The 57,671-nt window shown below is 46.5% G+C and carries 60 protein-coding genes (2 of these 60 only partly in view); 9 read left to right on the top strand and 51 right to left on the bottom strand.

Going from position 1 to position 57,671, the window contains the following annotated elements:
• Positions 1-901, bottom strand: the 5' portion of a protein-coding gene (locus ETP43_RS05790) for a branched-chain amino acid aminotransferase (RefSeq protein ID WP_129257360.1). It extends 164 nt beyond the left edge of the window; the window shows 901 of its 1,065 coding nt (coding positions 1-901); its start codon is at positions 899-901; its stop codon lies beyond the left edge, outside the window.
• Positions 902-1,136: 235 nt separating this feature from the next.
• Here ETP43_RS05790 and ETP43_RS05785 point away from each other — a divergent pair, with 235 nt between their 5' ends.
• Complete coding sequence (locus ETP43_RS05785; RefSeq protein WP_129257359.1) at positions 1,137-1,505, top strand: DUF1292 domain-containing protein; 369 nt, start codon at positions 1,137-1,139, stop codon at positions 1,503-1,505.
• Positions 1,506-1,650: 145 nt separating this feature from the next.
• Here the strand turns inward: ETP43_RS05785 and phoU are convergent, their stop codons facing one another.
• The 26 genes from phoU to ETP43_RS05660 form a co-directional block, all read right to left on the bottom strand.
• A complete protein-coding gene (phoU, locus tag ETP43_RS05780; RefSeq protein ID WP_129257358.1) occupies positions 1,651-2,307 on the bottom strand; it encodes a phosphate signaling complex protein PhoU in 657 nt (218 codons plus the stop codon).
• Complete coding sequence (gene pstB, locus ETP43_RS05775; protein ID WP_129257357.1) at positions 2,307-3,062, bottom strand: phosphate ABC transporter ATP-binding protein PstB; 756 nt, start codon at positions 3,060-3,062, stop codon at positions 2,307-2,309. Before pstB ends, phoU begins: the two co-directional genes overlap by 1 nt.
• Before the next feature lie 4 nt (positions 3,063-3,066).
• Complete coding sequence (gene pstA, locus ETP43_RS05770) at positions 3,067-3,915, bottom strand: phosphate ABC transporter permease PstA (RefSeq protein ID WP_129257356.1); 849 nt, start codon at positions 3,913-3,915, stop codon at positions 3,067-3,069.
• Positions 3,915-4,766: a phosphate ABC transporter permease subunit PstC gene (gene pstC / locus ETP43_RS05765; protein ID WP_129259487.1), complete on the bottom strand. Its 852-nt coding sequence runs from the start codon at positions 4,764-4,766 to the stop codon at positions 3,915-3,917. The genes pstA and pstC overlap by 1 nt, the downstream gene beginning before the upstream one ends.
• A gap of 84 nt (positions 4,767-4,850) precedes the next feature.
• Positions 4,851-5,801 (bottom strand): substrate-binding domain-containing protein, encoded by a 951-nt coding sequence (locus ETP43_RS05760; RefSeq protein ID WP_129257355.1) that lies wholly within the window; start codon positions 5,799-5,801, stop codon positions 4,851-4,853.
• 201 nt (positions 5,802-6,002) lie between these two features.
• The gene (locus ETP43_RS05755) at positions 6,003-6,470 is read right to left on the bottom strand and encodes a hypothetical protein (protein ID WP_022400111.1); all 468 of its coding nucleotides are present in this window, start codon (positions 6,468-6,470) and stop codon (positions 6,003-6,005) included.
• Between the two features lie 12 nt (positions 6,471-6,482).
• Positions 6,483-6,998 carry a dCTP deaminase/dUTPase family protein gene (locus ETP43_RS05750; RefSeq protein WP_022400112.1) on the bottom strand — a complete coding sequence of 172 codons (516 nt, stop codon included), beginning with the start codon at positions 6,996-6,998 and terminating at the stop codon, positions 6,483-6,485.
• Positions 6,999-7,008: 10 nt separating this feature from the next.
• On the bottom strand, positions 7,009-7,497 hold the full coding sequence (gene nrdG / locus ETP43_RS05745; RefSeq protein ID WP_022400113.1) for an anaerobic ribonucleoside-triphosphate reductase activating protein: 489 nt from the start codon (positions 7,495-7,497) through the stop codon (positions 7,009-7,011).
• A 19-nt stretch (positions 7,498-7,516) separates the two neighbouring features.
• Positions 7,517-8,131, bottom strand: coding sequence for a uridine kinase (gene udk, locus ETP43_RS05740; protein WP_129257354.1), 615 nt, complete (start codon positions 8,129-8,131; stop codon positions 7,517-7,519).
• 105 nt (positions 8,132-8,236) lie between these two features.
• A complete protein-coding gene (locus ETP43_RS05735) occupies positions 8,237-8,941 on the bottom strand; it encodes an alpha/beta hydrolase (RefSeq protein WP_164979607.1) in 705 nt (234 codons plus the stop codon).
• Positions 8,910-9,221 (bottom strand): hypothetical protein, encoded by a 312-nt coding sequence (locus tag ETP43_RS17040; RefSeq protein ID WP_164979606.1) that lies wholly within the window; start codon positions 9,219-9,221, stop codon positions 8,910-8,912. Before ETP43_RS17040 ends, ETP43_RS05735 begins: the two co-directional genes overlap by 32 nt.
• A 169-nt stretch (positions 9,222-9,390) precedes the next feature.
• Entirely contained in the window at positions 9,391-11,457 is a 2,067-nt protein-coding gene (locus tag ETP43_RS05730) for an ABC transporter permease (RefSeq protein ID WP_129257352.1), read from the bottom strand.
• Positions 11,447-12,265, bottom strand: a complete 819-nt coding sequence (locus ETP43_RS05725) for an ABC transporter ATP-binding protein (protein ID WP_022400117.1) — start codon at positions 12,263-12,265, stop codon at positions 11,447-11,449. Before ETP43_RS05725 ends, ETP43_RS05730 begins: the two co-directional genes overlap by 11 nt.
• 165 nt (positions 12,266-12,430) lie before the next feature.
• Positions 12,431-13,435 (bottom strand): sensor histidine kinase, encoded by a 1,005-nt coding sequence (locus tag ETP43_RS05720; RefSeq protein ID WP_129257351.1) that lies wholly within the window; start codon positions 13,433-13,435, stop codon positions 12,431-12,433.
• Positions 13,432-14,118, bottom strand: coding sequence for a response regulator transcription factor (locus ETP43_RS05715; RefSeq protein ID WP_129257350.1), 687 nt, complete (start codon positions 14,116-14,118; stop codon positions 13,432-13,434). The genes ETP43_RS05720 and ETP43_RS05715 overlap by 4 nt, the downstream gene beginning before the upstream one ends.
• 87 nt (positions 14,119-14,205) lie before the next feature.
• A complete protein-coding gene (locus ETP43_RS05710; protein ID WP_129257349.1) occupies positions 14,206-17,331 on the bottom strand; it encodes an alpha-mannosidase in 3,126 nt (1,041 codons plus the stop codon).
• Positions 17,332-17,805: 474 nt separating this feature from the next.
• On the bottom strand, positions 17,806-19,062 hold the full coding sequence (locus ETP43_RS05705; protein ID WP_022400121.1) for a cation:proton antiporter: 1,257 nt from the start codon (positions 19,060-19,062) through the stop codon (positions 17,806-17,808).
• Between the two features lie 36 nt (positions 19,063-19,098).
• Positions 19,099-19,452, bottom strand: a complete 354-nt coding sequence (locus tag ETP43_RS05700) for a hypothetical protein (RefSeq protein WP_164979605.1) — start codon at positions 19,450-19,452, stop codon at positions 19,099-19,101.
• A 101-nt stretch (positions 19,453-19,553) separates the two neighbouring features.
• Entirely contained in the window at positions 19,554-20,840 is a 1,287-nt protein-coding gene (gene rseP, locus ETP43_RS05695; RefSeq protein WP_164979603.1) for an RIP metalloprotease RseP, read from the bottom strand.
• Entirely contained in the window at positions 20,837-21,988 is a 1,152-nt protein-coding gene (locus ETP43_RS05690; protein ID WP_129257347.1) for a 1-deoxy-D-xylulose-5-phosphate reductoisomerase, read from the bottom strand. The genes rseP and ETP43_RS05690 overlap by 4 nt, the downstream gene beginning before the upstream one ends.
• An 88-nt stretch (positions 21,989-22,076) precedes the next feature.
• A complete protein-coding gene (locus ETP43_RS05685) occupies positions 22,077-22,886 on the bottom strand; it encodes a phosphatidate cytidylyltransferase (protein WP_022400125.1) in 810 nt (269 codons plus the stop codon).
• A gap of 1 nt (position 22,887) precedes the next feature.
• The gene (locus tag ETP43_RS05680; protein WP_243114199.1) at positions 22,888-23,592 is read right to left on the bottom strand and encodes an isoprenyl transferase; all 705 of its coding nucleotides are present in this window, start codon (positions 23,590-23,592) and stop codon (positions 22,888-22,890) included.
• Between the two features lie 77 nt (positions 23,593-23,669).
• Positions 23,670-24,221 carry a ribosome recycling factor gene (frr, locus tag ETP43_RS05675; RefSeq protein ID WP_022400127.1) on the bottom strand — a complete coding sequence of 184 codons (552 nt, stop codon included), beginning with the start codon at positions 24,219-24,221 and terminating at the stop codon, positions 23,670-23,672.
• Positions 24,222-24,257: 36 nt separating this feature from the next.
• A complete protein-coding gene (pyrH, locus tag ETP43_RS05670; protein ID WP_129257346.1) occupies positions 24,258-24,956 on the bottom strand; it encodes a UMP kinase in 699 nt (232 codons plus the stop codon).
• Positions 24,957-24,977: 21 nt separating this feature from the next.
• Complete coding sequence (locus ETP43_RS05665; protein WP_022400129.1) at positions 24,978-25,223, bottom strand: hypothetical protein; 246 nt, start codon at positions 25,221-25,223, stop codon at positions 24,978-24,980.
• A gap of 124 nt (positions 25,224-25,347) precedes the next feature.
• Positions 25,348-26,187: a DegV family protein gene (locus ETP43_RS05660; RefSeq protein ID WP_129257345.1), complete on the bottom strand. Its 840-nt coding sequence runs from the start codon at positions 26,185-26,187 to the stop codon at positions 25,348-25,350.
• 266 nt (positions 26,188-26,453) lie between these two features.
• Here ETP43_RS05660 and ETP43_RS05655 point away from each other — a divergent pair, with 266 nt between their 5' ends.
• Complete coding sequence (locus ETP43_RS05655; protein ID WP_129257344.1) at positions 26,454-27,380, top strand: magnesium transporter CorA family protein; 927 nt, start codon at positions 26,454-26,456, stop codon at positions 27,378-27,380.
• Between the two features lie 48 nt (positions 27,381-27,428).
• Positions 27,429-27,914, top strand: a complete 486-nt coding sequence (locus tag ETP43_RS05650) for a DUF5721 family protein (RefSeq protein WP_022400132.1) — start codon at positions 27,429-27,431, stop codon at positions 27,912-27,914.
• An 86-nt stretch (positions 27,915-28,000) separates the two neighbouring features.
• Here ETP43_RS05650 and ETP43_RS05645 read toward each other — a convergent pair whose 3' ends face one another.
• Positions 28,001-29,416, bottom strand: coding sequence for a S1C family serine protease (locus ETP43_RS05645; RefSeq protein ID WP_129257343.1), 1,416 nt, complete (start codon positions 29,414-29,416; stop codon positions 28,001-28,003).
• 386 nt (positions 29,417-29,802) lie between these two features.
• Here ETP43_RS05645 and ETP43_RS05640 point away from each other — a divergent pair, with 386 nt between their 5' ends.
• Entirely contained in the window at positions 29,803-30,282 is a 480-nt protein-coding gene (locus ETP43_RS05640) for an S-ribosylhomocysteine lyase (protein ID WP_022400134.1), read from the top strand.
• 190 nt (positions 30,283-30,472) lie between these two features.
• Here ETP43_RS05640 and truA read toward each other — a convergent pair whose 3' ends face one another.
• The 3 genes from truA to ETP43_RS05625 form a co-directional block, all read right to left on the bottom strand.
• Positions 30,473-31,216, bottom strand: coding sequence for a tRNA pseudouridine(38-40) synthase TruA (gene truA / locus ETP43_RS05635; protein WP_129257342.1), 744 nt, complete (start codon positions 31,214-31,216; stop codon positions 30,473-30,475).
• 7 nt (positions 31,217-31,223) lie between these two features.
• Positions 31,224-32,771 (bottom strand): sodium/proline symporter PutP, encoded by a 1,548-nt coding sequence (gene putP / locus ETP43_RS05630; protein ID WP_129257341.1) that lies wholly within the window; start codon positions 32,769-32,771, stop codon positions 31,224-31,226.
• 225 nt (positions 32,772-32,996) lie between these two features.
• Positions 32,997-33,371 carry a RidA family protein gene (locus ETP43_RS05625; RefSeq protein WP_022400137.1) on the bottom strand — a complete coding sequence of 125 codons (375 nt, stop codon included), beginning with the start codon at positions 33,369-33,371 and terminating at the stop codon, positions 32,997-32,999.
• Between the two features lie 204 nt (positions 33,372-33,575).
• Here ETP43_RS05625 and ETP43_RS05620 point away from each other — a divergent pair, with 204 nt between their 5' ends.
• The 3 genes from ETP43_RS05620 to ETP43_RS05610 all read left to right on the top strand — a co-directional run bounded on the left by ETP43_RS05620 (position 33,576) and on the right by ETP43_RS05610 (position 39,076).
• Entirely contained in the window at positions 33,576-35,228 is a 1,653-nt protein-coding gene (locus ETP43_RS05620; protein WP_129257340.1) for a glycoside hydrolase family 13 protein, read from the top strand.
• 150 nt (positions 35,229-35,378) lie between these two features.
• Positions 35,379-38,492: a glycoside hydrolase family 2 TIM barrel-domain containing protein gene (locus ETP43_RS05615; protein ID WP_129257339.1), complete on the top strand. Its 3,114-nt coding sequence runs from the start codon at positions 35,379-35,381 to the stop codon at positions 38,490-38,492.
• Between the two features lie 197 nt (positions 38,493-38,689).
• A complete protein-coding gene (locus ETP43_RS05610) occupies positions 38,690-39,076 on the top strand; it encodes an ArsR/SmtB family transcription factor (RefSeq protein WP_022400141.1) in 387 nt (128 codons plus the stop codon).
• Positions 39,077-39,195: 119 nt separating this feature from the next.
• Here ETP43_RS05610 and ETP43_RS05605 read toward each other — a convergent pair whose 3' ends face one another.
• Together ETP43_RS05605 and nrdR are read right to left on the bottom strand one after the other, a co-directional pair.
• Positions 39,196-40,416: an aminotransferase class I/II-fold pyridoxal phosphate-dependent enzyme gene (locus ETP43_RS05605; protein ID WP_129257338.1), complete on the bottom strand. Its 1,221-nt coding sequence runs from the start codon at positions 40,414-40,416 to the stop codon at positions 39,196-39,198.
• 108 nt (positions 40,417-40,524) lie between these two features.
• On the bottom strand, positions 40,525-40,974 hold the full coding sequence (gene nrdR, locus ETP43_RS05600) for a transcriptional regulator NrdR (protein WP_022400143.1): 450 nt from the start codon (positions 40,972-40,974) through the stop codon (positions 40,525-40,527).
• Positions 40,975-41,250: 276 nt separating this feature from the next.
• Here nrdR and ETP43_RS05595 point away from each other — a divergent pair, with 276 nt between their 5' ends.
• Positions 41,251-41,505, top strand: a complete 255-nt coding sequence (locus tag ETP43_RS05595) for a PRC-barrel domain-containing protein (RefSeq protein WP_022400144.1) — start codon at positions 41,251-41,253, stop codon at positions 41,503-41,505.
• Between the two features lie 62 nt (positions 41,506-41,567).
• Here the strand turns inward: ETP43_RS05595 and ETP43_RS05590 are convergent, their stop codons facing one another.
• The 17 genes from ETP43_RS05590 to sigG form a co-directional block, all read right to left on the bottom strand.
• Entirely contained in the window at positions 41,568-42,632 is a 1,065-nt protein-coding gene (locus ETP43_RS05590; protein ID WP_129257337.1) for a sulfate/molybdate ABC transporter ATP-binding protein, read from the bottom strand.
• Between the two features lie 12 nt (positions 42,633-42,644).
• The gene (gene modB, locus ETP43_RS05585; RefSeq protein ID WP_129259481.1) at positions 42,645-43,349 is read right to left on the bottom strand and encodes a molybdate ABC transporter permease subunit; all 705 of its coding nucleotides are present in this window, start codon (positions 43,347-43,349) and stop codon (positions 42,645-42,647) included.
• Positions 43,350-43,423: 74 nt separating this feature from the next.
• Positions 43,424-44,353 (bottom strand): molybdate ABC transporter substrate-binding protein, encoded by a 930-nt coding sequence (modA, locus tag ETP43_RS05580; RefSeq protein ID WP_129257336.1) that lies wholly within the window; start codon positions 44,351-44,353, stop codon positions 43,424-43,426.
• A complete protein-coding gene (locus ETP43_RS05575) occupies positions 44,280-45,335 on the bottom strand; it encodes an XdhC family protein (RefSeq protein WP_129257335.1) in 1,056 nt (351 codons plus the stop codon). Before ETP43_RS05575 ends, modA begins: the two co-directional genes overlap by 74 nt.
• Before the next feature lie 110 nt (positions 45,336-45,445).
• A complete protein-coding gene (locus ETP43_RS05570; protein ID WP_129257334.1) occupies positions 45,446-45,883 on the bottom strand; it encodes an MOSC domain-containing protein in 438 nt (145 codons plus the stop codon).
• 12 nt (positions 45,884-45,895) lie between these two features.
• Positions 45,896-46,867: a GTP 3',8-cyclase MoaA gene (gene moaA, locus ETP43_RS05565; protein ID WP_129259479.1), complete on the bottom strand. Its 972-nt coding sequence runs from the start codon at positions 46,865-46,867 to the stop codon at positions 45,896-45,898.
• Between the two features lie 7 nt (positions 46,868-46,874).
• Entirely contained in the window at positions 46,875-47,900 is a 1,026-nt protein-coding gene (locus tag ETP43_RS05560) for a molybdopterin-binding protein (protein ID WP_129257333.1), read from the bottom strand.
• Between the two features lie 15 nt (positions 47,901-47,915).
• Positions 47,916-48,725: a selenium-dependent molybdenum cofactor biosynthesis protein YqeB gene (yqeB, locus tag ETP43_RS05555; protein ID WP_129257332.1), complete on the bottom strand. Its 810-nt coding sequence runs from the start codon at positions 48,723-48,725 to the stop codon at positions 47,916-47,918.
• Between the two features lie 238 nt (positions 48,726-48,963).
• On the bottom strand, positions 48,964-49,308 hold the full coding sequence (locus ETP43_RS05550; protein WP_129257331.1) for a winged helix-turn-helix domain-containing protein: 345 nt from the start codon (positions 49,306-49,308) through the stop codon (positions 48,964-48,966).
• A 164-nt stretch (positions 49,309-49,472) separates the two neighbouring features.
• Positions 49,473-49,709 carry a DUF3343 domain-containing protein gene (locus tag ETP43_RS05545; RefSeq protein ID WP_129257330.1) on the bottom strand — a complete coding sequence of 79 codons (237 nt, stop codon included), beginning with the start codon at positions 49,707-49,709 and terminating at the stop codon, positions 49,473-49,475.
• Between the two features lie 54 nt (positions 49,710-49,763).
• Positions 49,764-50,903, bottom strand: a complete 1,140-nt coding sequence (locus tag ETP43_RS05540; protein ID WP_129257329.1) for an aminotransferase class V-fold PLP-dependent enzyme — start codon at positions 50,901-50,903, stop codon at positions 49,764-49,766.
• Entirely contained in the window at positions 50,900-51,520 is a 621-nt protein-coding gene (yedF, locus tag ETP43_RS05535; protein WP_129257328.1) for a sulfurtransferase-like selenium metabolism protein YedF, read from the bottom strand. Before yedF ends, ETP43_RS05540 begins: the two co-directional genes overlap by 4 nt.
• 197 nt (positions 51,521-51,717) lie before the next feature.
• Positions 51,718-52,755, bottom strand: coding sequence for a selenide, water dikinase SelD (gene selD, locus ETP43_RS05530; protein WP_129257327.1), 1,038 nt, complete (start codon positions 52,753-52,755; stop codon positions 51,718-51,720).
• 143 nt (positions 52,756-52,898) lie between these two features.
• The gene (gene mog, locus ETP43_RS05525) at positions 52,899-53,402 is read right to left on the bottom strand and encodes a molybdopterin adenylyltransferase (protein ID WP_129257326.1); all 504 of its coding nucleotides are present in this window, start codon (positions 53,400-53,402) and stop codon (positions 52,899-52,901) included.
• A 100-nt stretch (positions 53,403-53,502) separates the two neighbouring features.
• Positions 53,503-53,985, bottom strand: coding sequence for a cyclic pyranopterin monophosphate synthase MoaC (gene moaC / locus ETP43_RS05520; protein WP_129257325.1), 483 nt, complete (start codon positions 53,983-53,985; stop codon positions 53,503-53,505).
• A 257-nt stretch (positions 53,986-54,242) separates the two neighbouring features.
• A complete protein-coding gene (gene yqeC / locus ETP43_RS05515) occupies positions 54,243-55,037 on the bottom strand; it encodes a selenium cofactor biosynthesis protein YqeC (protein WP_129257324.1) in 795 nt (264 codons plus the stop codon).
• Between the two features lie 135 nt (positions 55,038-55,172).
• Positions 55,173-55,949, bottom strand: a complete 777-nt coding sequence (gene sigG / locus ETP43_RS05510; RefSeq protein WP_129257323.1) for an RNA polymerase sporulation sigma factor SigG — start codon at positions 55,947-55,949, stop codon at positions 55,173-55,175.
• A gap of 192 nt (positions 55,950-56,141) precedes the next feature.
• Here sigG and ETP43_RS05505 point away from each other — a divergent pair, with 192 nt between their 5' ends.
• Positions 56,142-56,564 (top strand): SseB family protein, encoded by a 423-nt coding sequence (locus ETP43_RS05505; protein WP_129257322.1) that lies wholly within the window; start codon positions 56,142-56,144, stop codon positions 56,562-56,564.
• Positions 56,565-56,719: 155 nt separating this feature from the next.
• Here the strand turns inward: ETP43_RS05505 and ETP43_RS05500 are convergent, their stop codons facing one another.
• A protein-coding gene (locus tag ETP43_RS05500; RefSeq protein WP_129257321.1) for a glycoside hydrolase family 31 protein crosses the window boundary here: on the bottom strand, positions 56,720-57,671 show its final stretch. It continues 1,499 nt past the right edge of the window; the window shows 952 of its 2,451 coding nt (coding positions 1,500-2,451); its start codon lies beyond the right edge, outside the window — the gene reads right to left on this strand; the stop codon is at positions 56,720-56,722.

Raw genomic sequence — 57,671 nt, 5'->3', positions numbered from 1 at the left:
CTGTACCGGTTCCGTATACTTCTTCCAGTCTTCCGTCTCTTCCGGCCTGCATCAGATCATCTACAGACAGATGAGTTTCATTTACTTTGTATCCCCAGTCTCTCAAGATGTGGATGATGGAATCTCTGGTTACGCCTGGAAGTACAGTTCCTTCGATCGGAGCTGTGTAGATTTCGCCGTCGATCTTGAACATGATGTTCATAGCGCCAACTTCTTCTACATATTTTCTTTCACGACCATCCAGCCACAATACCTGAGAGCAGCCATATTTTTCAGCTTTTACCTGACCGATGATAGATCCTGCATAGTTACCACCGCATTTTGTAAATCCGGTACCACCCTGTACGGCACGAACATATTCGTCTTCAACCATGATCTTAACCGGAGCCAGACCTTCTGCATAGTAAGCACCTACAGGAGAAAGGATAATTACGAACTTGTATGCTTTTGATTTGTGTACGCCCAGAGAAGACTCACATGCAAATGCGAACGGACGGATGTACAGAGAAGTTTCCGGTTCAGACGGAACCCAGTCTTCTTCTGCTTTTACCAGTGCGTTTACTGCTTCAATAAACATATCTTCCGGAATCGTTGCCATACACAGACGTTCATTGGAATTGATCATACGACGTGCGTTCATCTCCGGACGGAATAACTGGATCTGACCATCTGCTCTTCTGTATGCTTTCAGTCCCTCAAATGTTTCCTGTGCATAATGTAAAACTACAGTAGCCGGATTCATCTCAATCGGTCCGTACGGACGAATGGTTGCGTCATGCCAGCCAATTCCTTCATCATAGTCCATAGTGAACATGTAATCAGCGAAATATTTACCGAAACCAAGTTTCTTCTGATCCGGTTTTTCCTGCAGTTCTTCTCTTTTAATAAATTTGATATCCATAATATCTCTCCTCCTGCTTTTTCGAATGTATTCTTACATTCTTACATTCTGCCGGAGCCAGTCTGCTTCGACAACATAGGTTAAGTATAAAACTACATTTTTCTCCCGTCAATAGAAAATCCGTTGCTTTTTATGATTTCTTCTGTTAAAGTATACATAGATATAGCTGTTCTGTCTGCAATCTTTATGCTGATACAGAACAGCTACCATATTAAGAAAGAGTGAGGTTTTTATTATGAGTGATCTGGAAAACAGCGCATGCACCGGTTCCTGCGATTCCTGCGGATCTGACTGCAACCTTGATTTATCCAACCCGAACGCAACCGTAACCCTGACCCTGGACGATGACAGTGAACTGGTCTGTGCCGTACTGACCATCTTCCCTGCCGGCGAGCACAAATATATCGCTCTGCTGCCGTTAGATGAAAACGGAGAAAACCAGGACGGTGAAGTATTCTTATACCGTTTCTTCCAGGAAGAAGGACAGCAGCCGACTCTGGAAAACATCGAAGACGATGACGAATACGAGATCGCTGCTGATGCTTTCGATGAACTGTTAGACAACGCCGAATACGACGAAGTGGTAGACGGAAAAGAACTGTAAAAGTATCTGAATCAAACTTTAAAAACACAAAATCCCGTACAGCAACCGAAAACTGTTGTTCAGTTTCCAACCCCTGTACGGGATTTTTGTATATAGTAGAAAAAGAATCCTGTTTTTCCTTCAAACGAAACTCTCTTTCAAATAATCAATCGTCATTATCTTCTACTTTCTCACCATAAATATAATAATGCACCCACTCGCCAAGATTTACCGCATGGTCCCCGATCCGCTCCATGTATTTTGCGATCATCAAAATATCCAGTTCGCTGCCGGTGTGGTTGGCATTTTTTATGATTTCTTCCATCAATTCCGCCTTCACTTCTTCAAACAGACGGTCTACCTGATCATCCGTGGCGATGACTTCGGATGCCAGTTTATCGTCTTTTTGAACGAACGCATTGACACTGTCATTGACCATCTTTGAAGCGATCTTGCCCATATCAAAAATCTTCGGGTGTACTTCCAGCTGGAAACCGGTCAGATGTTTGGATACATCTGCGATATCTGCGGTCTGATCCCCGATCCGCTCCATATCCGCGATCATACGAAGTGCAGAAGAGATACTTCTCAGATCCCCGGATACCGGCTGCTGGCGCAGCAGCAGATTCATACACATTGCCTCGATATCCCGCTCTTTCTGATCGATCTTCCGTTCAATCGTATGTACGCTGTCCGCGATCTGCTCATCCTTTTCCCGGAGTGCCTTCATCACCAGCGACATCGCCTCCTCGCAGAGGTCACCCATCTCAATCAATTCTCCATTCAGCTTAAGCAGCTGCTCCTGATATGCCTGTCTTGCCATCAGCCAAACCTCCCTGTGATATAATCGTCTGTCCGTTTATCCTTCGGTTTCGAAAATATAGTTTCCGTATCATTCATCTCCACCATCTCTCCCAGAAGGAAAAATGCTGTCTTGTCTGAGATTCTGGCTGCCTGCTGCATATTGTGCGTAACCATAACGATCGTATACTGTTTTTTCAGTTCCAGTGCCAGGTCTTCGATCTTTGTCGTGGAGATCGGATCCAGCGCACTCGTCGGCTCATCCATCAGAAGAACTTCCGGCTGTACTGCCAGTGCTCTCGCGATACAGAGTCTCTGCTGCTGTCCGCCTGACATACCGAGCGCGCTCTTTTTCAGGCGGTCTTTTGTCTCGTCCCAGATCGCTGCTTTTTTCGGAGAATCTTCCACGATTGCATCCAGTTCACTCTTTTTGCGGATTCCGTGGGTTCTCGGTCCGTAGGCAACATTGTCATAGATGCTCATCGGAAACGGATTTGGCTTCTGAAATACCATACCTACCCGCTTTCTGAGCAGATTGACATTTTTCATCTGATTGATCGGTTCCCCATCCAGCAGCAGTGTTCCTGTGATCTTGCAGCCCTCCACCAGATCATTCATCCGGTTTAAGGATTTTAACAGCGTCGATTTTCCACAACCAGAAGGTCCGATAAAGGCAGTAATCTCTTTTTCCGGGATATGCATGGAAATTTTTTTCAATGCCTGAAAATCCCCGTAGAACAAATCCAGATCTTTTATCGTAAATTTATCTTTCTCCATTTTCTTACCTCTTTGTCAGTTTTTTTGCGATCCAGCCGGATCCAGCGTTAATAAGAAGTACCACGATCAGAAGTACCACTGCGGTTGCATACGCCTGTTTCATGTACAGTCCCTCGGACAACAGTGCATACATATGAACTGCCAGTGTTCTTCCCGAACTCATCAGTCCCGGTACTTTTGCGATGGTTCCCGCGGTGTACATCAGTGCCGCCGTCTCTCCTACGACACGACCGATACCAAGGATGACACCCGATACGATACCAGGAACCGCAGACGGAAGAATGATACGGAAAATGGTCCGCAGTCTTCCGGCTCCCAGTCCGAAACTTCCCTCACGGAACGAATCCGGAACTGCCTTCAGCGCTTCTTCTGTCGTTCGAAGAATCAGAGGCAGGATCATAATTGCAAGGGTAAGTGCACCTCCCAGGAAGGTATACCCCCATTTGAATGTGGTTGCAAATAACAGATAACCGAACAGACCATACACGATTGACGGAATACCGGAAAGTGTTTCCGCGGTGATCCGTACCAGTTTTACCAGTTTGCTTCCTCGTTTTGCATATTCCACCAGATAGATGGCTGCACCGATACCTACCGGAACAGCAAATAACAGAACCAGAAGTACCATCAGAACCGTGTTGATGATCGCCGGCATCATGGATACATTTTCTGTGTTATATTCCCAGGCAAACATCTCCGGAGAGAGATTCGGGATTCCGCGGATCAGAATATACCCTACGATACAGACCGTGATTCCCACGGTAAGAAATGTGGCGATCCACATCAGAAGCCGCAGCACCAGAGAAAATGGCTGTGATTTATAGCTTTCCAGCTGTCCTTTTAATTTTTCCATCACTGTCTGTTCCCCCTTTGCAGTGCGCTGCAGCACAGATTAATGATCAGGATCAGGACAAATAACACGACCGCCGTTGCAATCAGTGCTTCTCTGTGAAGATCCGTTGCATATCCCATCTCCATAACGATGTTGGAAGTAAGGGTTCGAACGCCCATACCCAGGCTTTTCGGTATGATCGGCTGATTACCGGCAACCATGATCACCGCCATCGTCTCACCGATCGCACGGCCGATGCCGAGAACCACACCGGCAAGAATACCGGATTTTGCTCCCGGAAGTACCGCAAAAAATACGCTTCGCTCCCGTGTGGCACCAAGTGCCAGAGCACCTTCATAATAAGAATCCGGAACGGCACGGATACTGCTTTCCGCCACACCGATCACCGTCGGCAGGATCATGATTCCCAGCAATACCGATGCGGTCAGGACACTTTTTCCGCTTCCTCCCATAACCTTCTGCATGATCGGAACGATCACTACCAGTCCAAAGAAACCGTATACGATGGACGGGATTCCTGCCATCAGCTCCACTGCCGGCTTCAGAATCTTATATAATCTCTCGTTACAGAATTTTGCCAGGTATACCGATGTAAAAAATGCGATCGGCACACCGATAATAATAGCTCCGGCAGTTACATAGATACTTCCTATGATCATCGGCAGGATACCGAAAATGTTGTTCATAGGTTTCCATTTTTCTCCCAGCAGAAAGTTCAGCGGTCCGATCTTTCCAATCGCCGGAAGTCCGTTTGCAAACATAAAGATGCAGATCAGGACTACCGCCGCGATCGATACACACGCGGTCAGGAGAAAAACACATTTCATAATGAATTCTCTTACTTCCTTCATGTTACTCCTTCTTGCAGAGAAAAACTGTTCCGTCTTTCTTTTTTCATGAAATACGGAACAGTCTTTTCTGGTTTTCATCATTATTTACTGTACGTCAGACCAGTCCTGCGTTTCTCCTGTGAAGATGGACATTACCTGATCGCTGGTCAGTTCGTCTACCGGGTTCTGTTTGTTTACGATGACTGCGATTCCGTCCAGTGCGATAGAAGTTCCGGTTACACCCTGAGAAGTTTCCGTATCTTTCAGTTCTCTGGATGCCATTCCGATATCACAGATTCCGTCGATGGCAGAGGTAACACCTGTGGTGGAATCGTTCTGCTGCACTTCGATCTCTACATCCGGATTCAGTTCTTTGTAGGCTTCTGCCAGTTTTTCCATAACCGGTGTTACGGAAGAGGAACCTGCAACGGTTACTTTACCGGAAAGACCTGCTGCCTCGTAGGCACCTTCGTTGCCCTGGCTGATATAGCCGTTATCTTCTACCACTTTCTGTCCGTCTTCGCTCATGATATATTTTACAAAGTCAGCTGCTACTTCGCTCAATCCGTCTTTTGTTACGATGTTAAATGGACGGGAGATTTTGTAAGAGCCATCTTTTACGGTATCTACTGAAGGTTCTGCGCCGTCGATCTTTAATGCTTTTACGGTGTCATCCAGAGATCCCAGAGATACATAACCAATAGCGTATTCATTTCCTGCTACGGTTGTCATCATAACAGAAGTGCTGTTTGTGATCTCTGCGGTATCTGTTGTGTTATCAATTTTATTTCCATCCGCATCTTTGGTTTCGATACCGAACAGCTCGATGAATGCTCCTCTTGTACCGGATCCCTCTTCTCTGGAGATCGGGCTGATCAGTCCGGAGAAATCTCCGCTTTTGGTTTCTGCTGCAGGAGTATCGGTTGCTGCTGCGTCAGTGCTTCCGGATTCCTGTGTTGTATCTGTACTGGTTGCTGTATCGCTGCTTCCGCATCCGGTAAAGATCATTGCGGAAATTGCAACTGCTGTTCCCATTACTGCCCATGTTTTTTTCATAATAAATGTCCTCCTTGTCAACCCCTTTGGGTTCGTCTTTTTCTTTATTTATCTGACAAGCAGAGTATAAAAAATCCATGTTAAAACCAAAAGTATGCTTTCGTAAAATAAGCGTTAAATAAAATCGCTCTTTGTAAAATAATTTTATATTACCAATTATTGATATGCAATGCAACGCAAAAAAAGGATGTGCAGGTTTCCCTACACATCCTTGTCTTTATCGTCACCGATATCTTCATATTTCAGTTCTTCTGCATATTCCAGCCGACCCAGATATGCCGTGTGGATAAAAAATCCGGGTAACAGCAGACTGGTAATCACACTCATTACCGCGTCCCTGATCGGGCGGCCATCCCACAGCAGTACCAGATAATTCACCATGCCGGACAGAAATCCCATACCGAACAGTAACAGTCCCATATTCATCAGGAAACGGAGCCGCCTTGGGTTCTCCCGGAAGATAATTCCCAGAAATCCCACAATAAACAGGCAGATTCCGTAACCACCGTAAACGATGCACAGGACATTTGCCCGATGTATCTGTGCCGGTACATTTGGCACGTATCTCAGTCCCAGCCACATATATTGTATAAAATATATGCTTATATCCATTGCGCCTTCCATCATGATCAGGAACGACGCCAGAAAAAGCCAGTTTCTCGCTTTCATTTTTTCAATCCCTTATTTTCCGGTGGTACTTCCGAATCCACCATTTCTCACTCCATCCGCGTCATCATCCTCTGTGATTCCATACTGCATGAAGATTCCCTGTACCATGCCTTCCCCCTGACCGAGTTCCAGCGTTTTTCCCTCTTTGCTGTCATTGGTCAGTTTCATGAACATATGTCCTTCATTGTCAGAATAGAAATAATCACTGTCAATAATTCCCACGGTATTATTTAACTGCAGGCGGTATTTAAATCCCAGACCGCTTCTCGGATACAGGCACAGAACCCAGTCCTCTGCCATCTCCACCCGGACACCGGTAGGAATCTTTACTGTCTCTCCCGGAGCCAGTGTAAAGCTGACCGGTGCAAAGAAATCATATCCGGCACTTCCCGTTGTAGCACGCTTCGGCAGTTTGATTCCTTCATAGATTTCACGGATCTTTTCTTCCGGCTGTTCCCCGAAGGTATCCACCCAATCTTTTTCGAACTGTTCCCAGCTTACTTTATGAAATTTTGCGATTCTTTTCATGTTCTTCTCCTTATGCGTGTAATACTACCTGACCTACTTCTCTGGACTTCGGCACATCGATCACCCGCTGATTCGGGCTTCCTTTCCATGGAAGACTCACATCTTTGCGTTCCAGATCAAATTTACCGTCTACCACTACATCCAGATAAGAAATGATCGGCAGATCCAGAATATCTTCCCACAGATATCCGGTATACAGCCAGATATTCTTTTTCGGATATTTCTCTTTGATTTCTCTTGCAAAGGCAGTGATCTCATCCACATTGCTCTCATAAAGCGGATCTCCGCCGCTGAAAGTGATTCCCTCGATATATGATTTGTCCAGCTGTTCGAAGATCTCCTGTTTCGCAGCTTCGTCAAACAGTACGCCGCCTTCCGGATCCCAGGTGATTGGATTCTGACATCCCTTACAGTGATGGCTGCATCCTGCGACCCACAGAACTACCCGCAGTCCGTCACCGTTCAGCATATCGTCTTTTGTTATATTATGATATCTCATAACCCCTTGTTTTCCTTTCTCATTCTTCTTCAAGCAGATCGCGAATCTTGGCTCTGACCACGTCAAAAGCCACATCGTTCATACCGCTGTTTACTACGATATCCGCGCGGTTTCGCATCGGCTCCACATAGAGATAATGCATCGGTTTTACCGTTGTCAGATACTGATCCACAATATTGTCCAGATCTCTTCCGCGCTCTTTCACATCTCTGGTGATCCGGCGCAGGATCCGTTCATCGGCATCCGCATCCACATAGATCTTGATATCCAGCAGCTCCCGCACTCTCGGATCGGTCAGAAGAAGAATCCCCTCTACCAGAATGATCCGTTTCGGTTCCACATGGATCGTCTCATGGGAGCGGTTGTGCTGGCTGTAATCATACACCGGACACTCGATGCTCTCTCCCGCTTTCAGTTTTTTCAGATGTTCTACCAGAAGATCTGTCTCCAGAGAATCCGGATGATCGTAATTTACTTTTTTTCTCTCTTCGAAAGGAATGTCATCCTGGCACCGGTAATAATTATCATGATAAATAACCGTCACATCGTCCGGAAATGCTTTTTTCAGACGATTGGTAAATGTTGATTTTCCTGAACCGGTTCCTCCGGTTATTCCTATGATCGTACATTTCATACGTATTGTTCCACCTTTGTGTTTATTTCTCTGAACAGTGTAGCACACCATGGCTTTCCGTGCAAGGAAAAGAGCCGGGAAGTCCGTGTCGGTATACCCTCCTCTTTAAATATGTTTTTTCAGGAATTCCAGCACGATATGTAATACGGTATCGTTGTTGAATCCGAGGAATCCGTGGTTTGCATCGTTAAGTTTATAGAATTCCACTTCTTTTCCCAGTTCTTTCATATAGTTATATAACTGGCAGCTCTGACTGAACGGTACCAGCATATCTCTGCCTCCGTGGATGATCAGTGTCGACGGTGTCGCTTTGGCCTCTGACAGGTAAGATAACGGGCTGGCTTCCATCGCAAGATCTACATGCTCCAGCACATTTTTATAACCGATCTCATAGCCTTCCGGGCTTTCCGGATCGTAATGGTTCTGAGAGCTCTCAAAATAATTCATCAGTGGAAATACGGTCGGTCCGTAGCTGTCCACGATACAGTTTACCTTTGCGGAATATTCGCCGTACAGATCGGTATCCGGCGCATCATCTCCGGTAAATCCGACCATCAGCGCCGTATGGGCACCGGAAGAATCTCCTGCCACTGCCATATGTTCCGGATCGATATGGTATTCCTCCGCATGTTTTTTCAGGAAACGGATCGCTGTCTTGGCATCCTGCATCTGTGCCGGGAACGGTGCGATATCGGACGGACGGTACTGGATCACAGCTACCACATAGCCTTTCTGTGCCAGACGCAGATGTCTCGGGATATTGTTCCACAGCCACTGCTCATGAAATGCGGATCCCTGCACATATGCCACACATGGCCATTTTGCAGTATCTGCGTTCTCTCTCGGCTTCGGCTCCAGAATGATCAGTTTCAGTTCCCGCTCTTCTGTTTTTCTCTTCTTTTGTTCCGCAGCGTTTTGCATAGACGATATCCGTGTGAATATCGACATCATACCCCCAGTCATCTGCCAGATTTTCCAGTACATGGCATCCCTCCGGCACTTCTTCATCCCGCGGAAACTTTGCCGGATCCGGGGTTGGAAGTGGTGATAGTAAAGTCCTCTCCTGCATAATCTTTTTTACATCGTACATCACATATTCTCCTTTTTTACGCAAATACACCGAAACCTGGAAATACGTTTTTGTCTCCTGATTTTCGGTGTATTTTTTGTCTCATTTTTTTATATTATAACAGATTTTTCTATGTTCGGCAGTCTTTTTTCCCTTATTTTTTGTATTTTTCCACTTCTTTTCCCGACATTTATCGACATCCGTCCTCAATATTCCGGATAAATCCAACATATGTCGCCGCAAAATAGACAGCATAGATGCCGAAAAACAGCAGAAACGAAAGTCCGAAATACTGGAATACCGGGGTACTGACACCCGTATAAAAGTTAAATGCGCTTCCCACATAGCCTGCAACGATTCCGCTGACCGCCGCGGAAAACAGTGCCGGGCACAGATAATAACCAAACAACTGGTAAAATACGGTTTTATGGATCGCGCGTCTGCCAAGTCCGATCTTCGCAAGCACCTGATAGCGGTAACGGTATTTTGCGGAATCACTCAGCTGCTGCACGGAAAGTACCGTCAGGGCAATACATAAGAATACCAGTCCGATGTACATGCAGGGAAAGGTGATACAGGTCATCATATAGCGAATCTCCGGGATCGCATAATCCCGTACCAGATTGACTGCTGAATAACTGACGATCGTGTCTGTTCCGTAGCAGAGCATCCCGTCACCCGGCGATGCCTCATCGTCATCGTCGTCCCCGTCTGTCAGATCATCCAGTTTGCTCTGCAGATCGGCAGGTACTTTTCCACGGACAGCCACCGCCAGTTCGGAATAATATGCATTCATCCCGCTGATTCTCTCATCCGGCACCACCAGAATGTAATCCCCACCGTTATGTCCGTCCTGAGAAAATGGCTCTGTGCGAACCTCCTTACAGGTCAGCTTCTCTCCCTGATCAAAGACACCGATCTCATCGGTAAAGTCGCCGGTTTCGTTATAGATCCGCGCTTTGATCTGAAGAATATATTCGTCTTCTCCAAGCGTCACTTTTGAATACCCAAGCATCTGCCGCAGGTAATTATAGTCGCTGAGCGCCATAAACGTATCATACGGAGCATATTCTTCCCCATTCTTTCCGGCAATTTTCTTTTCATCCGGTGTTCCGTCTGCCTTCTTATATTCATCTCCAAAATACCGCAGATGTGTGTACAGCCAGGTATTGACCGCATCGGTGTGATTCTCCCAGATCCGGTAAGTCCGGGAATCCTTGATCTTCGTCTCGTTCCGGATCACTTCCAATTCCGATGAAAAATCATACGCCGGATCCTGATGATATACCTGGATATCAAACGGAAACTTAATGCCAAGCACCTGTTTTTGCCAGTCGGTAAACATCAGCGCCACCGAACATCCTAAAAAGGCAACCGTAAAAAGCACCGTCAGCGTTCCCATCGTAAAACGCATCGTCTTTAACTTCGATGCAAACTGCCGCATTAGAAACAGATTCTGTCCCCGGTAGATCCGGCGGCCTTTTTTCTTCACATAACAGATGATCCATGCCGAAAGTCCGCTGTAGAACAAATACATCGACAGGAAAAGTCCGATCAAAAAGATATAAGCCCCTCCTACCGACCGGATATTACCACTCAGAATCCAGACACCAAACGCGAGGATACAGCCGACAGACAGTGGGAACAGCCATTTTCTGATGGATTCGTGTTTTTCTTCCATCTCTTCATTTTTCTGATCCTCGCGCATCAGATCATGAATATTCATCTTGCGGAAACGTCTCTTGCACCGCAACAGTGCCAGCAGATAACAGCCCGCATAACAGCTCACCGTCATTATCAGACAGTAACGGTTAAATTCCAGATGTGGTCTTTTTTCCAGCTGTACCACACTGTACAGCACCACCATCAGTATCTGCTGCAACAGCATCCCAAGTCCCAGTCCCAGCACAAATGCTCCGGTTCCAAGAAGAACATTTTCTCTCATATAAAGTCTGGATACCTGCTTTTTCTTCATCCCGATCAGCAGATAAATCCCGAACTCCCGGCTTCGTTTTTCCAGCATGAAGCGTACCATATAATTGATCAGCCACGCCACGATCAGCACGATAAAAAAGGTCGCGATCCCGATCATCGCAGCCATCATCCCGGCAAGTTCATACATTTTCTGGATGTCTCTGGAAAAAATAATGCTGTTAAATGCAAACATCAGCGCCACGATAAAGGTCATCGTCAGCACATAGACCAGATAATCTCTGGCGGAGCGTCTGACATTTCGAAAGGCAAGTTTACCGAACATCTTTCAGTCCACCTCCCGTCAGGGCAAGCACATCCAAAATCTTGTTCAGAAACGTCCGGCGATCTTCGCTGCCTCTTACCAGTTCATGGAAGATCTTTCCGTCTTTCAGAAACAGAATCCGTCCGCAATAGCTCGCAGAAAATGCATCGTGCGTTACCATCAGGATCGTAGAACCCAGCTCGTTGTTCATTTTCTGAAAGGTTTCCAGCAATGTCTGCGCTGCCCGGGAGTCGAGTGCGCCGGTCGGTTCATCCGCAAGGATCAGCTGCGGGTGATGGATCAGGGCTCTGGCACAGGCGCAACGCTGTTTTTGTCCTCCGGATACCTGATAGGGAAACTTATCCCGGATCTCATCGATCTGTAACAGTTTCAGGATCTCATCGCATTTTTTGCGGATCTCTTTCCTGTTCTGGCTGTGCAGAGTCATCGCCAGCACGATATTTTCTTCGATCGTAAGCGTATCCAGAAGATTGTAGTCCTGAAAGACAAACCCCAGATTCTCTTTTCGAAACTCCGCCAGAGCGTCTTCGTTCAGTTCCGTGATATCCACATTTCCATAATAAATATGTCCTGACGTTACATGATCGATCGTGGAGATCATGTTCAAAAGCGTGGTCTTGCCGGATCCGGACGCGCCCATGATGCCGGTAAATTCGCCCTTTTGCACCGTAAAACTCACCCGGTCTACCGCTTTTGTCACATTGTTATCGGTTCCATAATATTTTTCCACATCACAGACCCGGATCGTTCCGTTTGAAAACAGAACCTGTGGTGTCCGTGTGATCTCTTTTTGCTGTTTTCTTCTCATCTTGTCATCCTCCTGGTTGCCCGCCGACACATTGCCATTTTAAAATTACTCTACAATGTACCTGCTGTTCCCTTGTTCTTCGTCTTTTACTGTACACGTTACAACCAGAAAGTGGTATCGTTTTCCCTTTCGTCTCTCTTACAATTTTGAAAGATAAGTGGATCGTTACTTTAAAAGATACGCGCTGACAGGGAATGTCAGAATCATCCGGGTTTCTTCCCCACACTCCGATTCTGCGCGAATCTCGATCCCAAGCTTTTCGCACAGACGGCTGCACAGATACAGCCCCATCCCCGTGGATCTGCCTCCCATTCTTCCGTTGGTTCCGGTAAATCCTTTTTCAAAAATCCTCGGTATTTCTTCCTGCGGGATTCCCACACCGGTATCTTCCACGATCAACTGTACACCGTGATCGTATGTTTTCGTGTAGATATGGATCTGCGTGCCTTCTTTTTTGTATTTCACACTGTTTAACACCAACTGATTCAGGATAAATAAGATCCATTTTTTATCCGTATAGACCGGATCCGGACATTCCACCCGGGCACTGATACCGCTGCTGATCAGATACTGTTTGTTTTTCATCAAGATTTCGGATGTTGCGCTTTGCAGATCTGTCTTTTCGATCATGTAATCTTTATAGACATTTTCCATCCGGGCATAATAAAGTACCATGTCTACATCATTTTCGATCTTCTTGTTTTCCAGCATAATCTGTCTGGTCACCGGATCTTTGTGATTTTCACACATCAGCTGGATCCCGGTGATCGGCGCTTTGATCTCATGAACCCAACTTTCGATATATTCCCGGTATTCTTTCTGCGTATCCTCGATCTTTCGGATCCGCTCGATCACCGACTTGTTCGACTTTAAGATCAGCTCTCGGTACAGACAGTCTTCCAGACGCGAGGACGGCGGAAGCAATTCTCCCAACAGATAGCGTTGATCCGCCTGTTCGAGAATATGTTCCGCCTCCGTAAAATACTGTTTTCTCCTGACATACCCCACACCTGTCCATAAGATCAGGATCAGGCACCAGCAAAACAGGATCAGGGAAACGGCATTTTTATTATATCCGGTGATGTAAAAGAAAAATGTCAGCAGGATCATGCACAGCAAATGTAGCAGATAGGTCATAATTTTGTCTTTGATATAGTCCGAAAGTCTCATATCCGATACCCCATCCCACGCCTGGTTTCTATGAAGTCTTCCACACCGATCTCCAGTAATTTTCCCCGAATTCTGGTCATATTGACGCTGAGCGTATTATCATCGATAAATGCCTCATTATCCCACAGATACTCGATGATCTCCACCCGCGGAACGATCTCTCCCGGCCGCTGATATAAAAAATGCAGGATCTTCAGTTCATTTTTCGTAAGTTCTTCCCGCTTTCCCGCATGCTCGATCGTTCCCGCCGACAGATTCAACACCACGCCTTTATGTTCCAGCTGCAACAGATCCTTTGCGGCATCTACGGCATCCTTTTTTGCTGTTCTCTTCAGCACATTCGCGATTCTCGCCAGAAGGATCGGCGCATTAAACGGCTTGGTGATATAATCATCCGCTCCTTTTAAGATCCCGGTCAGCTCATCCATCGAATCTGTTCGGCTGGTCAGAAAGATCACAGGAATCTCCGAGTACTCCCGGATCTTCGTACAGATGGCAAATCCGGACTCCTCCGGAAGATTCAGATCCAGCAAAACCAGATCCGGCATCGGCTCCATCCGCGTGATCTGCCCTGCCACATCCGAAAAGGATTCTATTGTGGTCACCTCATACATGGCATTTTGCAGCAGCTGTTTTAATTCTTTTCGGATATTCTCTTCGTCTTCCACAATGATAATCTGCATGGTTTTCTCCTTATTTTCCCTTATACGCAAGGATGTGCTGCAGTAGCGATTGAAAACCGCTGCCACAACACATCCCTCAATAATTTTTTATTTCTTTATACGGATCGTCTTGATCTCAAATGCATGGAAGTCTAACGGAAGCACTCCATTTTCCACCGGAATCTCTTCCTTGCAGTTTTCCAGCATGTCGCAAAGATAAACTTTTTCTCCCTGTAACAGATCCGATAAGGTAACCTCTGCGGTAACCGCAGCTTTCTTGGATTCATACAGACGAAGAATGATATCTCCGCTTCCGTCTTCAGCCGGTTTCATGGTATCCAGGATAACATTACCTTTATCAATTGTCAATGCGCTGAATGTCGGTGCTGCACCGCCGGCAACTACCGGTTTCACATTCAGTTCGTATCCCTGTCTTACCACATCACTCTCTGCAAAATTTCCTTCCCATGCAGTAAATGCATAAGTGAAATGATGTACTCTGTTGTCCGCACACATTTCCGGGCAGGTCGCTGCACGAAGCAGTGTCAGTTCCAGTGCATTTCCGTTCATGCTGATTCCATATTTGGAGTCATTCAGCACTGCCGCACCATGTGCGCCGTCAGCAAGTGCACTGTAACGATGGTTGCATACTTCAAACCGGTCTTTGTCATATGCTCTGGAACGGTGAGCCGGACGCTCTACGAATCCGAACTGCATCTCATTGATACCGTTTTCTGCATATACATTTACCGGGAATCCCGCTTTTAACAGACGGTGCATTTCTTTCCAGTCAATCTCTGTCTCGAACTCGATTCTTCTGCTGTCTGCTGCCAGACGAATATACTGGGTAAAGGTGGAGTTGCTGATCTCTCCGGTTACTTTCAGCACGCCTTCCAGACCATCTGCTTCCATGGAAACTGTAACATTTTTTGCTGCCTCAATTTCCTGATCGATATAGTTGGAATCGATATCCCAGGCATCAAACAGACGCGGTACATCTTTGTACAGATGGAAACGGTTCATCGCATCTGCAGCGAATTCTCTTCCGGACTCTTTCAGTACGAAAGAAATAACCTCGCCTTTTTCGTTTACGACTGCTTTTATCTGACTGTTTTCCATGGTAAATCCGCCGTCACATGACGCAACGGTAACCGCTTTTTCTTCTACCTGACCTTCTGCAGGAACCAGGGAAACCGCACCACAGGATGGTACTTCTACCGAAGCCTTTACAACATCTCCGATCTTCTGTACCGGTACTGCGATTCCATCCACGGTTTTTGCTCCGTTCGCAAATGCATCCGGTAGTTCTACCAGCATCTTTCTCGGGAAGCTCAATGAGTTAAATACGGTTACCGCCTGATCCTCTTTCTGATCGGTCAATGCGTTCAGTGCGTCTTTTTGCAGTTCGTCCGCACCATCCAGGATCTCATGGAATGCATTTTCTGCTTCCACATAAACTTTCGCGATACTGGATCCCGGAAGAATATCATGGAACTGATGTAACAGAAGTTCTTTCCATAACGCATCTGCCTTGGAAAGATTGTACGTCATGCCTTTGTTCATTGCCAGAACACTCCACAGTTCCATCTCACGCAGTGCCAGTTCACATTTTCTGTTATTCTGTTTTACCATAGCCTGAGAAGTGTACGTTCCTCTGTGAGCACTGAAATACAGTTCTCCTACATAGGTATTTGCCGGGCCGCCCTGTGCTTCCATATCATGGAAGAATTCCAGCGGACTTGCCATTTTTACTTTCACGCCGCCTTCGATATCTTCCTGGCGTTTTGCAGATTCGATAAAATCTCTTGCCGGACCGCCGCCACCATCTCCGTATCCAAACGGGAGCAGGAATGCATCCAGATCCTGTACCTGTACACGGTTCTTCCAGATGTTATTCACTTCGCTCGGATGTGTCCGGTAGGTATAACTTGTCGGTAAGAAAGAATCAATCTCACTGCCATCCATACCCTGCCAGGTAAAGTAATGATACGGGAACTGTTCTCCCTCGTTATAAGACCAGAAAATCTTCTGCGTTACCAGATAATTCACGCCACAGCCTTTCAGGATCTGCGGCAGTGCTGCGGTATATCCAAACGTATCCGGAAGCCATAACACTTCACTGTCCACGCCCAGTTCTTCTTTATAATAGCGTTTTCCATGAACCAGCTGACGAATCAGTGCTTCACCACTTGCCATATTCGTATCCGGTTCTACCCACATCGCACCATCTGCGATCCACTGACCGCCTTTGATAGCTTCTTTGATCCGCGCATACAGATCCGGATAATATTTCCGGCACATCTCATATGCTGCCGGCTGGCTCTGTACATATTTATATTCCGGATACTGCTCGATCAGACGCAGCTGTGCGGCAAAGGTACGCTCTGTTTTCCGATGCGTCTCCTCCATCGGCCATAACCAAGCCAGATCCAGATGTGCATTACCAACCGCATAAAATACCGGCATCGTAGAACCGTTCTTTGCTTCCATCAGCGATTTCAATGCTTCTCTCGCCTCTTTATAAGATGCAATACGTGCTTCTCTCGGCTGCTCAAAATCCACGATCAGTGTAAACTTCTCCAGCGCTTTTGCAATCTTTGCGGCACGCAGCGTCGTGGAATCCATCGTTTCCAGAAGACGTCCCAGGGTATCTACATCCATAAACAGCTGGTATGCATCTTCATTCCAGATACCATACGTGGATGTTCCTAGAACACATCTTGCTCCTTCTTTCTTCGGATCCGTAAATGCCCCCGGTAACACCGGTCCTGTCGCACAACCACCCGTCGGTGCTTCCGGATAAAAATGACCCGCATACGTTTCCATCAGGATCTCATAAGTGTCTCCCTCTTTTCCGCAGACAGCCAGACAGTTATCCTCGATAAACTGATGTGCCTCATCTACCCAAGCCGCACGATAATTACCAAATGATTTTCCATTGACAAACACGGTCGACTCCCCGCCGGCATCCAGGTCCATAACTATTCTCTTACCCTCTGCCCCTTTCGGAAGAACTACCGTCCCTTTAAACCAACAATACTCCCAGGTCTTACCCCAAGTAAACCCAGGCTCCACTGCTGTAAACTCCTTCTGCAGCGCCTCCTCCGGAGAAATATGATCCATCGTCCGAAAAGCCTCCCAACGAATCTCCCCCAGCGGTTCATAAAAATCATCCTGCAGAGTCCGCACCCAATGTCTGACTCTGTCCTTCCATTCCGAATGCATTAGTTTCATGCTACCTCTCCTTTTCTCGTAATAAACCCATTTCCATACATTTTTCCAGATATCCCCATCATACTATTAAAACGCTAAGATATCAATTTCTTTTTGTAAGAATTGCTAATTTTTTATCTATTTTTCAAAAGTTCTTTATCCCTTTCACAACACCATATCTATTTTCCCTCTTATCCCCTCCACTTTTTCCACAACTAACCATCTATTCCTCCGAGTCCAACCACCTCCCCCCTAAAATTTCCAGTTCTCATCCAACCACCAGAAACCGGGGGACTCACATAGAAAAACAGACACCCTTATGCTGATGCCCTTAGCACAGATGAGATCCAGCATTTACGAAAACTTAGGCTCGAGCGCTCTCGCGAGAGTCTTAGTTGTAGTTAATGCTTAGCTCAGCTGTGCGTTACCAGCGGGTGTCTGTTTTTCTATGTGAGTTCCCCGGTTTCGTCCGTCTTGAAAGAACTCATCAAATGTTTATTTTCCTTCCCTGAACTTACTAATCGCCTCATAATTCTTAGCAATATCCACATTCGGATCCAGCGTAGTCTCCGGTCCGCGTTTGAATACCGGTTTCAGCAGAATCGGCGCAATAATGGTCGTCAGGATAACCACAATAACAACCGGTCCCATAACCGCCGTCGACATCAGTCCCAGGCTCTCACCCTTGCTTGCCACGATCAGCGCAACCTCACCTCGTGAGATCATACCCACACCGATACGAAGTGCCTGATAATTCTTATAATGGCAAAGCTTTGCACCCAGACCACATCCGACAACCTTGGTCAGGATCGCAACAATCGTCAGAACAACAGCAAACGCAACAATCGTGCTGTTCATCTCCGGAAGACTTACCTTCAGACCGATACTTGCAAAGAAGATCGGGGACAGATATGTATAAGAAAGTACATCAAATCGGGATGCGATATACGGCTCTCTCTGCGTCATAGAAATGATCAGACCTGCAAAGTAAGCACCCGTGATATCTGCAACACCGAAAAACTGCTCTGCCGCATATGACATGAACAGGCAGAATACAAACGAAACAATAACGTGTCTCTGTAAACCTACGCCTTCTCCCGCACTCCATTTGCTGAAGAATTTGTAGAAAATAAATCCTGCGATTGCAACAAAGATGAAGAAACCAACGATCTTCAGTAATACGATGGAAATCTTGACCGATTCATCTGCCATACTTGTGATCAATGTCAGTGCGATGATACCAAGAATATCATCGATAACTGCCGCACCCAGGATTGCATTACCGGAACGTGTTTTTAACTTTCCAAGTTCTTTCAGAGTCTCAACCGTGATACTTACGGATGTTGCTGTCAGGATAACACCAATAAATACATTCTGTAAAAACAGACTGCTGGATGCATCCGATTCGAGCATACCCGGACGGTTAAAAAATGCTGCTACGGCATAACCGCCAACCAGCGGAACCAGTACACCGATCAGTGCGATGATCAGTGCGGATTTTCCACTCTTTTTCAGTTCCTGTACATCCGTCTCCATACCGGCACAGAACATCAGGACGATAACACCGACTTCGGCTGTATCACTGATAAAGTCAGTAGGTGTGATGATTCCCAGGATACCAGGGCCGAGGATGACACCTGCAAGCAGTGCACCTACCACCTGCGGCATACTGAATTTTCTGGTCAGAAGACCAAGAACTTTTGTTGATAACAGGATCAGACACAGATCCAGCAAAAATTTATACGTTTCCATTTTATTAAACATCCTTTCTATTATAAATATAAAATTTTATTCATAACAGAAACGATCCTTTTTTCGCCCGTCCATATCCTGCATATAGCGGATCACATAAACCATCCGCTCCAGATACTTCCGGCTGAACCTCTCAATCTGCCCTTTTCCAGAAAGCAGAATCCCGAGAAGCATCAGAAATTCACCCAGCGCCAAGTAATACAACAGCTGTTCGCCGTCCTGCGACTGTCGGTTTTCTTCTTTGCCCGGATTGAAAGGTCCGTTTTCATTTTCTTCTTTCCTACAGTCCACCAGTCTCATATGTTCCGAAAAGGAAGTGAGCACCGTCTCATCTTCCGAAAGCACCAGCAGAGAGTTTCTGGATGGCACCCTGACCTGAAAGGATCCCATAAGAAAGATAACCGCTAAACTATATATAATGATTTTTCTGATTTTGTCATTTTTCTTCATGTCATTTCATCATACTCCATTACGGTTCCACATCACTGTTTTTAAAACAGTCCTCTTACATCTTTAAATGTAACAAATACAAGCAGTCCCATTAGCAAAAGCAGTCCTGCAAAATGCACCATACCTTCTGCTTCCCGGTTCACCGGCTTTCCTCTCACTGCTTCGATCAGCAAAAATACCAGACGTCCGCCATCCAGTGCCGGAAGCGGAAGCAGATTAGCAACGCCAAGGTTCGCAGAGATCAGGATCATCATATTAATCATGGTCAGCCAGGTCATCAGCGCACCCTCACTCTTGCTTTCCTGATAAGCGTCTCCGATCACATTTACCACACCAACCGGACCGGACAGGCTGTCCATTCCCAGTTTTCCGGTAATCAGAAGTTTAAATCCTTCCAGTGTGCTGTTGATCCAGTAGCGCACTTCCAGGACACTGTATTTGATCACGCCGAGAGCACTTGTTTTCTCCCGACCAAGATTATAGGAAAATCCCTGTTCCACATAGTTGACTGCCTGCGGAGTCACCTCCACATCGTAGTCCAGTCCGTCACGCAGATAGGTCAGCGTCACTGTCTGATCCGACAGCGGATGATCCTCAAAATACTGGCTCAGCGCCTCTCCGGAAGCAACCTCATTGCCATCCACGGCACTGATATAATCGCCTGCCTGAAGACCCGCATCTGCCAGCGCACCACCGATCGTTACCGACTGGATCTGCGCCTGATTTTCATCCGGATTATAACTGAATCCAAGCATGTAGCGGTCTTCCGTTGTCGGATGATACGTCAGAGTTTCCTTTTTCCCGTCCCTTTTTACCGTGACGGTGATATCTTTATCTTCCAGACCTTCCAGTGTCAGATAGGAATACAGATCCCTTGCCAGGTAAATTTTCTTTCCGTCAAACGAAGTGATCAGGTCGCCTTCTTTCAGACCTGCCGCCTCTTCCGGTGTTCCTTCTTTTACCTGTGTGACTACCGGAGGATCATATCCGATAATACCTATAATAATCATTGCGCCGAAAAATGCAAGAATAAAATTAAAAATCGGTCCTGCGGCAATGACGGAAAACCGTCTCCAGACAGATTTGCTGTTAAAGGTTCCTTCCCCTTCATCCTCTCCGTCTTCTCCTTTCATCATACAGGAACCGCCGAAAGGAATCAGTTTCAGCGAATATCTTGTCGTTCCCCGCTGTGTCGACAGTATCCTCGGTCCCATTCCCACAGAAAATTCTTCCACCACGATGCCATTTGTCTTTGCCAGTAAAAAATGTCCGAACTCATGTACGATAATTACGATACCAAGGATCAGAACAGCGATTATAATACTCAAACACTCCACCTGCTTTCCATCCATTCATAGGTCTTTGCTTCGGTCTCCAGAATCTCTTCCAGACCTGGATGCTCGATCACCTGATGGCGGTCCATCGCCTCCCGGATGCTCCGGTAGATATCCAGAAAACCGATCTGTCCATGCAGGAATTTTGCAACGGCACGTTCATTTGCGGCATTGAAAACCGTCGGCATGCTGCCGCCTCTCCGGGATGCTTCCATCGCCATCGGCAGTCCTAAAAACGTCTCCATATCCGGTTCTTCAAAGGTAATCTCGGTCAGCGTCTTAAAGTCCAGCCGTTCTCCCGGAAGATACCGTCTGTGTGGATAATACAGCGCATACTGGATCGGCAGTTTCATATCCGGTGTGCCAAGCTGTGCCATCACCGCACCGTCCACAAACTCTACCATCGAATGAATGATACTCTTGGGCTGTACCACGACCTGGATATGATCCAGATCCACATCAAAGAGCCATTTTGCTTCCATCACTTCCAGACCTTTGTTGACAAGCGTTGCCGAGTCAATCGTAATCTTCTGTCCCATCGCCCAGTTCGGATGCTTCAGCGCATCCTCCACTTTGACATGTTCCAGATCTTCCCGCTTCTTTCCACGGAACGGTCCGCCGGACGCTGTGATCAGCAGTTTGTGGATCTCTCTCTTATCCTCTCCGTGAATTGCCTGAAAAATCGCACTGTGCTCACTGTCCACCGGAAGGATCTGTACACCCTTTTCTCTTGCCATCGGCATGATCAGATGTCCCGCTGTCACCAGCGTTTCTTTATTTGCCAGTGCGATATCTTTTCCCGCCTGGATTGCCGCGATAGTCGGACGGATTCCGATCATTCCCACAATCGCGGTCACCAGAATCTGGCTTTCTTCCATCTGTGCCAGTTCCAGCAGACCGTCCATCCCGCTGACGACTTTTACTTCCAGATCGCTGACTCTTCCCGCCAGAATCTTTGCCTGTTCTTCATCCCAGACAGCTGCCAGCGACGGATGAAATTCGCGGATCTGTTTTTCCAGCAGGGTGATATTGCTTCCCGCACTCAGTCCCGCTACGCGGATGTCTTTATTCTCTCTTACGACTTCCAGAGTCTGCGTTCCAATCGAACCGGTTGACCCTAAAATTGCAATTGTTTTTTCCATAGTATGTTCTCTCCTCCACGTTCTATGCTTCTTTTCGCGGATTTTATTTCCTTATTTTATTGCATTTCCTGTCTGTGTCTGCTTCACCTTACATCAGGGTGATCGCCAGCGCATAGATGACAGGTGCGGTAAAGATCACGCTGTCAAACCGATCCAGGATACCGCCGTGACCCGGAATCAGTGTTCCGTAATCCTTGATATTTTCCTGTCTCTTGATCGCGGATGCAGCCAGATCACCCACCATGGATACCAGTGCACCAACGCCGCAGATGATCGCATAGATCAACGGTGTATGTGCCGGATTCGGATTATACGATCCTGTCGCTACCGCATAGATAGCTCCCAGAAGTGCCGCACCGACAACGCCGCCGACAGCTCCCTCAATGGATTTTTTCGGGCTTAACACCGGTGCCATCTTGTGTTTTCCGATCAGGACACCCACACAGTACGCGCATGTATCGCATCCCCAGGAGCATAAAAAGATCAGCCATACCAGAAAAGCGCCACCCGGCAGTACACGGGTCTGATAAATATAAGAAAGCATCACGCCCACATACACCATACCGAAAAATGCAGTCATAATCTGTTTATTCTGATATTTTGGATAGGTAAATACAAAAATACTCATCATCACCAGTACACCAAGAATCACTGCTGGCAGATGATAACTTACCGGCAGATAGGCAACTGCCAGATAATAGATCACAATCTCCAGGTAGCTGGCAATCTCCAGTCCGTTTGTCTTTCCTTCATGGACGCCCGCTGCCCGATACAACTCCTGCATACCGATACAGGAAACTCCGATCAGAGTCACCAGAAGTACCGGTCCGGAACAGATAATCGTGGCAAGTGCCAGGATCACAAGGACGATTCCACTGATCAGTCTTGTCTTAAACATCCTACTCCTCCTTTACACCGCCGTATCTGCGGTCTCTCTCATTGTATTTTTCAATCGCTTTTACCAGTTCGTCCCTCTTGAAATCCGGCCACGGCACATCGGTAAAATAAAATTCTGTATACGCCAGCTGCCACAACAGATAATTCGACAACCGCAGTTCTCCGCTGGTACGGATCATCAGATCCGGATCCGGAATACCTGCCGTATCCAGATAATTCGATATCGTCTCTTCCTCCACCGGTGTCTCCAGTTTTCCTGCTTTCTGATCTTCTAGCATCCGGTTCACTGCTCTTGTGATCTCATCTCTGCTTCCATAATTCAATGCAATCTGAAAATGCAGTTCCGTAAAATCTTTGGAAAAATTCTCCAGCTTTGCGATACTCTCCTGAATATCCGGATCAAACGCGCTGACATCTCCGATCACTTTTACCCGCATATTGTTTTTCTGGGAAATCTTGATACATTTTTTCAGATAGTTGCGAAACAGCTTCATCAGCCCGTCCACTTCTTCTTTGGATCGTTTCCAGTTTTCCGTAGAAAATGCATAGACCGTCAGATATTTTACGCCCAGTTCTTTTGCCACTTCGCAGATGTCTTCCAGATTCTCGCATCCCTTTACATGACCGTAACTTCTCGGCATCCCTCTTTTTTTCGCCCAGCGACCGTTACCGTCAAGAATGATGGCAATATGATTTGGTACTCTCATACGATTCTCCTTTGTCATTGAAAAAGGGGCACCATACAATGGATCGTGTTCCATATGTTGATGCCCCTCAGCTTTTATTAAACAGTTAAGATTTCTTTTGATTTTACTTCGACTGCTTCATCTACTTTTTTGATAAACTTATCTGTCATTTTCTGAACAGAATCTTCCAGCTCAGCAATCTCGTCCTCAGACACATCTGTTTTTCCCAGCTTCTTCAGCATATCATTTGCATCGCGACGGATATTACGGATGGCTACTTTTGCAGCTTCTCCTTTTTTCTTAACTTCTTTTACCAGATCTTTTCTTCGTTCCTCGGTAAGTTCCGGGAAGATCAGGCGGATCACTTTACCGTCGTTCGTCGGGTTGATTCCCAGATCTGACATATTGATTGCTTTTTCAATTTCTTTTACCAGTGATCCTTCCCAAGGCTGGATCTGGATCATACGCGCTTCCGGTACAGAGATATTTGCTACCTGCTGCAGCGGTGTCGGTGTTCCGTAATATTCCACCATGATACGGTCAAGTACGTGAGGATTGGCTCTTCCTGCACGGATTGTTCCAAATTCACTGTCCAGGTTGGCCAGTGTTTTATCCATCTTATCCTGATATTTTACGATTCTCTCATCCATGTATATTTCCTCCTGGTCTCTCTTTCTATTCCGTTTTTAATCTACCAGAACTTTTGTTCCGTCGATCTCGCCTTTTGCAGCACGAATAATGCTGTTTTCTTCATTCAGTCCGAATACCATCATCGGCATCTTGTTTTCCATACACAGAATGGATGCTGTCAGGTCAACGACTGCCAGTTTCTGGTCAATGACTTCCTGAATATGCACGCTGTCGTATTTCTTTGCGTTCGGGTTTGTCTTCGGATCACTGTCATAAACACCGTCTACTGCTTTTGCAAGAAGAATGGTCTCTGCTTCGATCTCGATAGCACGAAGTACCGTAGTAGTATCGGTTGAGAAATAAGGATGTCCGGTTCCGCCTGCAAAGAACGCTACTTTCTTTTCTGCGAAACATGCATTTGCCTCATCTTTGGAAAACAGTTTTGTCATAGCTCCACAGGCAAATGGGGTAAAGATCTCAGTCTTCATTCCTACGGAACGGAAAATCTCAGATACATAGATACAGTTCATAACGGTTGCCAGCATACCAATCTGATCTGCTTTGGTACGGTCGATCGTCTCGCTGCTTCTTCCTCTCCAGAAGTTTCCGCCGCCGATTACCACACCGATTTCCACGCCTTCATCTACCAGTACCTTTACCTGTTTTGCAACTTCGGTTACGGTAGGTTCATCAAATCCTGTATGTTTGGCACCTGCCAGTGCTTCTCCGCTTAATTTTAACAATACTCTCTTCATATTCTCAGCTCCTCATCTGTTTTAGTCCTGTGTCAGTCCACTGACATAATCCTGTACTGCACTCGCATCAAATTCTACAGTTTCCTGCGTAGTGCCCTGTGCTCTTTCCACTTTCGCATAGATAGAATATCCGATCCATCCCACGAAAACCACACAGACAAGGGTAATTCCTACCATTTCCAGACGATGCAGGAATTTTTCTTTTTTCATCATCTTCTGGCGATTGGCTTTATTTTTTTTATAATTATCTACTTTCGCCTGACTCATAAGTGTGCTCCTTTGCTTTCTGTTTTGCCGCTGTCACTGAAACTTTGGACAGACGCGCATTTCATAACATCAATTATAGCATATCACACGTTAAAAGCAAAGAAAGTTTTCTGCAAATTCATAATTATATCACAACAATAATTCCACCATCGTTCGCATACATGGAACTGACTCCCGCGGTGTCGAGAATGATCACATCTTTCACCTGCATGCGCTCGAGGAGTGCTTCCTTAACCATCTGCGCTCTCTCCGGGCAGTTGCAGTGGGAGATGGCGAGCACTTTATCACTGCTGTGCGGCTCTCTCTCTTTCACATAATCCACCATTTTCACCAGGGCTTTGTTGATTCCACGCGCCTGATCCAGCTGGCAGATGCTTCCCTCCGGTGTGGATCCCATCACCGGCTTAATCTTCAGGGCAGACGCCACCAGCGCCTTTACTCTACTCAGACGTCCGTTCTTTCGCAGTGTCTCCAGATTCTCCAGTACAAAATAAGTATGCTGGGATTCGATATAGGCATCTACCGTCTCCACAACCTGTTCAAACTCCATACCGGTTTCCTCACATTCCTGAATCTTCAGGGCAATCAGTGTTTCCCCTACCGAAGCACTTTTTGAGTTAAATACATGGATCTTCTTTTCCGGATGTTCTTCCAGTACCAGATTTTTTCCGAGTTCCGCACTGTTATAGGAACCGCTCAGTTCAGAGGAAAGGGTAACCGCATACAGATGTTCCGCATCTGTCTCAAATCCTTTCTGATAAACCTCCGGTGACGGGCACGCAGATTTCGGGCACTCCGGATATGCTGCCACCTTTCTTAAAAAATCCGCCTGGTCAAACGTTTCATCATCCACGATGGTATCCGCTCCCACTTCGAGAGTCAGCGCCGCCGATGCAAAACGTTCGTCCTGTTTCATCTCGGGTGTCAGCTCTCCACAACTATCTACAATCACTTTAAATTTCATCACTGTCTGCCTCCGCCATTTATATTCTCTGCTGCTTTCTGCAGCTTGTATATGTCATCATGTCTTTTTCTCATCATCACAGGATTGCATCTTTTGTTTTTCAACTTTATTATACCCTGTAATCGCGCCTACCTGACATAGTTTTCAATACTACATTTTACTATAGCATATCTTCCAGCAAATGAAAAGAGATTTTCTATGTTCTTTTTGTGTCTTTTGGTTTATAATACTGGTATCTGTTTTTTGAAAATACACTTGGAGGTTTTATGGATTATTTACTGAACAGTTCCATGGAAGTTCTGGATGAAGATTACCAGCCGAAAGACACGGACATCGTGGTGTCTCTGGTTACCACTGAGGAATGCGAAGAGCGTTACCGTTCTCTTCCTTATTATCATGTACTCGCAAGAAATATGCAAAATCATAACATCCGCTACTGCAAAGCGGAGATGTTTAAAGACTGTATCCTGGGAACCCTTCTGATTCCCGATAAAAAAAGTATCTCTGAGACGATTTTGTCCATTTCTTTCTATATGAATAAGAATCTACTGGTTCTGGTGGATGATTCAAAACACATTCAGGATATTCTTACACTTCTGGAAGAGGGGGAACTTCTGAACTGTAAGACCATCGCTGAATTTCTGTGTCAGCTGATCGGTACTCTGACGCTGGAGGATGCGGTATTTTTGCAGGAGCTGGAACAGCGCATGAGTGATCTCGAAGAAGGGATCTTAAAGCATACGGTCTCCGACTCTTCCACGCAGCTGATGCATATCCGCAAACGTCTGTTGATCCTGCATTCCTATTATCAGCAGCTGTCTGATTTCTGTGAGGATCTCGAGGAAAATTCCAATCACTTTTTTCAGGCGGAAGAATGTCAGATTTTTTCGCTGTATGCGTCCCGGATCGAGCGGCTTTATGACCATTCGCAAATGCTCCGGGAATATGCTCTGCAGATCCGGGAGATGGAACAGTCGCAGACCGACGCCAGACAGAACCGGACCATGCGGATTCTTACTGTTGTGACTACGATCTTTTTCCCGCTCTCTCTGATCACCGGCTGGTACGGCATGAATTTTTCTCATATGCCGGAACTTTCCGCTCCTCATGCTTACGGGATCCTGATCGGTATCTGTGCCGTGATTGTTCTGATCGAGATCTGGATTTTTCATAAAAATGACTGGTTTTCCTGAATTTTCTGATGGAAATGTGTCTTTATTATCATTTTGGGAGGATATTATTTGTTAGCACTTCGAATTTTAGATCTGAAAGATTTTACAGCAAAATTATTTATTGGAGAAATGTTTCAGCATTTTTCTTTTGTGGAAGCTTCTTTTACCACATTTGTCACTTATACCCTCGACGGACAGCTGCATAAGGAGTTTTTCGATTCCGAACAGTGTCCCGACCGGACATACTGCCTGTGGGAAGATGTGCAGGCACAGTGTTTTTCGATGATCCGCGGAAAACGTACACCACTGAACTTTAAAATTGTGTTTCAGCTTTCTGCTTCTAATGTAGAAAAACTTCTGATGCAGAGCTGTGTTCCGTTAAAGGCAGAAGATATCTACGGACTGTATCTGAACTGCCAGTTCGATGGAAAACAATTGCTTTGCACCACCGGTACTTCTCTGAAAATCTTCACCCTGGACAAACAGCTTGACCGGGTGTGGGATGAGATGATCCGGAAGTTTTTCCGAAAAAATCAGATAGCTTTTGAAGAATAGCAAAACGGGAAACTCTTTTCATCGAGTTTCCCGTTTTGTTCGTTTTCTGTTTGTTCTATTTTATCTTATCTGCTATTTCTGTATTTTTATTTCAGAATAGATCCCTGCAGGTTGCCGTCCTGTCCGGATGCTCCCGGCTGGGTCTGTCCCTGCTGACCGTCCTGTGTAGTTGTTGAAGTATCTGCTTTGTCCAGTGTGATGGTCAGTGTTTTTTCTACATAGCTTCCGTTATCAGCGATCTTTACAACCAGATCTACGGTTTCTCCTGCTGCATAATACTCCAGACAGCTCTTCAGATCATCCATGGATTCGATCGTCGTATCGTCAAATTTTGTGATAACGCTTCCGGCTGTGATTCCGGCTTTCTCAGCGGCGCTGCCCTGTTCTATTTCTGCTACATAAACACCCTGCGGGATACCATAAGCTTCTGCGATAGAACTGTCTACGGTCTGACCTTTGATACCAAGTGCTGCTGCCTGATCAGAACTTACTTTTGTTCTTGTCTGACGGTTCATCAGATCTTCAAAGATCGGAGAAGCGGTGCTTACCGGGATCGCATATCCCATACCTTCTACTTCTGTGGAAGCCAGTTTTGCGGAGTTGATACCGATAACCTGACCCTGCATATTCAGAAGTGCTCCACCACTGTTACCAGGGTTGATGGCTGCATCTGTCTGGATAAATCCATTTTCAGAATTGGAATCTTCCAGCTGACGGTTTACTGCACTTACAATACCGGTTGTTACAGACTGACCGTAACCCAGTGCATTACCGATGGCTACCACCTGTTCTCCTACCTGCAGCTGATTGGAATCACCGATCTCTGCGATCTTGATCTTAGACATTGTGTCATCCGAAATATCAGAAAGTTTGACTGCGATAACAGCCAGATCGTTATCGGAATCAGTTCCTTTTACGGTTGCCTCACAGGCATTATCATCAGCGAAACATACAGACAACGTATCTGCTCCTTCTACTACATGGTTATTGGTGGCGATCAGAAGTTCGCTGTCATTTTGTCCGATGATGATACCGGAACCCTGGCTTTCCACTTCCTGTTCCTGTGTGCCGCCACCTCTTGAGAACATGCTGAAATAATTCTGTACTTCCTGTACGGATTTGTTAGTGATTGCAACAATCGATGGCATCGCACTCTGAACGATAGAAGTAACATCCATACTTCCTGAGGAAGTGCTACTTGCTGTGCTCGTTGATGCTGTTGCGGTCTGCAGTTTCGTCGTTGTTGTCTGCTGGCTGCTGTCACTTTCTGTCTGTGTTGCCTTTGCTTTTGCTGTCGCACCGGTTGCATAAGTAACTCCGGTAAATACACCCCCGGCTACGCCTCCGAAGAGTACCGCGCTCAGTGCTACCGCACCGATTTTCTTTGCCCATTTTGCAGCATTTTTATTATTCTTTCCATGCGGTTTCTTTGGCTCCATCGGTGTATTGTTCTGCGGTTCATTTCCCTGCTGATTCCAGTTGTAACTTCCATATTCTTCCATAAGTCATTCCTCCTGTTTATGTAAATGTGTTGATTTCTTTTTTGTTTGTTTCTTTTTTGTTTATGGCTATAGTATAGAAAAGGTTTGTGGTCAATTTGTTATCAAAATATGTTTATTTTGTGAAATAGTTCAAACTATGCTATAATACTTTTCAGTGGACAGGCACAGGTGTTGTCTGTTTATCAGAAAGAAGAATACTAAATGTACTCTCGGAATTTTTCAGTGCTTGATTTTGTGAGATGATTTTTTGTCAGTTGTGCCCAAATTTCTGAGGCGTACGCGGTGCGTACGTTGATGAAATTCGGGTGCAACTGGCAGAAAATCAGCCACAAAAGCAAGTACCGAAAGACTCCGAGAGTACATCGAACTCACAGGAGGTTTTTATTATGCAGAAAATCACAAGTTTTACCATCGACCACATAAAGCTCCAGCCGGGTGTATACGTATCCCGCAAAGACCCGGTTGGCGATTCCCTGATCACCACATTCGATATCCGTATGACATCCCCGAACGAAGAACCGGTGATGAACACCGCTGAGGTACACACCATCGAACATCTGGGAGCCACCTTCTTAAGAAATCACCCGGACTTCGGCTCCAAAACCATCTACTTCGGACCAATGGGCTGCCGCACCGGCTTCTATCTCCTTCTGGCAGGCAACTACACTTCCAGAGACATCGTCCCGCTGATGACCGAGATGTTCACCTTCATCCGCGACTACCACGACGAGGTCCCAGGCGCCTCTCCAAAAGACTGCGGTAACTACCTCGACATGAACCTGTCCATGGCAAACTACCTGGCAAACCGCTTCCTGACCGAAGTATTAACCGACATCAAAGAAGACCGCCTGGTATACCCGGAATAAATACTTTCATTGCTATCCGGCAGTGAACATTGTTGCAAAATATCAGATACTATAAAAAGGAAGATAGCAGTACATCTTAATGTACACAACTATCTTCCTTTTTATATCTTTATATCCAAAATTATTTAGAACTCTTTCTTATCACTTATTAATGAAGATTTCTCCTTTTTCGAAAAAAAACTCTTTTCTCCTATTTTTTTGAATAAAATACGCGTTCAAGACACAGCCCCTCTGCCGGCGCCGTAACGCCCGCAAACTTCCGCTCCATCCTCTCAAGCAGCTCCGGCATACTGTCCGCATCCCTCCTATGCTGCCCCACCTCAATCAAAGTTCCGGTTAAGATTCTGACCATATACTGAAGAAACCCATTTCCCGTATACACAATCCGTATCTCATGCTCCGACTCTTCAATCACTATATCCGTAATCGTCCGCACCGTGGATTTCTTCATCTTCGGATTGCCACAAAACGATTTAAAATCATGGGTTCCCACCAGATCCTGTGCTGCCCGGCGCATCGCCTCTACATCCAGAGTTTCCCCCAGATGATACCGAAACTTCCGGTCAAACACCGATTTCTGCTCATCCGTTCCAATCCGGTAAGAATAACATTTTCCTTCCGCCCAGAGCCTTGCATGAAACCGTTCCGATACCTGTTCCACGGACTTTACACAGATATCTTCCGGCAGATACTGATTCATATATTGCAAAATCTCCTTCGGATCCCATTTCTTTGCCAGATGCACACTGGCTGTCTGATTCTTCGCATGAACCCCGGCATCCGTCCGCCCTGCTCCGTCGATCTCAATCTCTTTTTCTGTCATTCTGGATAATACCTGTTCCAGCTTTCCCTGAATCGTCTGCGTGGTTTTCTTCTGTCTCTGCCATCCTTCGTAACGGGTTCCTTCATATTCTATCGTCAGCAAATAATTCATAGATTTCTTACTCTTTCCAGTTTTTTACTTCATCGAACTCTGCCAGAATTTCCTGAGATGGTTCCTTCGTACAGAGACTGAAGATCACAATGCAGAGAATACTCAGCGCAAATCCTGCCACCAGTGAATACAGCCCGGTCGCAGTTCCAAGCGTCTGTCCATGTACCAACGGCAGATAATCCCATATCAGAACCGCACCGCCACCGGACACAATCCCCGCTACTGCTCCGGCAAAATTCGTTCTTCTCCAGAACAGGGACATCACTACGATCGGTCCGAACGCCGAACCAAGACCTGCCCATGCGTTGGATACCAGTCCCATAATACTGTTGTTTGGATCCCAGGCAATCAAAAATGCCAGCAATGCAACAACCAGTACTGTAAAACGGCTCACCTTCAGCACTTTTTTCTCATCGGATTCCGGTTTCAGAATATCCTTATAAATATCTTTAGACACGGATGAAGCCGTCACCAGAAGCTGTGAATCCGCTGTGGACATAATCGCTGCCAGGATACCGCACAGGAAGATTCCTCCGACAAATGGCAGATTCGTATCTTTCGTAAACATTTTTGTGATCATCTCGATAAAGACGCTTTCTGTGGAAGCATTTCCCTCCGTTCCAAGAATCGTCGGAAACAGATAGACACGACCGATAATACCGATCGCTACAGCTGCTGCCAGAGAAATCGTTACCCATATAATAGCAATTACTCTCGATTTTCTCAACTCTTTCTGATTCTTTACCGCCATAAATCGAGTCAGAATATGCGGCATTCCACAATATCCCAGCCCCCAGGCCAGCTGTGAGATAATCTCCACTGCGGTATAAGACCGGTCACCATTCCGAAACAGACTCAGATATGCCGAAGCACCGCCCACAACACCGCTCTGGTCAAGAATCGGTTTTACCTGATCCGCTCCTACCATAAAGTATGCAGCAATCGGAACCACCAGCAGTCCTACTAACATCAGACTTCCCTGAATAAAATCGGTCACACAAACCGCCATAAAACCGCCCATAAACGTATAGATCAGGATAACCGCAGCACCGATGGCCAGGGCCACATGATAATCCACACCGAATACAGAGTTAAATAATTTTCCACCGGCAGACAGTGCAGACGCTGTATATACCAGGAAAAAGATAACGATCACAATCGATGATACCAGAAGCAGTACCCTTTTTTTATCACGGAACCGGTTTTCAAAGTATGCCGGCAGTGTCAGGGAGTTATTTGCCTTGATCGTATATTTTCTCAACCGTGAAGAAATAAACACCCAGTTACAGACTGTTCCGAGGAACAGTCCGATCGCGATCCAGGACTGCCCTGTACCCAGTGCATATACGGTTCCCGGAAGTCCCATCAACAGCCAGCCGCTCATATCCGACGCCTGTGCCGACAGCGCAGCCACCCAGCCGCTCAGCCCTCTTCCGCCAAGAAAATAATCTTCTGAATTGTTCGTATTTTTCATGTAGATCGCACCGATCACAATCATCAGCACCAGATATGCCGCAAATGCGATCAGGATTACTATGGTATCTGTGTTACTCATTCCTTTTTCTCATCCTTCCTTTATGTAATTATGATACCGGATTGTTCCGTACTTCGTACTTTCACAGTCCGTAAAAATATTCGTAATCCATTATCCCGAAAACTTCCTGTCTTGTCAATCATTTTTTGCTTTATTTTTTTATCATATTACCATATTAAAGCGCATCGTATAAAAAAGATACCCGGATACCGATGTATTCTCTCCATATCCGGGTATCTTTTTCCTTTATTTTGCTGCGATTGCTTCAATCTCGATCAGACCGCCCTTCGGAAGTCTTGCAACTTCCACACAGGAACGAGCCGGTGCAGCATCTTTGAAGTATTCTGCGTAGATGGCATTGACTGTTGCAAAGTCATCCATATTGTCCAGAAATACCATGGTACGAACAACGTCTTCATATCCAACGCCTGCTGCTTCCAGAACAGCTCCCAGGTTTTTCAGTGCTTGATGCGTCTGTGCCTCGATACCTTCCGGCAGAGTTCCGTTCTCCGGATCCAGTCCCAGCTGACCGGAAGTAAATACCATATTTCCAGCTTCTACAGCATGTACATAAGGTCCTACTGCTGCAGGTGCTTTTTCAGCAAAAATTGTTTTCTTCATGTTTGTATCCTCCATTATCATTTTTCTACATCTGCTTCTTATTATAACATGATGTTCGAGTTCGTCAATGTTGAACCGCTGGGGACGGAGAAATATGGCATTAAGCCATATTTCTCCGTCCCCAGTATTTGCTTGCTCTTTTCTGCACAATAGAATATAATGTTTTTAATATATCTTTGTATAAAAAGACGAAAGGGGAACGATATGAAACACGAAAAAGACTGGTATAAGGATCTGGTGATCTATCAGATCTATCCGAGAAGCTTCAAAGACGGCAATCATGACGGAATCGGCGATCTGAAAGGAATGATTGAAAAACTTGATTATCTGCAGGAACTTGGCATCAATGCGGTATGGATGTCACCGGTGTTCGCTTCACCAAATGTGGATAATGGATATGACATTTCCGATTACACCTCCATCATGGAAGAATTCGGAACCATGGAGGACTGGGATGCTTTCCGGGACGGGGCTCATGCGCGGGGGATCGCGATTATCATGGATCTGGTGTTGAATCACTCTTCTGACAGGCATATCTGGTTTCAGGAATCCAGAAAATCCCGCAACAATCCCTACAGTGATTATTATATCTGGAGAGATCCTGCTCCTGATGGTGGTGCACCGAATGGCTGGATGTCTGTGTTTGGCGGCAGTGCCTGGGAATATGCAGCGGAGCGTGGGCAGTATTACCTGCATTTTTTTGCAAAAGAACAGCCGGATCTCAATTGGGACAATCCTGAGACAAAAGAAAAAATCTTTGATATTATCCGCTTCTGGAACGATAAAGGCGTGGATGGCTACCGCATCGATGCCATCAGTTATCTGGACAAAGGACTGGATGGCCGTGCCAATCCAAACGAACAGTTTGGTACTGTCGCCTGTGTGAACCTGGAAGGAACACATCGTTATATCCGGGAAATGGTTGCAAAGACCATGACACCCGATCACCTGATGAGTGTCGGAGAAGTCAACATCAATAACGACCAGGATGCCATCAACTACTCGAGCGCTGCCAGCGAAGAATTTAATATGGCAATTCCGTTTGTACCACCAATCGTAGAGATCCGGACCTGGTCACCGGAGAAAATGAAGCGTGATCTTCATCACAACTACGAACTTCTGAAAGCAGACGGCTGGTGGGCAAGATTTTTAAGTAACCACGATAAACCACGCCAGGTTTCCCTCTATGGAAATGATACGACTTACCGGGAAGCATCCGCAAAAATGCTGGCAGCTTACCTTCATACGCTCCCGGGAACTCCCTTTGTTTATCAGGGCGAGGAACTGGGTATGACAAATGTTGCATATCCTTCCATCGAAGACTATGACGATATCGATACCCGAAATGCCTACCATACCATGATTGAAGAGGAAATCACACCACAGGAAGCTCTCGCAGAAGCCCAGCGCATCAGCCGAGATAATGCCCGGACACCGATGCAGTGGGATGACAGCGCATACGGTGGATTTTCCGACCATACACCATGGCTCGGTGTCAATCCCAACTATAAAGAAATCAACGCCGCCAGCCAAATGGCAGATGATTCTTCCGTCTTTCGTTTTTATCAGAAACTGATCACACTCCGAAAAGAGCATCCTGTCATGGCACACGGTGACCTGCACCTTTGCTGTCCGGAGGAAGGACCGGTGATTGCCTATACGAGAAGTTATCAGGAGGAAACATTGCTCGCTGTACATAATTTTTCGCAGGATGTTCAGAAATTCCAGTACGCCGGAACCGGTTTACAGTTGGATACTTCAGTACTTTTATCTAATTATCCGGAACATGATATTTGTCCGGAAGATGAAATTTTAACACTGAAACCATACGAAACTGTGATCTTCCGCTTATCGTAAGACAGCATTGTGTCAACCACCACACATGCATAACAGAAAAGTCTGAACCATTAACTTGTTACTCTTGTTTTTCTGATATTTACCGATTAGAATAGATATAGCAGGTGCAGACAACTAAAAATTGCACCTTTTAGAAGGAGGGTTTTTCTTATGAAACTTCAAAATTATTTCCAGGATCCTTCTTCTTTACATATCGGAACAGAACCGCTTCGTGCCTACTATGTTCCTTGTAAAGAGGAAGCGGAAGCCAACGACGCAGATATGCTGAATGCTTCCCGTGCCATCGTGTTAAACGGCGATGACTGGAAGTTCAAATTTTATGCAAGCTATCACCAGGTTCCGGAAGGATGCATCGAAAAAACTGCCGATACTACCGGCTACGATACCATTCCGGTTCCAAGCTGCTGGCAGATTCTTGGGTATGATCATAATCAGTATACCAATGTCCGCTATCCGATTCCTTTCGATCCGCCATATGTACCGGATAACAACCCGGCTGGTGTGTATGTGAAAGAATTTTCACTGACCGAAGAGGAAGCGGCACAGAAAATTTATCTGAACTTTGACGGCGTGGACTCCTGCTACTATGTATGGGTCAACGGAACTTTTGTCGGTTATAGCCAGATTTCTCATTCCGGAAGCGAATTTGACATCACAGACAAAGTAACCACAGGCAATAACCGCCTGACCGTTCTCGTTTTAAAATGGTGTGACGGAACGTATCTGGAAGATCAGGATAAACTGCGTTTTACCGGTATCTTCCGTGACGTTTATTTGCTGGTTCGTCCGGCGGATCATATCCGTGATTATTTTGTCCACACACCGGTAAGCGAGGATCTCACCAAAGCTGAGATTCTGGTAGACCTTGACCTTTGCGGAACTCCTGCCATCACAGCAAAACTGTATGCACCGGACGGAGAATTCCTGACTGCTGCCACTCCTACCGATGGAAAAGTACAGTTTAGTGTAAATACTCCGGATCTGTGGAACGCAGAACATCCGGCACTGTATACGCTGGTTCTTTCCACACCGGAAGAAGTGATCGCTCAGAAAGTCGGTCTTCGCCGGATCGACATCAAAGGAAATGTCATCTATATCAACGGTGTCAACTTCAAGATCAAAGGTACCAACCGTCACGACAGCAATCCATTTACCGGCGCTGCAGTCACAAGAGAACAGCTTCTGACCGATCTGAAACTGATGAAAGAGCATAACATCAATGCGATCCGTACCAGCCATTATCCAAATGCTCCATGGGCAACACAGATGTATGACAAATACGGTTTCTATGTGATGGATGAAGCCGATCTGGAATCCCACGGATGCACCACACTCTATGGAAGTAAGAGTGAACATGTCGACATGGGCGAAGTGCAGTACGAAGAAAGCTATGGTTATCTGATGCGTGACCCTTCCTATGAGACTGCTGTCGTAGACCGTATCCAACATCTGGTTCACCGGGACAAAAACTGCTCCAGCGTTTTCTCCTGGTCCATGGGAAATGAAAGTGCTTACGGTCCGAACCTAGAAAAGGCTGCCGCATGGATCAAATCCTATGATCCGGATCGTGTTCTGAACTATGAAAACAGTATCTGGCAGCAGACCAATACCGATTATGTGAATGATGTACATGATCTGGATGTCTTCTCCCGGATGTACGCACCGGTAGAATTTATCGACGAGTTCTGCTCCAAAGAAGGCAAAAAACCATTTATCGAAGTAGAATACTGCCACGCTATGGGTAACGGTCCTGGAGACCTGGAGGCTTATTTTGAACGTCTCTACAAATATCCGGGTTATATCGGCGGTTTCGTATGGGAATGGTGCGACCACTCCGTATATATGGGCAAAACCATCGAAGGCAAAGATAAATTCTTCTACGGCGGCGACTGGAACGAAGAAGTCCACGACGGAAACTTCTGTATGGATGGGCTGGTATACCCGGATCGTACTCCGCACACCGGTCTTCTGGAACATAAAAATGTAGCCCGCCCGATTCGTGCCACTCTGCTGGACGTTTCTAAAGGGCTGGTAGAACTGGATAACAAACTGGATTATACAAACATCAAAGACGGATTTACGATCACTTATGATGTGCAGAAAGACGGCGTAACCACACTTTCCGGTACTCTGGATCCAGTTGACTGCCCGGCGAAAGAAAAAGTGACGATCACATTGCCATTCGCTGTAACTGCAGAGGGCAACACCATCGTTACCCTGCATTATCTGCAAAAAGAAGACGCTCTGCTGACTCCTGCAGGATATGAAGCCGGTCACGATCAGCTGATCTTCTCCACCGATGCCGCAAGTGCCATTGCAGCCGTTGTCAAGTTCTCCGGCGCTCAGACCGCATCTGCTGCATCTGCTGCATCTGCTGCATCTGCTGTAGCTGTAGAAGATCTGGAAAATGAACTGGTGATCAGTGGTACTGCCTTCCGTTATGTCTATGACAAATGGAAAGGAACTTTCACCGCTCTTGTAAAAGATCAGAAAAATCTGATCGCACAGCCGATCCAGTTAAATATCTGGCGTGCGCCGCTGGATAATGACCGTCGGATCCGCTGGGAATGGGAAGCTGCCGGTTACGACAGAGCCCGCACCAAAGTATATGCTACCGAATGGACACAGGATGAGGAAGCTGTAACCGTTACTTCCACCTATTCTCTGGCTGCTGTATATCTGCAGAGAATCATCGAGGGAACCATTACCTGGAAAGTTGCCAAAGACGGTACTCTGACCGTCACCGTAGACGGTGAGCGCAAACCGGTTCATGTACCGCTTGCAAAAACTCCGCTGCCAAAGATGCCTTTCCTGCCTCGTTTCGGTCTGCGTCTGTTCCTGGAACCGACCTTCGCCGATGTTACTTATTTCGGCTATGGACCGATTGAAAGTTATCCGGACAAACATCACGATGCAAAACTGGGACTTTATACCTCTGATGTAGACAGTCTCCATGAAGATTATCTGCGTCCACAGGAAAACGGAAGCCACTGGAACTGCTCCGGACTGGCTCTGACCTCTTCCGATCACCGTTCCCTGCTGGTATCCGGTGCACAGAACTTCAGCTTTAGTGCTTCCCGTTACACACAGGAAGAACTGACCACCAAAGCACACAGCTTCGAACTGGAAAAATCTCCGTACACCGTGCTGTGTCTGGATGGTTATATGTCAGGCTGCGGTTCCAACAGCTGTGGTCCTGCTCTGGCAAAAGAGTATCGGGTAGATCAGGACAAACTGTCCTTTACCTTTACTCTGAATTTCTAAGATTTTTATAAAACAGATCCCTATTGATCTGACTGATACCGGGGCACGAGATGTGGAAATACACTCGCTGACCCGGTGTTTTTCTTTGACCTTGACCAAATCTGTTTTTTCCGTTAAACTAAAAGACAGGCATAACTGTAGCATTGATAAAACAGTTAGCAAAGACAGAAACAGCATAGTAAGGAATTGGTGAACGAATGAAACAAACATTACAACAACCCCATCTGCATACAGCCGGTAATGGCGAAATTGAAACCTGTGATATCTGCCACCACCATCATCTGCATCTTCCAATGAAAGCTCCGGAGGATGAAACTTTGTATCGTCTGGCAGATCTCTACAAAGTATTCGGTGATCCTACCAGAATCCGTATTTTGTATGCATTATCCGGCGGTGAACTTTGCGTCTGCGACATCGCAGAGCTTCTGGGTATGACACAGAGTGCCATCTCCCATCAGCTGCGTGTGTTAAAACAGTCCGCACTGGTCAAATTCCGGAGAGATGGAAAAACCGTATATTATTCACTGGCTGATGCGCATGTAGCAACCATTCTCGCACAGGGACTGGATCATGTGCAGGAGTAACAGAGGCTTACTTCTATGAAATCATTGACTGACATCTATTTCAGAATCCAAAAGAGAGAGCAGACAGAACTCCATAAAGGTTCCATCTGCTCTCTCTTTTCTTCTGTATCTCAATATTTTTATTTTTGATGATATCCATCCAGAAACTCTGCCAGTTTCTTTGTCGCTTTCTCCAAATCTGCGACTCTCGGCAGATATACCACACGGAAATGATCCGGTTTATCCCAGTTGAATCCGCCACCATGTACAATCAGGATTCTCTTCTCTCTCAGCAGATCCAGTGCAAATTTTTCGTCGTCGTAGATGTTAAATTTCTCCACATCCAGTTTCGGGAAAATGTAGAATGCGGCTTTCGGTTTCTTCGCCGATACTCCCGGAATATCATTCAACAGTTTATAGATCACTTCTCTCTGTTCATAGATTCTTCCGCCCGGCTGCAGATACTCTTCTACGCTCTGATATCCGCCAAGCGCCGTCTGAATGATCGACTGTGCTGGTACATTCGAACAAAGGCGCATATTGGAAAGCATCTTGATTCCCTCGATATAACCTGCTGCTGCTTTTTTATTTCCGCTTAATACCATCCAGCCCACACGGAAACCTGCGATCATATGGGATTTGGACAGTCCGCTGAAGGTCACGCAGAACACATTTTTCGGCGCGATCGATGCGATGGAAATATGTTTCAGTCCATCCATCACCAGACGGTCATAGATCTCATCGGAGAAGATGATCAGTCCGAACTCTTCTGCGATCTTCACGATCTCTTCCAGAATTTCTTTCGAATACAAAGCTCCGGTCGGGTTGTTCGGGTTGATGATAACGATTGCTTTTGTTCTGTCTGTGATCTTACTTCTGATATCCGCAATATCCGGATTCCAGTCAGACTCTTCGTCACAGATGTAATGCACCACTTTACCGCCTGCCAGTGTAGCTGTTGCCGTCCACAACGGATAATCCGGTGCCGGGATGAGGATCTCGTCACCGTCATTTAACAGTGCCTGCATACTCAGGTTGATCAGCTCACTGACGCCGTTACCGGTGTAAATATCGTCCATCGTCACATCCGGGATTTGCTTTAACTGACAGTACTGCATAACCGCTTTTCTTGCGGAAAACAGTCCCTTCGAATCCGAGTATCCCTGGCAGTCCCATAAGGACTGTCTCATATCCAGAATCACTTCTTCCGGTGCATTAAAACCAAATGGAGCCGGATTACCGATATTCAATTTCAGAATACTGAGACCATCCGCTTCCATTCTGGCCGCCTCGTCCACCACGGGCCCTCTTACATCGTATAATACGTTATCCAGTTTGGAAGATTTATCAAAAGTCTTCATTAGTATCTGCCTCCATTCGTTTTCATTTTTTTACTTTATCACACTAATTCAGTGGATTACATATTTTTTTTATTGTAACGCACAATGGTGCGCTTGTCAAATTTCCATTTATTTCAGAATCTTCTTCAGTTCATCCATAAAGGTATTGACATCTTTAAATTCTCTGTATACCGAAGCAAAACGCACATAGGCAACTGCTTCCAGGTCTTTGAGTTTATCCATCACGATCTCTCCGATCACAGAACTCGGAATCTCCCGTTCCTCCAGATTGAAGATCTCGGTTTCCACCTCGTCCACCAGCTTGTGGATCTGTTCTGCAGATACCGGACGTTTGTGGCAGGCACGCAGTACACCCGCCTCAATCTTTGACCGGTCAAACTGCTCTCTGTTCTGGTCTTTTTTGATCACGATCAGCGGAATCGTCTCTACTTTCTCATAAGTGGTAAATCGTTTTCCGCACGCATCACACATTCTTCTTCTCCGGATGGCAGTATTGTCATCCACCGGGCGGGAATCCACAACCCGGGTATTATCCTGATTACAAAACGGACACTTCATATTTTATCCTTCTCTTTCCGCAAACTGACTTTGATTGTCCGGTATTCTCTCGTGTCCCCTTATTCCCGTTCAATTTTCTCACAGTTTTCTTATTTTCCCAGTAACTGTTCCGTGTCTTCACAGTTACTTTTCCTACAACCGGCATCTCTCCTGCGTCCCCTCACGCAGCGGATGCTCTATCTCTTCTCATCATAATATAATCGCAAACTCATCGTCAAGACAATTGTCCACAAAACATATAATTATTATAAAAGAAAGATAAGATTCAGGATTTTTATGCGAATTATTGATCTGAAACAAAAAGAAGTCATCAATACCTGCAACTGTAAAACCCTTGGCTGCCCTGTGGATGTGGAATTTGATCCGTGTAACGGGCAGATTACCGCCCTCATCATTCCCGGTCCCGGAAAATTCTGCTGTTTTCTCGGAAGGGACAGCGAATTCTGCATCCCCTGGGAATGTATCTGTCAGATCGGGGAAGATATTATTCTGGTGGAAATCGATGAGAAAAAATGCCTGAAGAAACTGTAGCTGTTTTTCTGACAGCTACAACATTTTTCTCCAGACATAATTTCTGTCATATTGCTGTTCTCTCAGTCTCGTCCGGCTGTACCGACATCCAGCAGCAACAGGTCTTCTTCTTTCACATACAGCACCTTGGGCACTCCATCCGAAGGATCCCAGTCGGTTTTCGCTGTTTTCCATTGCAGCCACTCACAGGAATCGTCTTTTCGAAAAGAGACATTCCACTCAAAAGGATCTTCCATGATCCGGTATTCACCCACCGGAAACTCGCTGTAATTGCCTTCCACCGGTTTTTCTCCTGTAAAATAATGGGCGCGGATTCCGATCGTCTGCGCCTGCAGGGCTTCTTTGGATACCCGAAGGGCGACGCCCCACTCTGCTGCCCAGAGCCAGTTTCCGTCTTTGTGGCTTTCCATGGCTTCCACCGCACAGATATTTTTACAACCGGATAAAAGTGCCGCCGTCTTCGTCTTCGGATTCCGGAAAAATTCTTTTACCGGTTCGATCACTTCCATCCGTCCCTGGTTGATACAGCTGACCGTATCACACAGCCGGTAGACCTCATCTCTGCTGTGTGATACGAAAAGTACAGGCTTCTGTACCTCCTGCAAAAGTTCCAGCATCTGCTGTTCCATTTTCCATTTCAGATAGCTGTCCAGCGCAGCAAACGGTTCGTCCAGAAGCAGCACTTCCGGCTCCGAAGCCAGCATACGTGCCATCGCCACACGCTGTTTTTGTCCGCCGGAGAGCTGACCCGGCATGTGATTTTCCAGTCCGCCAAGCTGAAATCCTGTGATATACTCTCTGACTTTCTTCGGATCCGGCTTTCTTCCCATCCCCGCCTGAATGTTCTGTACCACATTCATGTTGGGAAACAATGCGTAATCTTGAAACATATATCCGACTTTTCGTTTCTGTGGCGGCAGATTGATCCGTTTTTCCGAGTCAAACAATACCCGGTCATTCAGTACGATTCTTCCCTCATCCGGGCGTTCGATCCCTGCGATACATTTTAACGTCATACTTTTTCCACATCCGGATGCTCCCAGGATGGCAAATACACCGCCATCCATCGAAAAATCCACATCCAGCAGAAAATTTCCCAGTTTCTTTTTTATCTTTACCTGCAGCATCGTTCGTCTCCCTTACCAACGTTTTTTATGTTTGTTCCCGCCGGATCCGATCAGATTCATCACCAGTACCACAACAAACGCAATGCTCATAATAATGAGTACCCAGAAACCGGCGGTTCCATAATCACCGTCCTGAATAACCATGGCGATCTTCTGGGAAATCGTTCCCGTCTTTCCCGGAATATTTCCCGCGAGCATCGAAGTCGCTCCGTACTCTCCCATGGCTCTCGCAAAGGTCAGGATTGTTCCGGAAAGGATACCCGGTCCGGCAGACGGAATTACCACTTTCCAGAAAATTGTCATTTCCGACATGCCGAGTGTCCTCGCCGCATAGACAAGATTGGCATCTATCTGTTCAAATGCCGCCCTCGCGTTCCGGTACATTAGCGGAAAAGCGATCACGGTCGCCGCCAGGATACATCCCAGCCAGGTCTGCACGACTTTGATTCCAAAATTGCCATACAATGCCGCACCAAACGGCCGCCGCAGACTGAAGATCAGCAGCAGGAAAAATCCAGCTACCGTCGGTGGCAGTACCATCGGAAGGGTCAGAATCCCGTCCATCACCGCTTTTGTCTTCGGATCTGCTTTTACCACCTGTCTTGCCGCATAGATTCCTCCAAAAAAAGAAAGAATGGTAGCCACCACTCCAGTCTTTAATGAGATCAGCAGGGGACTCCAGTCCAGTCCCTTCATAAATTCCATCATCTGTTCTATTTGTGTCTCCATCCTTCATTCTCCTCGTCGGAAAAACAGATCCCGGCGGTATATATGCATTTTTTATATTACTATTAGTCCTCTACATCCGTATCGAAGTAGTATTTCCGGAAAATGGTCTTTGCATCATCGGTGATCAGAAAATCTATGAATTCCTTGGCTGTTGTGGATTCCAGTTCTTCTGCTTCCGGATTCTGTACCTGTGCCACCGGATAGATAACATCACCGGTCAGATCATACGGGATAATCTGCAGGATCTCCAGACGGTCTTCCAGTCCGTAAGTATCCGAATAATATACCGTTCCTACTTCGTTAGAGCCTTCTGCTACTGCGAAAGTAACCGCACCAACATTTGCACACTCATTGATTTCCACACCGCCCAGTGCTTCGGAAACAGTTGCGGTCGGGATGGTAGATACATCATCAACGGCATCCAGTATACCTGCATTTACCATTGCCTGACGGGTGTATTTTCCGACCGGTACAGAGCCGTCTGCCAGTGCGATACTGCTTGCTTTGCTCATATCTTCCAGGCTGGTTACTTCGGTGTTGCTTCCTTTATAAGTTACCAGGCATACCTGGTTATTTACTACATTATGACGGGTTCCGTCCACAACCAGACCATCGGTCTCATCCAGCTGATCCATCTGTTTTACAGCTGCTGAGAAAAATACGTCGCAGGCTGCACCTTCTTCGATCTGTGTCAGCAGAGTTCCTGAACTGTCATAGCTTCCCTGCACATTTACATTTGGATGTGTTTCCTGGAACTTCGCGATCAGCTCTTCCATAACCTGATTCAGACTCTTTGCAGCAAATACGGTAATGGTAGTTTCTTCGCTTGCATCGTCTGCTGTTGTGTCAGTGCTTTCGTCATCTGCTGTTGCTTCTGTCTGTGTCTCTTCTTTTGTTGTATCCGCTGCGCTGTCGCTCTTAGAGCCGCATCCTGTGAACATGGACACTACCATAGCTGCTGCCAGTAACATACTTACGCTTTTTTTCTTCATTGTTTTTTCTCTTTAATCCTGTTTTTTCTGCGCGGATCTGTATCAGCTGTGCTGCGATGCTGATGGCAATCTCCGCCGGTGTTTCACTTCCAATCTCGATTCCGATAGGTGCGTACACCCGGTCCAGTTCTTCACTGGTGAAGCCTTCGTTTAATAATTTTTCTCTGACATACTGGGTTTTTCTTTTACTTCCCACTACGCCGATATAAGAAGCAGGTGTCCGCAAGGCAAACCGTTCCACATCGGCATCACAGCGATGCCCTCTCGTGACTACCACCAGATAATCCTCCGGTTTTACTTCCAGAATCTGCGAAAGTGCTGTAAAATCTACGGTCTTTGTCTCCTGCACTCCCGGAAACAAAGCGGGATCGGTATATTCTTCCCGGTCATCCATGACCATACACCAGAAGCCCAGATGGCTGAGCACCGGAACCAGTTCCTGCGCCAGATGACCGCCTCCAAAAACATAAACTTTTCCATCGTAACAGAATTCTTCTGCATAAAGTTTCTGTCCGTTTTCCTCTAGGATCCGGCAGTGTCCTCTGCCTTCTGTGATCTCTTTTCGGATCTGTGGCAGTCCTTCGGAAAATGGAAGAACCAGCCAGTAAGGTTTTCCCTCGTCCGCTGTCACCAGCGCCTCTTTGAAAAATGCTCCAACCGCCGGATCTTTCACACGGACACTGTAAAACAGGACTTTCACATTGCCCCCGCAGACCATTCCCAATCCACCGTTTTCTCCGGTTCCAAGATCAAAGTCTTCCACAAAATGTGCATCGGTTCCCGTCAGTTCCATGGCTTTTTTCACCGCCTGGTACTCCAGGTTACCGCCTCCGATGGTTCCGTAGATTCTTCCGGTCTTATCCACCGCCATATAAGCACCTGTAGTTCGCGGAATGGAACCATTTCCTTCTACAATGGTCACCAGAACCGTATCGGTCTTCTGGTTCCATCGATCCAGTAATAACTGATATAGTGTTTTCATTGATTGTATTTCCTTTTATGATTCTTTTTTTACTCTTTTCATAGTTATCTGAAATTTCCATTTTTTATACGCTCATTTTTTTCATGAATCACTTTTCCGTGAAGTTCCTGTTATTCCATTTCCATGATTTCGAGATTGTCACCCTTTCGGATGGTTCCGCCTTCCAGCACAACAGCAAATACGCCTTCTCTCGGCATGATACATTCTCCCATGCGTTTATAGATTTCGCAGTGGCTGTGACACTCTTTCCCGATTTGCGTCATCTCCAGGATGGCATCCCCGCATCGAAAACGGGTTCCTACCGGAAGACTGCCGAAATCATAACCGCTGACGATCAGATTTTCTCCGAAAGCACCAAGCCCGATGTCGGCACCTTTTTTGCGAAATTCTTCGATTTTTTCATAGGACAGCAGACTCACTTGTCTGTGCCAGTGCCCCGCATGGGCATCTCCCTGGATACCCCAGTCCTTTACCAGCACTGCCTCTTCGATTTCATGTTTCGCTGTACCTCGTTTTTCACTGATACAGATTCCTTTGATTACTCCCAAAGTTGTTCCTTTCTATCCACCAATTTTTACCATCTCATGTGTCTCCGTCATCTCTGACGGACGTTCAAAACAGTGTGCCGCAGGCTTCCGAAAAATAGCCTCTTCCATTACTGTTCGAAGATTTTCTTTTTCTCCTTCTCGAAGCACATGGCGAAGATCTACGCCCTGATCGTAACACAGACACAGTTTCAGATACCCTTCCGCCGTTAATCTGACACGGTTACAGGTGTCACAGAATTTTCCATGTATGGCGCTGATAAATCCAACCGGAACTTTCAGATCTGAAAATCGGTAATACACCGCCGGTCCGCTTCCCATCCTGGAAAGTTCTTCCGAATCAACAAGCTTTTCTGCTGTTCCAAATGTTTTTTCCAGCATTTCTCGCAGTTCTTCATTGCTTCTTCCCACATATTGTTTGCCATATCCAACCGGCATCATTTCGATAAAACGAAGCGGAAGGTTCTCATTCTGTGCATAACGCACCAATGGAACCGGGTCCAGTTCTTTTCGATTGACTGCATTCAGCTTCACCGGTAATCCGGCATCTTTTGCCGCCCGGATCCCCGCAAGAACTGCCGGAAGTTCCCGTTTCCCGGTAATCTGACAGAATTCTTCCGGATCCAGTGTATCCAGGCTGATATTCACTCCATCTACACCGGCTTCTTTCAGCTGTTTTGCATAGTTTCCAAGCAGAACACCATTTGTCGTCATCGTGATGGTTTCCACTCCCGGAATTTTCCGGATTCCAAGTATCAGATCCGCACAGCCTTTTCGCACCAGAGGTTCTCCGCCGGTGATGCGGATATGCGTGATGCCAAGACTCACGCTCACCTTTACGATCTCCCAGATTTCCTCAAACGTCAGAATATTTTTCATTCCTACATCCTGCACCCCTTCCGGCATGCAGTAGCGGCACCGCAGATTACATCGATCCGTGACCGATATCCGCAGGTAATTAATTCTTCTTCCATACTGATCCAGCATGTTTCTTCTACCAGCCTTTTCCAAAACCGCAGTTCGGGTACGTACAGACCGGACAGTTCAGGCACAGACCGCCCTCACCCAGTGCTGCCAGTTCTTCGGCTGTAATCTCATCATCTGCTAAAAGGCGCGGCAGTGCCAGATCGAAAATCGTCCGTTTTGCATACATCACACATCCCGGAAGTCCTACGATCGGGATCCGTTCCTGATAATAGGACAGCAGGAACATCGCTCCCGGAAGCACCGGTGCACCGTAAGAAACGATCCGCGCCCCTGTATTTTTGATTGCCAGCGGAGTCCTGTCATCCGGATCCACACTCATGCCACCGGTACAAAGTACCAGCTCAGCTCCCTGTTCGATCGCCTGCAGACAACCTTTTGTGATTGCTTCGTGATCATCGTCATACACTTCATGGAAAATCATTTCACAGTCATATTCTTTCAGTTTTTCTACCAGTACCGGGGTGAATTTGTCCTCAATTCTTCCGTGATAAACTTCACTTCCGGTGGTCAGGATCGCCACCTTTTTCTTATGCAGCGGCTTCAAAGTCAGAATCGGACCGTCCTGACAGACTGCTTTGGCGCGTTCCATCTTCTCTTTCTCGATCACCAGCGGGATAATTCTGGTTCCCGCCAGCTTGTCCCCTTTTTTGACACAGGTATTTCCATGGCGGGTTGCGATCATCATCTCTCCGAGACCATTTACTTTTTTCAGTTTTTCCCGGTCTACTTTCAAAAGTCCACCCTGCTCGGCGATCAGTTCGATTTTTCCTTCTTTTACTTCGGACGGATGCATATGATCATTTTTGCACATCTCGTAGAGGATCTGTGCCGCCTCATTTTCATGAAGCATATGTTCATCCTTTTCCCAGATATAAATATGTTCTTTTCCCACGCTCAGAAGTACCGGGATATCCTCCTCGGTAATGATATGACCTTTCCGGAATACCGCGTCTTTCGTCACCCCGGGAATGATCTGTGTGATATCATGACACAGAACCTGCCCAATGGCGTCTTCGGTTTTCATTAATTTCATACGTGTTCTCCTCCCCTACTCCAGTGCTCCGCAGATTACTTCCAATACACTTCCTGCGATGCAGCGGGCTTTGTCAGAAATCGTAAAACAATTCGCCAGTTCTTCTTTTCTCGGATCAATATCCGCAATCTTAAATCCTTTTGTCACCGGATAATTGTCCCGGATCAGCCCGCGGAGAAGTCCGTTGATCGTTGCGGGTACTTCCGTCGTTCCCGCTTCTCCCTCGATCACAGCCAGCACCTGCCCGGCTTCCACGATATCTCCAATCTTACTTCTGTTTTTCAGGATTCCTGCTGCCGGGGCGTGAATCACACGTTCCGCGCCGTATCCGCCGATGATCCCCGGAATCCCGGTATTTGGATACGCACTGCCCTGCCGGATAATTCTTCCAAGATTATGTCCGCGCTTCGTCTCGATCACCACATCCACATCTTCGCCCGCGGTAAACCCAGGACCAAGTCCGATGGTAAGCGGTGCCATATCTTTTTTCGTTCCGAGGTTCTTCTTTGCAAGGATCGCATCCACCACAACCTTCGGTTTCAAAAGCCGGATGCTTTCCCCCTCCGGATCCACCAACACCGGCACTTTTTCCTCATCCCATGCCTGATGCAGCTGTCCTGTGTTTTCTATCCTGACAGCCTCTACATTCTCCACACAGGCACTTCCACTGTAGACAGCTTCACTCAATGCCACCTGTCTTCGAATCGCCGCCGGGTGATCCGTTTCCAGAACCAGAAGATGAAATCCGCTCTTTTTCAGTCGATGAATCGTCCCGGTCGCCAGATCCCCCGCTCCCCGGACTATGATCAGATCACTTTTTTTCATCGGATATTCCTTTCTTTTTCGTTATTCTCATTCAAGAATAACGTTCACATAAATATAACTTTACAATACTCGTTTTTATTTGTCAATTCTGTTAATGTACACTTTTTTCGCTCTGTTTTTCTCAAATACGTTACTTTTTTGCAATATTTCTGATGTGATACTTTGCAGCATACATAGATTTTGTTCCTATCGTTCTCATATTTTTCTCTTGGTTTATTTCTCTCGCAATATTTTCCGCCTATTTCTGGAAATATTTCACAAAAGCTTTTTTAGCGTTCTGGTTTAGTTCATCCATAAACATTTCATATCGCCGCAGAAAATCCTTTCCTTCCCCGGTAAGCATGGTTCGTCCGCCTCTGCTGCCGCCCCGGCTTCCTTCCATCAGGGTAAAACCAAGGTCTTCCTCCGCGTGTTTCATAATGCGCCATCCCTTGGAATACGCCATCCCCATGCACCGGCAGGCTTCTGACAGAGAGCCCGTCTCTTCCACATGACGCATCAGCTCCGCCACTCCGGGACCAAATGCTCCTTCTTTTCGAAACACCCGCACTTTCATATGATAGTGCAGTTCATTTTCTTCCATTTGTTACTCCTTTTTTCATACGTTCCCGTATTTCCCGGAACTTATTTTGTATACTCCGCAATTATTGGATCTATAGTTATTTTATCCATAGTTCAAATTATTCTGCCATTATCCGCTCCGGCAAAACATTTTCATTTGCATACATACTGTGAATTTTCATTTTACTATAACTCCAGTACATATTCCGCTTCCCAGCGATAGCCTGCTTTCTTGAGTGCCGTGAGAACCTCATCTCTCGCCTCCGGTGCTGTCTTCCAGGAAAGACCACAACCTGCCGTAATCTCCCTTGGAATCGGAATCAGACGTCCCGGTAAGTTTTGCTCCAAACAAAATTTTTCTGCCGCCATCGCCTGCGTTGTGCTCTCGAAAGTCAGAATCCATGTTTTCTTTTTGATTCTCATTTTTTATTCAGCCGTCCTGTTTTTTGTTATCCTCTTTTCGCATAGATGTAACCTTTACAGCAATTTAGTCAGCTCCCACAAAGCCCCTGCCGTCCGATCCATCTCATCTTCCGTATTCCTATGCGACACAGAGATTCGCACCGCCCCCTGTTCTGTTGTTCCCAGAGTCTGGTGCATCAGCGGCGCGCAATGTGCTCCTGCCCGAACCGCTATTCCATGTTCTTCATACAGCCAGTCCGCAACATACGCCGAATCTTCCTCTCCCATATTAAAAGAAAGAATCCCCACGCGCCGGTTTCCGTCCGGAGTTCCATAAAATCGAATCCCAGGAATCTCCCAAATCTGTTCTTCCAGTCGTCTTAACAGCTGTCGCTCTCGCTGCAAAATCTCCTCTGTTCCCTTTTTCTTCAGATAATCCAACGCACCACCAAGTCCGGCGATTCCATGGACATTCAAAGTTCCAGCTTCCAGATGCTCCGGCATCGCCTTCGGATGTTCCCGGTCAAAGCTGTGGATACCGCTTCCTCCAACCTTCAACGGGCAAATCTCCACTCCCGGACGCACGTAAAGTCCACCGGTTCCCTGGGGACCTAAAAGCCCCTTATGCCCGGTAAAGCAAAAGATATCTATTCCCTGTTTCTGTACATCCACCGGTAAAATTCCCGCCGTCTGCGACCCGTCTACCACCAAAAGCAAATCTCTGCTCTCTGTTACTTCCCGGATTCTTTCCAGGTCGGTAATATTTCCGGTCAGATTGGAAGCATGTGTAATTACGATACCTTTTGTATTCTCCTTGACAAGCTCCGAAAGTTTTTCATACTCCAACACACCATTTTCATCTGCTGAAAGAATACTGACTTCCACACCCTCCTCCTGCAAACGGTAAAGAGGTCGAAGAACCGAATTATGTTCGCAGACTGTAGTGATCACATGATCCCCCTTGTGGAACAGCCCAAAAATCGCAGTGTTCAGTGCCTCTGTAGCGTTCGAGGTAAATGCGATCTGCTCTCCTTTTTCTGCATGAAAAAGCTCTGCCAGCTGCTCTCTTACCTGATAAACACACCGTCCCGCCTGCAATGTGGCCTCATGTGCGCCCCGTCCCGGATTCCCCATGGTATGAAAGGCACGAACCACAGCTTCTTCCACCTCTTTCGGCTTTTGCAGCGATGTTGCCGCGTTATCCAGATAAATCATGGCTTGATGATCCGGTCGGCTTTTGTCATCCGCTCTGCAATATCATACATATTGGTGACTTCACCTACCTGTAATTTTCCGGATAACCCATAAAAATTCAGACAGGTACCACAGGTGCGAATCTCCACACCCTGCTCTTCCAGCATTTTCAGATCTTCCAGCGACTGAGAGCCCTCACAGGTCAGGAATGCTCCCCCATTATAAAAGAGCATCTGATCCGGCAGCTCGTCCTGCTGTGTCAGCGCATAAATAAATCCCTTCAACAACGTAGCACCCAGTTCGTCATTTCCCTCACCCATCGTTTTCGAAGAAATCACCACCAGCCGATTCTTCTTCGCCGATGCACATGCTACATAATTTTCTTCTTCCACTGGTGCCTCTTCCGTTGCTTCTGCCTCTCCAACCGTCAGCGTCACCTGATATTCCTGTTCTTTCAGTTTCTGCGAAACACAGCCATAGCCTTTCTGGTTTGCCATCTTGGTCAGGTTCTGCACAGCGATCTCATTGTCGACCAACACCTCCACCGTTCCGGCACCCTGCAGTTCTTTGATGGCTTCCTTTGCTTTCACTAACGGGATCGGGCAGATATCTCCGAGTGCATTTACTGTTTTTTTCATTTTCGGTTCCTCCTGTGTATTTTTTCATATTGATGATAGATACTATTAGCTATCTATTAATTTATAACGGACGGGTATCCTTGTCAATGATCTCCCAATGCTATGAACTCCACGACCGGCAAGTTGAATGCTGCCAATATGCTGTTCGTAGTAACATGAGAATCGTGTGGTTTTGTCTTTTTCCTGTCATTTGCTCTTTATTTGCGCCCTTCAACCAGAATCTCCACTTCCTGTCTCTCCATCACTTTCCCGACAATCTCTGCCGGAAGTCCGGCCTCCCGCAGTTTTCCGCGCAGTTCTTCCGCTACCTCTCCCGGCACTGCAAACAGCAGTCCGCCTGAAGTTTGCGGATCGTACAATACTTCTTCCATCCCGAACGACACATTCTCAAACCACACATACTGTTCCAGATGATTCCTGTTTTTCTGTCCTGCTGCGGTCAGGAGGAATTCTTCTGCACATGCTTCCGCTCCGGCAAATACCGGGAGCCGGTCTGCGTAGATTTTGCAGGAATGTCTGCCGTCCATCATTTCGTGCAGATGCCCAAGGAATCCAAATCCGGTAACATCGGTGCAGGCGTGTACCGGATATTTTCGTCCGATCTCAGACGCTTTGCGGTTCAGTGTTGTCATGGAATCAATCACCTGCTCCATCGCTCCTTCCGGTGCCTGGCTGACACGATTTGCGGCACATAGAATGCCTACACCCAGTCGTTTCGTCAGAATCAGGCAATCGCCCGGTTTTGCGCCGTTGTTTTCCCATATTTTTTCCGGATCTACCACGCCGGTCACGGACAGACCGTATTTGACATCGCTGTCAGCGATCGAATGACCGCCTGCAAGGCTTCCACCCGCTTCCTGTACTTTTTCAGCGCCGCCCTGTAAGATTTTCCCGAGAATATTCAGGTCCATGGATTCCGGAAAGCAAACAATATTCAGTGCTGTCTTTACTTCTCCTCCCATGGCATAGATATCACTCAGGGCATTCGTTGCCGCTATTTTCCCAAATATGTACGGATCCTCTACCATCGGTGGGAAAAAATCCAATGTCTGTACCACCGCCTGGTGCTCATTTAGGCGATATACCGCCGCGTCATCCTTGCTGTCGTAACCAACCAGCAAATTTTCATCTTTTTTCCCCTTCGGAAGCCGCTCCAGGATGTGTTCCAGCACTCCGGCTCCCAGTTTCGCGGTACAACCGCCGCTTTTGCAGAATACAATTTCTTTTTCGCTCATATTCTCTCCGATCATCCAATTATTTTTCAATTTTTCTACATTTATCGTTCAAACCAAAGTCTGTTAAAATTTACTCTGACTCCAAAACTTGTCTTTAACAAGTACAAGTTCTCCACAAAATAAGGAAAATTGCATCTTTATTTTCACTTCCGTGCACATTCCCCATCTTCTCCCAGAAGAATATCCAGCCCGTGTCCCAGTGAACTCAGTATGTAGGTAAGACTCTCCGCTACAGCCTTCGGGCTTCCCGGAAGGTTGACGATCAGGGTCTGTTTGCGGATTGCGCTGGCTGCGCGGCTTAACATTGCTCTCGGTGTGATCGTCAGACTGTATGCCCGAATCGCCTCTGCAATCCCCGGCGCCACCCTGTCTGCTACTGCAAGCGTGGCTTCCGGTGTCACATCGCGCATGGAAAATCCGGTACCACCGGTTGTCAGAACCAATGCACAATGTTCCTCATCTGCCAGTCTGCAAAGTTCTTTTTCAATAGCTGCCTGCTCGTCCGGAAGAATCCGATAAGAAACTACTTCATACTGATCGTCCGGAAGTAATTCCTGAATCTTCGGACCACTTAGATCTTCCCGTTCTCCACGGGAGCCTTTATCGCTCAGCGTAACAATTCCCACTTTATATTTTCGTTTTTCCATTCTGTTCACCTGTTACTATTCCCTTCCCCTTTTTCTTCATGTGTTCTGTTCATTTATTTTTTTCTGACGTAACGTAATCTTTTTCATTTTTTCTTATATGTTATTCATTTTCGTTTCTGTAATGTCCGCTCTTTCCGCCCATCTTTTCCACCAGATGAATCTCGGAAATCACCATGCCGCGATCCATCGCCTTACACATATCGTAGATCGTCAGAAGAGCCACGCTGACTCCCGTCATAGCTTCCATCTCCACACCGGTTTTTCCCACACAGGATGTCCGGCAGGTTGCCGTGATCTGACGGGTTTTCTCATCGAATACAAATTCAATCTCACAGTCTGTCAGTGCAATAATATGGCACAACGGAATCAACTCCGCGTTCTTTTTCGCCCCCATGATTCCGGCAATTCTCGCGATACCGAGAACATCTCCCTTTTTTGCCGTGTGATTTGTGATTGCCTGAAAAACCTCCTCGTTGACCGTAATCGTCCCCTGCGCCACCGCTACCCGGTAAGTGTCTGCCTTTTCATGCACATCCACCATCACGGCATTTCCTTTTTCATCAAAATGTGTAAATCCACTCATGATTTTCTCCTTTGTTTACCCCTGCCAATTCTAATAATCAGACGTCTTCTGTATGAAGTGAAGTTCCTAACATCTGCTTTTCAGGGCTTCTATTATATCTTTAATTTTAATAATTAATTTCTGAATTTTCTACTATCTCAAACAGTCTTTCTCATAATAAAGAATCCGTAATACCTGCTAAGTAACAAGTAACATGCTTTCATTTTCAGCATAATTTGAATCAATTGTAATTTTCAAATCTATACTATACTGCCGCCTTAAAACTTTACAGTTGCTCCCCCCGCTCGACAGTTACGTAATTTTGTCAAAACCACATTCTCCACGCCCCATCCACGCAACATTTCTCCGATCCGTTCTCCTCCCTCTCTCCGCGTATCATCGTCGCACTGATTCAACACAGCCACATATTTTCTCCCTCCGACATCTTTCCGAAGCCCTTCCTCAGATGCCAGAATCTTCGCCATATCCTCACAGCTCAGCAGATGATCCTCATCCGCCTCCAACAGCTTTTCCGCCTCTTCCAGCCGAAAACAACATTCCTTTAACGGTTGCTCCAACGCCGAAAGTCCCAGAACTGCAATCACAACCTCTGTCTCCGGCAAAATGACCGGTTCGTGCGTGGCGGGTACTTTACAGGGCAGTCGTTTTGATCCGTCTGCTTCGATCAGGACGAGATCCGCAAGTGCCATCGCCTGTCTCATCCAGTCGGGATCCGGCATTTTTAGTTTCTGTGGCTGCTTCACTTCCACCTCTCCGATCACCGCCCAATCTCCCGCGCCCCAGATACGTTCCAGATCTTCCGGTGTCCGTGCCAGTTTTTCCGGCTCCGGTTGGAAAATATGCGTGGTTGTCGTTACCAGTACCTTTTTCCCCTGCTTGGTTCCCCAGGCTGCCATAATTTCGATCAGCGAACTTTTCCCGCCTGCCCCTACAAAAGAAAAACAATGTCTATCTTTCGTAAGAGTCGAAAATAACAGATGCGACTCGACCTTTTCACTTTGTTTCTTCTCCAGATTATATTTATAAAATTTCTGTATCAATTCTTTTTCCATTTTTACCAACAGAACGACAGCTTTTCAAACTTTTCTTCCAGTTCACTCCTGCTGCCCTTCCCATTGTAATCAACCTCCAAAAACAGCTTTCCTTAAGTTTACCAAACTCCCACAAAAAAGAAAAGCCACTATCCCCTACCGGAGATAATTTCTCATCACCCGCAGGGCGTTTTTCTCCAGACGGCTGACCTGTGCCTGGGAAATGCCGATCTCCTGTGCTACTTCCATCTGCGTCTTGCCCTCATAAAACCGCAGTTTCACAATATGACGTTCTCTGTCATTTAACCGGTTCATCGCATCCTGCAATGCCAGATTTTCCACCCAGTTTTCTTCTTTGTTTTTCTTATCACTCACCTGATCCATCACATACAGGGTATCTCCACCCTCGGTATACACCGGTTCGTACAGGCTCATCGGACTCTGGATCGCATCCAGGGCATAAACGATCTCCTCTTTTTCCATCCCGATTTCCGATGCAATCTCCATAATCGTCGGTTCTCGGAGATTGTTTTTCAGATAATTTTCCCGGGCATAGATCGCTTTGTAAGCCGTGTCCCGCAGTGACCGGCTGACCCGGATCGTACTGTTGTCCCGCAGGTATCTCCGGATTTCCCCAATAATCATAGGTACCGCATACGTGGAAAATTTCACCTGCAAAGTCGTATCAAAGTTATCAATCGCCTTCATCAGCCCGATGCAGCCGATCTGAAACAGATCATCCGCATTTTCATTGCTTCCGGAAAATCTCTTGATCACGCTTAACACCAGTCTGAGATTTCCTTTGATGTACAGTTCCCTTGCCTCTTTGTCCCCTTTTTTTATCTTTTCAAAGAGCAATTCTTTTTCCTCATTGGTCAGTACCGGAAGCCTGGATGTATTCACGCCGCAGATCTCTACCTTGTTCAATGCCATAATAAGAATCCTCCTAATTGTATTTGTTTTTACAACTAAAATGATTCTCAGCTGGCAAACTGTCTATTCATTTCCGACAAAAATAAAAAAAGTTTTACTCCTTGACAGTTCTTCTTATTTCCGTCTTTTCGAACCGTAACTTTTTGTGCTATACTGTTTTTATTATGTTTCAGAAAGATGAGGAAATCCACTATGACAGATAACAAAACTTCACATACAGACGAAGGTTTACAGGATAACGAACAGATCGAACAGGCAATTCTGGCATTGCAGCAGCAGCCGTCCCAGGAAATGCTTGCCCACGCGCTCACCGTACTCCGCAGACGGATGCTTGCTCACGGACAGCTGATCGTTGCAGTCGAACCACCGGTTGGCGACAACCAGATGCGCCTTCAGGCGATCCAGACCGATGACGGTAAAAAATGGTGGGCAGCCTTTACCAGTTTTGATGAAGAAATCAAAGGCGGTGGCAGCGTAATGTCCACTTTCCTCACCGATATTGAAAAACTGTTTACTTCTGCTCTTTCAGTAGAAGAAATAGACGGCGTGATCATCAATCCGTGGAACCGGACGCTAATGCTCGACAAAAATCTGATCCGGATCGTCCAGGGATGATCCACACACTTTTTCAGATGCATCATTCTCACGATACAGAATCCCAGGATCTGCAATTTCCTGAAAGATAACAAAGCCCCTGTCCGGACAATCTTGATCGTATTGTCCGGACAGGGGCTTTGTATTTACCTATGTAATTTATCTGTCACACACTCTTATGCTGTCAGCAGTTCCAGAACTGCACCCATCAGTGCCGGGCTCAGGTTCATGGTTGCCAGTGTTCCGATGCCGTCTTTGCCCATCTTTTCCACAACTGCCTGAATAGCAGACTTCAGATTGTAAGGAATCTGAGCTTTATCAAGCATTGCATAGCAGCGTCCGGCCAGATCGTTTTCTGCAAGAGATATACCGTCTGCAAATGTGATCACGATTTCTTTTCCTACTGCTGTTTCCGGTACTTCTACGGTCAGTGCTGCAATTGCTTTGTCATAGGAAACTTTTACAGCTACTTCTTCACCGTCTGCGGTCACTTTGCAGCATGCTTTTTCTACGCCCATGAATACTACCTTCCAGCTTCTGCTTTCCGGAATCACAGATACATTGCCCAGTGCTTTGCCGATGGTGAAAGTATCTTCTTCTCCGCCGGTAAATGTCAGCTGTGTAGCTACCCAGTTTTCTTCTTTATCTACAGGTGTATCTCCCTGGTCTTCCCACAGAGTGAAGGTTCCGTCTTCTGCCGGGAATACACGAACTTCCATAGCTTTCGGGTTATCGGTGCTGCTGTCATAATCAGCCATATCTTTCATCGGAACGATAGCTCCTGCTTTCATCAGAACAGGCATATCTTCTACACCTCTCCACAGATCGATCATACGGCCACCCTGGTATACCATACCCGTGAAGAAATCAACCCACATGCCTTCCGGCAGCCAGGTTGTTACTTTCGCTGCACGAACTTCCGGATCCTGTTTCTCTGTGATCGGGGACACCAGCAGTTCAGAACCAAAGTAATATTCGTTCGGTACCTGATAAGCCTCGTCACAATCCGGCTCCAGATAATACATCGGCTGGATCAGTGGCAGATCATCGTAATTTGCTCTGTGGTTCATGGTGTACAGATATGGAACCATTCCATGACGCAGACGCAGGTAATCTTCCATAACACCC

It is taken from the genome of Blautia faecicola (assembly GCF_004123145.1).
Lineage (GTDB): Bacteria > Bacillota > Clostridia > Lachnospirales > Lachnospiraceae > Oliverpabstia > Oliverpabstia faecicola.
Note: the sequence above shows the minus strand (reverse complement) of the source record. Positions and strands in the feature narration are given on the sequence as shown.

Excerpts from the sequence above, each read along its gene's own strand:
- selD (WP_129257327.1), bottom strand. The coding sequence starts at position 52,755 with ATGAGCGAAAAAGAAATTGTATTCTGCAAAAGCGGCGGTTGTACCGCG.
- udk (WP_129257354.1), bottom strand. The coding sequence starts at position 8,131 with ATGAAATGTACGATCATAGGAATAACCGGAGGAACCGGTTCAGGAAAA.
- ETP43_RS05620 (WP_129257340.1), top strand. The coding sequence starts at position 33,576 with ATGAAACACGAAAAAGACTGGTATAAGGATCTGGTGATCTATCAGATC.
- ETP43_RS05590 (WP_129257337.1), bottom strand. The coding sequence starts at position 42,632 with ATGCTGCAGGTAAAGATAAAAAAGAAACTGGGAAATTTTCTGCTGGAT.
- pyrH (WP_129257346.1), bottom strand. The coding sequence starts at position 24,956 with ATGAAGAGAGTATTGTTAAAATTAAGCGGAGAAGCACTGGCAGGTGCC.
- ETP43_RS05725 (WP_022400117.1), bottom strand. The coding sequence starts at position 12,265 with ATGAGAAGAAAACAGCAAAAAGAGATCACACGGACACCACAGGTTCTG.
- ETP43_RS05680 (WP_243114199.1), bottom strand. The coding sequence starts at position 23,592 with ATGAGAGTACCAAATCATATTGCCATCATTCTTGACGGTAACGGTCGC.
- ETP43_RS05505 (WP_129257322.1), top strand. The coding sequence starts at position 56,142 with ATGACAGATAACAAAACTTCACATACAGACGAAGGTTTACAGGATAAC.
- ETP43_RS05755 (WP_022400111.1), bottom strand. The coding sequence starts at position 6,470 with ATGAAAGCGAGAAACTGGCTTTTTCTGGCGTCGTTCCTGATCATGATG.
- ETP43_RS05700 (WP_164979605.1), bottom strand. The coding sequence starts at position 19,452 with ATGGGATCCTTTCAGGTCAGGGTGCCATCCAGAAACTCTCTGCTGGTG.
- ETP43_RS05610 (WP_022400141.1), top strand. The coding sequence starts at position 38,690 with ATGAAACAAACATTACAACAACCCCATCTGCATACAGCCGGTAATGGC.
- pstB (WP_129257357.1), bottom strand. The coding sequence starts at position 3,062 with ATGGAGAAAGATAAATTTACGATAAAAGATCTGGATTTGTTCTACGGG.
- ETP43_RS17040 (WP_164979606.1), bottom strand. The coding sequence starts at position 9,221 with ATGTACGATGTAAAAAAGATTATGCAGGAGAGGACTTTACTATCACCA.
- ETP43_RS05665 (WP_022400129.1), bottom strand. The coding sequence starts at position 25,223 with ATGAGTCAGGCGAAAGTAGATAATTATAAAAAAAATAAAGCCAATCGC.
- frr (WP_022400127.1), bottom strand. The coding sequence starts at position 24,221 with ATGGATGAGAGAATCGTAAAATATCAGGATAAGATGGATAAAACACTG.
- ETP43_RS05595 (WP_022400144.1), top strand. The coding sequence starts at position 41,251 with ATGCGAATTATTGATCTGAAACAAAAAGAAGTCATCAATACCTGCAAC.
- ETP43_RS05750 (WP_022400112.1), bottom strand. The coding sequence starts at position 6,998 with ATGAAAAGAATCGCAAAATTTCATAAAGTAAGCTGGGAACAGTTCGAA.
- nrdR (WP_022400143.1), bottom strand. The coding sequence starts at position 40,974 with ATGAAGTGTCCGTTTTGTAATCAGGATAATACCCGGGTTGTGGATTCC.
- pstC (WP_129259487.1), bottom strand. The coding sequence starts at position 4,766 with ATGAAGGAAGTAAGAGAATTCATTATGAAATGTGTTTTTCTCCTGACC.
- ETP43_RS05655 (WP_129257344.1), top strand. The coding sequence starts at position 26,454 with ATGGATTATTTACTGAACAGTTCCATGGAAGTTCTGGATGAAGATTAC.
- ETP43_RS05685 (WP_022400125.1), bottom strand. The coding sequence starts at position 22,886 with ATGTTTAAGACAAGACTGATCAGTGGAATCGTCCTTGTGATCCTGGCA.
- ETP43_RS05705 (WP_022400121.1), bottom strand. The coding sequence starts at position 19,062 with ATGGAAACGTATAAATTTTTGCTGGATCTGTGTCTGATCCTGTTATCA.
- ETP43_RS05560 (WP_129257333.1), bottom strand. The coding sequence starts at position 47,900 with ATGAAATTAATGAAAACCGAAGACGCCATTGGGCAGGTTCTGTGTCAT.
- ETP43_RS05715 (WP_129257350.1), bottom strand. The coding sequence starts at position 14,118 with ATGCAGATTATCATTGTGGAAGACGAAGAGAATATCCGAAAAGAATTA.
- ETP43_RS05605 (WP_129257338.1), bottom strand. The coding sequence starts at position 40,416 with ATGAAGACTTTTGATAAATCTTCCAAACTGGATAACGTATTATACGAT.
- yqeC (WP_129257324.1), bottom strand. The coding sequence starts at position 55,037 with ATGGAAAAAGAATTGATACAGAAATTTTATAAATATAATCTGGAGAAG.
- ETP43_RS05710 (WP_129257349.1), bottom strand. The coding sequence starts at position 17,331 with ATGAAACTAATGCATTCGGAATGGAAGGACAGAGTCAGACATTGGGTG.
- ETP43_RS05660 (WP_129257345.1), bottom strand. The coding sequence starts at position 26,187 with ATGAAATTTAAAGTGATTGTAGATAGTTGTGGAGAGCTGACACCCGAG.
- ETP43_RS05545 (WP_129257330.1), bottom strand. The coding sequence starts at position 49,709 with ATGAGAATCAAAAAGAAAACATGGATTCTGACTTTCGAGAGCACAACG.
- ETP43_RS05760 (WP_129257355.1), bottom strand. The coding sequence starts at position 5,801 with ATGAAAAAAACATGGGCAGTAATGGGAACAGCAGTTGCAATTTCCGCA.
- ETP43_RS05575 (WP_129257335.1), bottom strand. The coding sequence starts at position 45,335 with ATGAAAACACTATATCAGTTATTACTGGATCGATGGAACCAGAAGACC.
- ETP43_RS05625 (WP_022400137.1), bottom strand. The coding sequence starts at position 33,371 with ATGAAGAAAACAATTTTTGCTGAAAAAGCACCTGCAGCAGTAGGACCT.
- ETP43_RS05730 (WP_129257352.1), bottom strand. The coding sequence starts at position 11,457 with ATGTTCGGTAAACTTGCCTTTCGAAATGTCAGACGCTCCGCCAGAGAT.
- truA (WP_129257342.1), bottom strand. The coding sequence starts at position 31,216 with ATGAATTATTTGCTGACGATAGAATATGAAGGAACCCGTTACGAAGGA.
- moaC (WP_129257325.1), bottom strand. The coding sequence starts at position 53,985 with ATGAGTGGATTTACACATTTTGATGAAAAAGGAAATGCCGTGATGGTG.
- ETP43_RS05690 (WP_129257347.1), bottom strand. The coding sequence starts at position 21,988 with ATGGAAAAAACAATTGCAATTTTAGGGTCAACCGGTTCGATTGGAACG.
- ETP43_RS05785 (WP_129257359.1), top strand. The coding sequence starts at position 1,137 with ATGAGTGATCTGGAAAACAGCGCATGCACCGGTTCCTGCGATTCCTGC.
- ETP43_RS05640 (WP_022400134.1), top strand. The coding sequence starts at position 29,803 with ATGCAGAAAATCACAAGTTTTACCATCGACCACATAAAGCTCCAGCCG.
- modA (WP_129257336.1), bottom strand. The coding sequence starts at position 44,353 with ATGAAGAAAAAAAGCGTAAGTATGTTACTGGCAGCAGCTATGGTAGTG.
- ETP43_RS05615 (WP_129257339.1), top strand. The coding sequence starts at position 35,379 with ATGAAACTTCAAAATTATTTCCAGGATCCTTCTTCTTTACATATCGGA.
- ETP43_RS05540 (WP_129257329.1), bottom strand. The coding sequence starts at position 50,903 with ATGATTTATCTGGATAACGCGGCAACATCGCTGCAAAAGCCGAAAGAG.
- mog (WP_129257326.1), bottom strand. The coding sequence starts at position 53,402 with ATGGAAAAACGAAAATATAAAGTGGGAATTGTTACGCTGAGCGATAAA.
- sigG (WP_129257323.1), bottom strand. The coding sequence starts at position 55,949 with ATGGCATTGAACAAGGTAGAGATCTGCGGCGTGAATACATCCAGGCTT.
- yedF (WP_129257328.1), bottom strand. The coding sequence starts at position 51,520 with ATGAAAAAAACAGTAAATGCACTCGGAGATATCTGCCCGATCCCGTTA.
- ETP43_RS05550 (WP_129257331.1), bottom strand. The coding sequence starts at position 49,308 with ATGGAAGAAAATGAACTGCACTATCATATGAAAGTGCGGGTGTTTCGA.
- pstA (WP_129257356.1), bottom strand. The coding sequence starts at position 3,915 with ATGGAAAAATTAAAAGGACAGCTGGAAAGCTATAAATCACAGCCATTT.
- ETP43_RS05720 (WP_129257351.1), bottom strand. The coding sequence starts at position 13,435 with ATGAGACTTTCGGACTATATCAAAGACAAAATTATGACCTATCTGCTA.
- ETP43_RS05645 (WP_129257343.1), bottom strand. The coding sequence starts at position 29,416 with ATGGAAGAATATGGAAGTTACAACTGGAATCAGCAGGGAAATGAACCG.
- putP (WP_129257341.1), bottom strand. The coding sequence starts at position 32,771 with ATGAGTAACACAGATACCATAGTAATCCTGATCGCATTTGCGGCATAT.
- phoU (WP_129257358.1), bottom strand. The coding sequence starts at position 2,307 with ATGGCAAGACAGGCATATCAGGAGCAGCTGCTTAAGCTGAATGGAGAA.
- yqeB (WP_129257332.1), bottom strand. The coding sequence starts at position 48,725 with ATGAAAAAAAGTGATCTGATCATAGTCCGGGGAGCGGGGGATCTGGCG.
- nrdG (WP_022400113.1), bottom strand. The coding sequence starts at position 7,497 with ATGAGATATCATAATATAACAAAAGACGATATGCTGAACGGTGACGGA.
- moaA (WP_129259479.1), bottom strand. The coding sequence starts at position 46,867 with ATGCTGGATCAGTATGGAAGAAGAATTAATTACCTGCGGATATCGGTC.